49 protein-coding genes, 2 tRNA genes and 2 pseudogenes (2 of these 53 cut by a window edge) are annotated in these 57274 nt (G+C 71.9%); 11 read left to right on the forward strand and 42 right to left on the reverse strand.

Annotated features, from left to right (window positions below; all coding sequences use genetic code 11):
• Window positions 1-208, reverse strand: partial view of an LLM class F420-dependent oxidoreductase gene (locus V6U90_RS01545; protein WP_334430707.1) — the 5' end (the start) only. The gene continues 725 nt to the left of window position 1, outside the view; the window shows 208 of its 933 coding nt (coding positions 1-208); its start codon is at window positions 206-208; its stop codon lies off the left edge, out of view.
• Window positions 209-366: 158 nt separating this feature from the next.
• Between V6U90_RS01545 and V6U90_RS01550 the strand changes: the two genes are divergently transcribed.
• The 5 genes from V6U90_RS01550 to V6U90_RS01570 all read left to right on the forward strand — a co-directional run bounded on the left by V6U90_RS01550 (window position 367) and on the right by V6U90_RS01570 (window position 4601).
• On the forward strand, window positions 367-1086 hold the full coding sequence (locus V6U90_RS01550) for a hypothetical protein (RefSeq protein WP_334430708.1): 720 nt from the start codon (window positions 367-369) through the stop codon (window positions 1084-1086).
• A gap of 24 nt (window positions 1087-1110) precedes the next feature.
• Window positions 1111-1248: a hypothetical protein gene (locus V6U90_RS01555; protein ID WP_334430709.1), complete on the forward strand. Its 138-nt coding sequence runs from the start codon at window positions 1111-1113 to the stop codon at window positions 1246-1248.
• A gap of 87 nt (window positions 1249-1335) precedes the next feature.
• Window positions 1336-2319: a polyphosphate polymerase domain-containing protein gene (locus V6U90_RS01560; protein WP_334430710.1), complete on the forward strand. Its 984-nt coding sequence runs from the start codon at window positions 1336-1338 to the stop codon at window positions 2317-2319.
• Window positions 2320-2325: 6 nt separating this feature from the next.
• On the forward strand, window positions 2326-3003 hold the full coding sequence (locus tag V6U90_RS01565; RefSeq protein WP_334430711.1) for a DUF4956 domain-containing protein: 678 nt from the start codon (window positions 2326-2328) through the stop codon (window positions 3001-3003).
• Window positions 3003-4601 carry a CotH kinase family protein gene (locus V6U90_RS01570; protein WP_334430712.1) on the forward strand — a complete coding sequence of 533 codons (1599 nt, stop codon included), beginning with the start codon at window positions 3003-3005 and terminating at the stop codon, window positions 4599-4601. Before V6U90_RS01565 ends, V6U90_RS01570 begins: the two co-directional genes overlap by 1 nt.
• A 54-nt stretch (window positions 4602-4655) precedes the next feature.
• On the opposite strand, the gene V6U90_RS01575 is transcribed toward V6U90_RS01570, so the two are convergent.
• Window positions 4656-5612, reverse strand: coding sequence for an L-threonylcarbamoyladenylate synthase (locus V6U90_RS01575; RefSeq protein WP_334430866.1), 957 nt, complete (start codon window positions 5610-5612; stop codon window positions 4656-4658).
• Between the two features lie 309 nt (window positions 5613-5921).
• On the opposite strand from V6U90_RS01575, the gene V6U90_RS01580 reads away from it, so the two are divergent.
• Both V6U90_RS01580 and V6U90_RS01585 read left to right on the forward strand, forming a co-directional pair.
• Window positions 5922-6104, forward strand: coding sequence for a hypothetical protein (locus V6U90_RS01580; RefSeq protein ID WP_334430713.1), 183 nt, complete (start codon window positions 5922-5924; stop codon window positions 6102-6104).
• A gap of 224 nt (window positions 6105-6328) precedes the next feature.
• The gene (locus tag V6U90_RS01585) at window positions 6329-8407 is read left to right on the forward strand and encodes a DUF4153 domain-containing protein (RefSeq protein WP_334430714.1); all 2079 of its coding nucleotides are present in this window, start codon (window positions 6329-6331) and stop codon (window positions 8405-8407) included.
• A 466-nt stretch (window positions 8408-8873) separates the two neighbouring features.
• Here V6U90_RS01585 and V6U90_RS01590 read toward each other — a convergent pair whose 3' ends face one another.
• Window positions 8874-9605 (reverse strand): DUF7873 family protein, encoded by a 732-nt coding sequence (locus tag V6U90_RS01590; RefSeq protein ID WP_334430715.1) that lies wholly within the window; start codon window positions 9603-9605, stop codon window positions 8874-8876.
• Window positions 9606-9664: 59 nt separating this feature from the next.
• Window positions 9665-10723 (reverse strand): sigma-70 family RNA polymerase sigma factor, encoded by a 1059-nt coding sequence (locus V6U90_RS01595; RefSeq protein WP_334430716.1) that lies wholly within the window; start codon window positions 10721-10723, stop codon window positions 9665-9667.
• A gap of 114 nt (window positions 10724-10837) precedes the next feature.
• Here V6U90_RS01595 and V6U90_RS01600 point away from each other — a divergent pair, with 114 nt between their 5' ends.
• Window positions 10838-11461 (forward strand): maleylpyruvate isomerase family mycothiol-dependent enzyme, encoded by a 624-nt coding sequence (locus tag V6U90_RS01600; protein WP_334430717.1) that lies wholly within the window; start codon window positions 10838-10840, stop codon window positions 11459-11461.
• Between the two features lie 83 nt (window positions 11462-11544).
• Here the strand turns inward: V6U90_RS01600 and V6U90_RS01605 are convergent, their stop codons facing one another.
• The 11 genes and pseudogenes from V6U90_RS01605 to V6U90_RS01650 all read right to left on the reverse strand — a co-directional run bounded on the left by V6U90_RS01605 (window position 11545) and on the right by V6U90_RS01650 (window position 21509).
• The gene (locus V6U90_RS01605) at window positions 11545-11802 is read right to left on the reverse strand and encodes a Txe/YoeB family addiction module toxin (RefSeq protein WP_334430718.1); all 258 of its coding nucleotides are present in this window, start codon (window positions 11800-11802) and stop codon (window positions 11545-11547) included.
• The gene (locus V6U90_RS01610) at window positions 11799-12074 is read right to left on the reverse strand and encodes a type II toxin-antitoxin system Phd/YefM family antitoxin (RefSeq protein WP_334430719.1); all 276 of its coding nucleotides are present in this window, start codon (window positions 12072-12074) and stop codon (window positions 11799-11801) included. Before V6U90_RS01610 ends, V6U90_RS01605 begins: the two co-directional genes overlap by 4 nt.
• Before the next feature lie 387 nt (window positions 12075-12461).
• Window positions 12462-13088, reverse strand: a complete 627-nt coding sequence (locus tag V6U90_RS01615; RefSeq protein ID WP_334430720.1) for a hypothetical protein — start codon at window positions 13086-13088, stop codon at window positions 12462-12464.
• A 359-nt stretch (window positions 13089-13447) separates the two neighbouring features.
• A complete protein-coding gene (locus tag V6U90_RS01620; RefSeq protein WP_334430721.1) occupies window positions 13448-15526 on the reverse strand; it encodes a helicase-associated domain-containing protein in 2079 nt (692 codons plus the stop codon).
• 151 nt (window positions 15527-15677) lie between these two features.
• Window positions 15678-15751: transfer RNA gene (locus V6U90_RS01625), tRNA-Ile, on the reverse strand.
• A gap of 74 nt (window positions 15752-15825) precedes the next feature.
• Complete coding sequence (locus V6U90_RS01630; RefSeq protein WP_334430722.1) at window positions 15826-17523, reverse strand: insulinase family protein; 1698 nt, start codon at window positions 17521-17523, stop codon at window positions 15826-15828.
• A complete protein-coding gene (locus V6U90_RS01635) occupies window positions 17520-18479 on the reverse strand; it encodes a hypothetical protein (RefSeq protein WP_334430723.1) in 960 nt (319 codons plus the stop codon). Before V6U90_RS01635 ends, V6U90_RS01630 begins: the two co-directional genes overlap by 4 nt.
• A 51-nt stretch (window positions 18480-18530) precedes the next feature.
• A pseudogene (locus tag V6U90_RS01640) lies at window positions 18531-18898 on the reverse strand (FAD-dependent oxidoreductase); the annotation flags it as partial.
• Between the two features lie 12 nt (window positions 18899-18910).
• Window positions 18911-19018: pseudogene (locus tag V6U90_RS33890) on the reverse strand (NAD(P)-binding protein); the annotation flags it as partial.
• A 29-nt stretch (window positions 19019-19047) separates the two neighbouring features.
• Window positions 19048-21159: an MMPL family transporter gene (locus V6U90_RS01645; protein WP_334430724.1), complete on the reverse strand. Its 2112-nt coding sequence runs from the start codon at window positions 21157-21159 to the stop codon at window positions 19048-19050.
• 277 nt (window positions 21160-21436) lie between these two features.
• Window positions 21437-21509, reverse strand: a tRNA-Asn gene (locus tag V6U90_RS01650).
• A gap of 264 nt (window positions 21510-21773) precedes the next feature.
• On the opposite strand from V6U90_RS01650, the gene V6U90_RS01655 reads away from it, so the two are divergent.
• Window positions 21774-22202, forward strand: coding sequence for a hypothetical protein (locus V6U90_RS01655; RefSeq protein WP_334430725.1), 429 nt, complete (start codon window positions 21774-21776; stop codon window positions 22200-22202).
• 123 nt (window positions 22203-22325) lie between these two features.
• Here the strand turns inward: V6U90_RS01655 and V6U90_RS01660 are convergent, their stop codons facing one another.
• From V6U90_RS01660 to dnaG, 22 genes are all read right to left on the reverse strand, one after another.
• Window positions 22326-23336, reverse strand: coding sequence for a sugar phosphate isomerase/epimerase family protein (locus V6U90_RS01660; RefSeq protein WP_334430726.1), 1011 nt, complete (start codon window positions 23334-23336; stop codon window positions 22326-22328).
• A gap of 337 nt (window positions 23337-23673) precedes the next feature.
• Window positions 23674-25782: a ThuA domain-containing protein gene (locus tag V6U90_RS01665; RefSeq protein WP_334430727.1), complete on the reverse strand. Its 2109-nt coding sequence runs from the start codon at window positions 25780-25782 to the stop codon at window positions 23674-23676.
• A 72-nt stretch (window positions 25783-25854) separates the two neighbouring features.
• Window positions 25855-28701: a PQQ-dependent sugar dehydrogenase gene (locus V6U90_RS01670; protein WP_334430728.1), complete on the reverse strand. Its 2847-nt coding sequence runs from the start codon at window positions 28699-28701 to the stop codon at window positions 25855-25857.
• Between the two features lie 301 nt (window positions 28702-29002).
• Window positions 29003-30070, reverse strand: a complete 1068-nt coding sequence (locus V6U90_RS01675; protein WP_334430729.1) for a polyprenyl synthetase family protein — start codon at window positions 30068-30070, stop codon at window positions 29003-29005.
• Window positions 30067-31557: an alkaline phosphatase family protein gene (locus tag V6U90_RS01680; RefSeq protein ID WP_334430730.1), complete on the reverse strand. Its 1491-nt coding sequence runs from the start codon at window positions 31555-31557 to the stop codon at window positions 30067-30069. The genes V6U90_RS01675 and V6U90_RS01680 overlap by 4 nt, the downstream gene beginning before the upstream one ends.
• Window positions 31554-32744, reverse strand: a complete 1191-nt coding sequence (gene eboE / locus V6U90_RS01685) for a metabolite traffic protein EboE (protein ID WP_334430731.1) — start codon at window positions 32742-32744, stop codon at window positions 31554-31556. Before eboE ends, V6U90_RS01680 begins: the two co-directional genes overlap by 4 nt.
• Window positions 32744-33595: a TatD family hydrolase gene (locus V6U90_RS01690; protein WP_334430732.1), complete on the reverse strand. Its 852-nt coding sequence runs from the start codon at window positions 33593-33595 to the stop codon at window positions 32744-32746. Before V6U90_RS01690 ends, eboE begins: the two co-directional genes overlap by 1 nt.
• A gap of 1 nt (window position 33596) precedes the next feature.
• Window positions 33597-34241, reverse strand: a complete 645-nt coding sequence (locus V6U90_RS01695) for an EboA domain-containing protein (protein ID WP_334430733.1) — start codon at window positions 34239-34241, stop codon at window positions 33597-33599.
• A gap of 38 nt (window positions 34242-34279) precedes the next feature.
• Window positions 34280-35164 (reverse strand): sugar phosphate isomerase/epimerase family protein, encoded by an 885-nt coding sequence (locus V6U90_RS01700; protein WP_334430734.1) that lies wholly within the window; start codon window positions 35162-35164, stop codon window positions 34280-34282.
• Complete coding sequence (locus tag V6U90_RS01705) at window positions 35161-36060, reverse strand: SCO3242 family prenyltransferase (protein ID WP_334430735.1); 900 nt, start codon at window positions 36058-36060, stop codon at window positions 35161-35163. Before V6U90_RS01705 ends, V6U90_RS01700 begins: the two co-directional genes overlap by 4 nt.
• Window positions 36044-37234 (reverse strand): inositol-3-phosphate synthase, encoded by a 1191-nt coding sequence (locus V6U90_RS01710; RefSeq protein WP_334430736.1) that lies wholly within the window; start codon window positions 37232-37234, stop codon window positions 36044-36046. Before V6U90_RS01710 ends, V6U90_RS01705 begins: the two co-directional genes overlap by 17 nt.
• A 446-nt stretch (window positions 37235-37680) precedes the next feature.
• On the reverse strand, window positions 37681-38898 hold the full coding sequence (locus V6U90_RS01715) for a Gfo/Idh/MocA family protein (RefSeq protein WP_334430737.1): 1218 nt from the start codon (window positions 38896-38898) through the stop codon (window positions 37681-37683).
• Window positions 38899-38918: 20 nt separating this feature from the next.
• Complete coding sequence (locus tag V6U90_RS01720) at window positions 38919-39974, reverse strand: substrate-binding domain-containing protein (RefSeq protein WP_334430738.1); 1056 nt, start codon at window positions 39972-39974, stop codon at window positions 38919-38921.
• A 98-nt stretch (window positions 39975-40072) separates the two neighbouring features.
• Window positions 40073-41197: an ABC transporter permease gene (locus V6U90_RS01725; RefSeq protein ID WP_334430739.1), complete on the reverse strand. Its 1125-nt coding sequence runs from the start codon at window positions 41195-41197 to the stop codon at window positions 40073-40075.
• A 392-nt stretch (window positions 41198-41589) separates the two neighbouring features.
• Complete coding sequence (locus V6U90_RS01730) at window positions 41590-43140, reverse strand: sugar ABC transporter ATP-binding protein (RefSeq protein WP_334430740.1); 1551 nt, start codon at window positions 43138-43140, stop codon at window positions 41590-41592.
• Window positions 43137-44315: an ROK family protein gene (locus tag V6U90_RS01735; RefSeq protein ID WP_334430741.1), complete on the reverse strand. Its 1179-nt coding sequence runs from the start codon at window positions 44313-44315 to the stop codon at window positions 43137-43139. The genes V6U90_RS01730 and V6U90_RS01735 overlap by 4 nt, the downstream gene beginning before the upstream one ends.
• A gap of 167 nt (window positions 44316-44482) precedes the next feature.
• Window positions 44483-45526 carry a YihY/virulence factor BrkB family protein gene (locus V6U90_RS01740; RefSeq protein ID WP_334430742.1) on the reverse strand — a complete coding sequence of 348 codons (1044 nt, stop codon included), beginning with the start codon at window positions 45524-45526 and terminating at the stop codon, window positions 44483-44485.
• Between the two features lie 72 nt (window positions 45527-45598).
• Window positions 45599-46408 (reverse strand): ABC transporter permease, encoded by an 810-nt coding sequence (locus V6U90_RS01745; RefSeq protein WP_334430743.1) that lies wholly within the window; start codon window positions 46406-46408, stop codon window positions 45599-45601.
• 8 nt (window positions 46409-46416) lie between these two features.
• Window positions 46417-47214, reverse strand: a complete 798-nt coding sequence (locus tag V6U90_RS01750; protein WP_334430744.1) for an ABC transporter permease — start codon at window positions 47212-47214, stop codon at window positions 46417-46419.
• Window positions 47214-48146, reverse strand: a complete 933-nt coding sequence (locus V6U90_RS01755) for an ABC transporter ATP-binding protein (protein ID WP_334430745.1) — start codon at window positions 48144-48146, stop codon at window positions 47214-47216. The genes V6U90_RS01750 and V6U90_RS01755 overlap by 1 nt, the downstream gene beginning before the upstream one ends.
• A gap of 337 nt (window positions 48147-48483) precedes the next feature.
• Window positions 48484-49017: a hypothetical protein gene (locus V6U90_RS01760; RefSeq protein ID WP_334430867.1), complete on the reverse strand. Its 534-nt coding sequence runs from the start codon at window positions 49015-49017 to the stop codon at window positions 48484-48486.
• Window positions 49018-49019: 2 nt separating this feature from the next.
• Window positions 49020-50906 carry a DNA primase gene (dnaG, locus tag V6U90_RS01765; RefSeq protein ID WP_334430746.1) on the reverse strand — a complete coding sequence of 629 codons (1887 nt, stop codon included), beginning with the start codon at window positions 50904-50906 and terminating at the stop codon, window positions 49020-49022.
• A gap of 180 nt (window positions 50907-51086) precedes the next feature.
• Here dnaG and V6U90_RS01770 point away from each other — a divergent pair, with 180 nt between their 5' ends.
• The gene (locus V6U90_RS01770) at window positions 51087-51836 is read left to right on the forward strand and encodes a hypothetical protein (protein WP_334430747.1); all 750 of its coding nucleotides are present in this window, start codon (window positions 51087-51089) and stop codon (window positions 51834-51836) included.
• A 66-nt stretch (window positions 51837-51902) separates the two neighbouring features.
• Here the strand turns inward: V6U90_RS01770 and V6U90_RS01775 are convergent, their stop codons facing one another.
• The 4 genes from V6U90_RS01775 to V6U90_RS01790 form a co-directional block, all read right to left on the reverse strand.
• Window positions 51903-52754: a M23 family metallopeptidase gene (locus V6U90_RS01775; RefSeq protein WP_334430748.1), complete on the reverse strand. Its 852-nt coding sequence runs from the start codon at window positions 52752-52754 to the stop codon at window positions 51903-51905.
• A gap of 97 nt (window positions 52755-52851) precedes the next feature.
• Complete coding sequence (locus V6U90_RS01780; RefSeq protein ID WP_334430749.1) at window positions 52852-53688, reverse strand: siderophore-interacting protein; 837 nt, start codon at window positions 53686-53688, stop codon at window positions 52852-52854.
• Between the two features lie 4 nt (window positions 53689-53692).
• Window positions 53693-54988, reverse strand: a complete 1296-nt coding sequence (locus tag V6U90_RS01785; RefSeq protein ID WP_334430750.1) for a deoxyguanosinetriphosphate triphosphohydrolase — start codon at window positions 54986-54988, stop codon at window positions 53693-53695.
• A gap of 13 nt (window positions 54989-55001) precedes the next feature.
• Window positions 55002-55352, reverse strand: coding sequence for a VOC family protein (locus V6U90_RS01790; protein ID WP_334430751.1), 351 nt, complete (start codon window positions 55350-55352; stop codon window positions 55002-55004).
• Between the two features lie 298 nt (window positions 55353-55650).
• On the opposite strand from V6U90_RS01790, the gene V6U90_RS01795 reads away from it, so the two are divergent.
• Window positions 55651-56157: a roadblock/LC7 domain-containing protein gene (locus V6U90_RS01795; protein ID WP_334430752.1), complete on the forward strand. Its 507-nt coding sequence runs from the start codon at window positions 55651-55653 to the stop codon at window positions 56155-56157.
• Between the two features lie 53 nt (window positions 56158-56210).
• On the opposite strand, the gene ppdK is transcribed toward V6U90_RS01795, so the two are convergent.
• A protein-coding gene (ppdK, locus tag V6U90_RS01800; RefSeq protein ID WP_334430753.1) for a pyruvate, phosphate dikinase crosses the window boundary here: on the reverse strand, window positions 56211-57274 show its end. It continues 1672 nt past the right edge of the window; 1064 of the gene's 2736 nt are visible here — the last part of the coding sequence; the start codon falls outside the window, past its right edge — the gene reads right to left on this strand; it ends in the stop codon at window positions 56211-56213.

Consider the following 57274-nt stretch of genomic DNA (forward strand, 5'->3'; position numbering starts at 1 on the left):
GCCGGATGCGGCTGGTGTCCCGGGCCAGCCCGGCCAGGGTGGTCCAGGCGTCGGTCGGGCCCGGCTCGCCGCTCACGTCTCCCATCTTCAGGTAGTGGTCGGAGCGGAAGAACGCGCCGTAGCCGGCGTCCTCCGCGCACCGGGCCACGGCGAGCAGCTGATCGTAGGTGGCGCCCTGCTGGGGCTCGGTGAAGATCCGCAGTTCCATGTGCCGAGCATAGGGAGCGGGCCGGCTCCTCCGGGCCGGGTGGCGGTGGGTCGACAGCCACCCGCCACGCGGACCGGGCGCGGCCGCTCTCCCGGTTTCGTGTCATCCCCGGTGCCGACCGTCCCTGGACGGTCGGCACCGGCCGCACAGTCGTCAGCATGACGACCATCTCCGGTACGACCGCCGCCCGCCTCGCCGCCCTCTCCACCGTCGTCGCCCTCGGCGCCGGCTGCGGTGTCCTGGACACCGTGCAGAACGCCGTGGACACCGCCAACGCCCTCGGCGGTTTCGCCGACCGGCTCGGCCGGGCGGCCACGCTGACCTACACCGCCCAATACACCGTGACCGGTGGCGCGGACGGCACGGTCACCATCGTCCAGGCGCCGCCGAACTCCGCTCTCGTACACGGCGACGACCGCATCATCTCCACCCCGCAGAGCCTGATCCTCTGCGACGGCGCCGACTGCCAGGCGGCACCGAACGCCGCCGCGAGCGCGGCCACCGCCGACGCCACCCTGGTCGCCGGGGTGGCCGGCGCCGGCTTCGTCACCCCGGAGTTGGCCCTCGGCCTGGTCGCCGCCGCCGCGATCATCCCGAGCAGTGACGTGAGTACGTCGGAACGGACCATTGCCGGGCAGCCGTCGCTCTGCGCGGACGTCACCGGAATCGAGGACCCGCAGGGCGGTACCGGCGAACTGGTCGAGGACTTCTCGGTCTGTGTCACGGAGGCCGGCGTGCTGGCCTCGTTCAGCGGCCGGCTCAACACCGGCGAGGAGGCCGCCATCGAGCTGGCCGAGTTCTCCGCCGAGGCCGACCCGACGGCGTTCGCCCCACCGGCCGACGCCACGGTCACCGACGTGACCCGGCTGGCCGGCTGACCGGAGCCGCCCGCCCTGTGCGGGGTGCGCGACCCCGCACAGGTGGGGTACCAGCCGTCGCTCGGCGGGCACCGGCCACCGGTCGAGCAGAGCGCCGTACCGCTGCTCACCGGGTCCGGCCCACCGCCGTTCATCCATCGGCCGACCGGCATACATAGCTGATCCACAGGTTGTTCATACGGAGTTTCCACACCCGCCCGCTTTGCTCCTGCTGACCCGTCACCGGCAGCAGAAGGAGCAGTGCGACCGATGCGTTTCCGGTTCTCCCGTCCCGCCACCCGGTCCGACCTGGTCCCGGGACACCATGGCTCCGACCCGGTCCCTGGACACCACGGCTCCGACCCGGTCCCCGGAGAGCACGGTCACGAGGACACACCGACCGGGGCCCGGGCGGCGGCCACGGCGGACCCGGACCGGGCCGGGCACGCGCTGCGGGCCCCGGGCAGACTGCGCGCGTTCAACCGGTACGAGATCAAGTACCTGGTCGAGACCAGCAGGATCGCGACGCTACGGGAGGAACTGACCGCCCGGCTCGCCCCGGACAGCCACGGCACCGACGGCGGGTACGGCGTGTGGAGCGTCTACTACGACACCGCCGGGCTCCGGTTCTACTGGGAGAAGATCGAAGGGCTGCGGTTCCGGCGCAAGCTCCGGATCCGGCACTACGGTGACCGCTCCACGGTCGACGACGACACCACGGTGTACGTCGAGATCAAGCAGCGGGTCAACCGGGTCACCCAGAAACGCCGGGTGGCCCTGCCGTACCGGCTGGCCCGGCAGCTCTGCGACCAGCGCAGGATGGTCGAGCACGACCCCGCCCAGCGTGCCTTCCTGGAGGAGGTGCTCGGGCTCGTCTCGGGTCTGGACCTGCGGCCGACGGCGATGACCGGTTACCAGCGCGAGGCATTCGTCGGACGGGACGCCGACCTCGGCCTGCGGGTCACCCTCGACCACCGGGTACGCGGCCGGGACCGGGACTTCCACCTGGGCGCCGACGCCGAGAACCGGCTGATCGTCCCGGCGTCCCGGTCGATCGTCGAGGTCAAGGCGAACGAGCGGGTCCCGTACTGGCTGACCGACCTCACCGCCCGCGCCGAACTGACCGTGGTGCGGGTCTCCAAGTACTGCCAGAGCGTGGAGGCGTTCGGACGCGCTCCGCGCTCGGTCTTCCACCTCCCCGACGACGACCCGGCCGCCGAACTGTCGGCGGCCAGCCCCCGAAACGAGGCCTGAATACCGATGGACATCACGTTCCAGGATCTGTCCGGCACGTTCAGCGTCGGCGACATCGCCATCGCGCTGTCCCTGTCGTTCCTGCTGAGTGCCGTGATCGGCTGGGTCTACCGGGCCACCCACCGCAACGTGTCGTACAGCCAGTCGTACGTCCAGACGTTGATCATCCTCGGCATGCTGATCTCGCTGATCATGCTGGTGGTGGGTTCCAACATCGCGCGGGCCTTCGCCCTGGTGGGCGCGTTGTCGGTGGTGCGGTTCCGCAACGCCATCAAGGAGACCCGCGACGTCGGCTTCATCTTCCTGGTGATGGGTGTCGGCATGGCCTGCGGCACCCGGTTCTACACGCTGGCCGTCGTGGCGGCGGTCGCGATCAGCCTGATCATCCTGGTCATGTACCGGTTCAACTGGTTCGCCCTGAACGTGCAGCGGCAGGTGGTCAAGGTCCAGGTACCGGCCGGCGCCAACCACACCGCCGACATCCGGGACGTGCTGGTCCGCTACACCACCGAGTTCGAGCTGGTCAGCATGGAGTCGATCCGGGCCGGAGCGCTCACCGAACTGATGTACACGGTCCGGTTGAAGAAGGGCGGCGAGCCGGGCGACCTGATCACCGCGCTCGGCGAGCGGAACTCCGGCCAGCGGGTCACCGTGCTGACCGGCTACGACCAGACGGACCTGTGATGTCCGCGCCCCGGATCCGCCGTCCGCTGCTCCCGCGCCGGATCCGGTACCGGATACCGGTCCGGGTACGCCAGAACTGGCGGCTGTTGACCGTCTGCACCGCGTTCCTGGCTGTGCTGACCCTCGTGCTGAGTACCGAACGGATCCGTCCGTACGTCACCAGCAGCAGCGACGTCCCGTCCGGAGCGGTCGCGGTGGACATCGCTGGGAGCGGGGAGCTGTTCGACCCGACGAGGGCGCACACCATCTCGATCAGCTTCCGGGACGCGGACTACGAACGGATGCTGGAGACCTACTTCAAGGAGGGCGAGAAGGAGTACGTCGAGGCGGACCTGACCATCGACGGCACCTTCATCCCTAGCGTCGGGATCCGGCTGAAGGGCAACTCCACGCTGGGCGCGCTGACCTGGAAGGGACAGACCCGATCGTCGCGGCAGGGCGGCGCGGGCGGACCCGGTGGCATGCCAGGAGGTGACGGCCAGCGGCCCGGCGGCGGGATGCTCCCCGGCGGGGGCATGTCACGGGTCGGGCTGAAGGGCGAGGAACCGGAGACCCTGCCCTGGCTGATCCGGTTCGACGAGTTCGTCGAGGGCCGGCGCTACCAGGGGCACCAGGAGATCGCGGTTCGCGTCGGCGGGATGGGCGGTGGCTCGACGGTACTGAACGAGGCGCTGTCGCTCGCGCTGCTCGACAGCACCGGTGAACCGGCCCAGCGCTACGCCTACACGTCGTTCCGGGTCAACGACCGGCCGCAGACGGCCCGGCTGCTGGTCGAGCACCCGGACGGGAACTTCGCCGAGCGGTTGGACTCCACCGGGGTGCTGTACAAGTCGTTGGCCAGCAGCAGGTTCACCGACCAGGGCGACGACCCGGTCGAGTACCAGGACGACTTCAACCAGATCACCATGCGGGGCAGTCAGGACCTGCAACCGGTCATCGACCTGATCCAGTGGGTCGACGGTGCCGGCGACGAGGAGTTCGACGCCGGCCTAGCCGACCGGGTCGACGTGCCGTCGTTCGCCCGCTACGTGGCCCTACAGAACCTGTTGCTCAACTTCGACGACATGGCCGGCCCGGGTAGGAACTACTACCTCTGGTACGACCTGGGGACGAAGAGGTTCCGGGTGATCGGCTGGGACCACAACCTGACCTTCAGCGGCAACGCGGAGCAGGGACCGCACGACAGCGGTGGGTTCGGCATGATGCGCAACCTGGGCGGCGGGGGCCTGCCGGCACCTAGCGGCGCGGCCCAGCCGGGCGACGTGGTGGTGCAGCCCGGTGGTGACGCGGCCCAGCCGGGTGGCGGCAACGGCCAGGGCGGGCCGCGCGGCGGCATGATGACGGGCCACCGGCTGAAGGAGCGGTTTCTGGCCAGCTCGGCGTTCACCGACGAGTACGAGAACGCCTACCGCGCGCTCTACCAGGAGATCTACGGCAGCGGACGGGCGACGCAGACGCTCGACGCGATCACCACGGTGTTGAAAACCGTCGACGGGGTGGACGCCGGGTCGGTGGAGACCGACGCCACCCGGCTCCGGACGCTGGTGCAGCAGCGTACCGCGGCCCTCGGCCGACACGAGGTGATCACCGGAAGCTGACCGGCGGGACGCAGCGGGGTCCGGTGACCCGTGACCGGGCCCCGCGCCGCCGTCCTACTGCCAGGTGGCCGCCGCCCGGCGGAGCCGGTCGTTGATCGCCCGGCCCAGACCGGTGTCCGGCACCGGTTCGGCCAGGATCTCGGTCACCCCGGCGGCGTCCAGCCGGTGCAGGGCCTCGAAGAGCCGGGCCGCCGCCTCGGTCAGATCACCCCTGGCCGAGAGCACCTCGACGGCGGCGTACCCGTCGGCCGGCCGGTCCCGCAGGGCCAGGTAGCCCCGGCGTACCCCGTCCGGCTGCCGGGCCGGTACCGGCGCGGTGACCAGACGCAACGGCGTACCCGGGGCGTAGTGCGCGGCCAGCGTGCCGGGCGCGGTCGGCTGGCCGGAGTTCCCCGGATCGACCTCGACCAGGCCGACCACCTCGACCAGTGCCTCCACCGGCAGCGCACCGAGCCGGCGCACCACCGGACGGTCCCCCCGGGCGTCGACGATGGTCGACTCGATGCCGCACCGGGCCGGTCCCCCGTCCAGGACCAGGTCCACCGCTGCCCCCAGTCCGGCCACCACGTGTTCGGCGCGGGTCGGGCTGAGCTGGCCGAACCGGTTGGCGCTGGGCGCGGCGACCGGCACGCCGGCCTCGGCGATCAGCGCCTGGGCGACCGGATGGTCCGGTACCCGGACCGCCATGGTGTCCAGGCCCGAGGTGACGATCGCCGGGATCGCCGCCGGCCGGGGCAGGATCAGGGTCAACGGTCCCGGCCAGAACCGCTCGGCGAGTGCCTGTGCCGCTGCGGGCAGCCGACCGACCAGATCGGTGAGGTCGGCGGCGGCGGCCAGGTGGGTGATCAGCGGGTCGAACCGGGGCCGCGCCTTCGCCTCGAACACCCGCGCCACCGCCCGGGCGTCCAGCGCGTTGGCGCCGAGGCCGTAGACCGTCTCGGTGGGAAAGGCCACCAGGCCTCCGGCCCGCAGCACACCGGCAGCCTCGGCGATGCCGGAACCGGCGGGCAGGACCCGGGTAGATGCGGTACTCACCGGCCTGACGGTAGCCGCCCGGACCGACCGGCGATCGGCCGGCCCCGGTGGTCGACCGGCCCCGGGATGGCCATGGTGACCGTCGAGTACCGGGCGCGGCGCACCCGTCCCCGTCGGATGATCAGTCGCGGGCAGCATCGCAAGTTCGAGTATTGAGGGACCGGTGGACCGTGGCTACGTTCCACGCTTGACATCTTCCCGAGCTGAAGCAGGGGGATTCAACCCTCGCGGGTTGAGCTTTCTGCTTCACCGACCGCAGCCGATCCGGAATACCGGCGAGGGACGGTGTACGCGATCGCCGAGCACGCGCGACCGGAGCAGCGGATCTTCGTGGGCGTGACCGATCCGATCGACCCGACGGTGGAAACCGCCGAGCAGGTCCGGGACCGGGTGCTGCACGCTGCCGAGTACCTCGGATCCGTCCCGGTTGGGCACCTGCGACGACTGCGGCTTCGCGCCGTTCGGTGACGACCTGTCGACGTCACGGGACACCGCCTGGTCGAAGATCCGCGCCCGGATCGAGGGCACCGCACTCGCGGCCGACCGACTGGGCTGGTGATCGAGGCCGTTGCCGTCTCTCTTCCCCACGGTCCCGCGGCTGGGGCCCGCAGGGCCGTGGGCTGTGCGGGGCGGCGGCGGGCGGAGGGATGGGCCTACAGTGTGTCCCCACCCCGCTGATCAAGGAGAACACTGTGCCCGAGCCGCCACCGGCTACAGATCCCTCCGGGAGTCCGGCGGCGTCCGGCCCCCGCGACGGCAAGGCCCCCGCCGAGGCGACACCCCCGTACCTGCTGGTCATGCCCGGTACGGAGGCGGCACCGCAGGCCATGACGTGGCCCGGACCGGACGGTGTGCCCGCCTGGGCGATCCCGGTCACCGTGCCGCCCGGCACCCGTGGGTACGCGCTCTTCGTCCCCCTGGTGCCGGCCGGCACCGCCGACCCGCAGCAGGCCGGTGCGGAGCCGACCACCCCGCCCGCCCCGGCAGTGGACCAGGTCCGTACGGAGCCGACCGCACCGACCGGCGCCACGGTCACCTCCGGTGCGGCACAGACTCCCCCGGCCCCCGCCGCTCCGCCCGTCACCGCCCCCGCCGCTCCCCCCGTCACCGCACCGCGACCCGTCACCGCACCGCCACCGGCAGCACCTCCGGTCACACCTCCGGTCGTCGCACCGCCCGTCCCGCCACAGGCCGCTGGCCCACCACAGTGGGCGCCGTCAGGGCCACCGCCCAGGCCGATGTACCAGGCGATCCCGCCCCGGCCGGCACAGCCGTCGTTCTTCACGCGGCACTGGCCCGGTCCGGCACCCGCGCAGGGCCGGTCCGTACCTGCGGCGGTTCTCGCCGGTGCCCTGGGGCTGGCCTTCTTCCTTCCGCTGGGCCGTACCGGTATCGGTTGGTTCCTCGGCTGGCTGACCCTCACCGTCGGGGTCGTCGCGGCGGTCCGGCGGACCACCGCCGACCTGCCGCATACCGAACGGTGGATCCGGGCCGGCTGGGCGGGGGCGGCCCTGGCCCTGCTCGCGGTGCTCGCCTTCCGTAACGCCTGGTGGCTGGTGACGTTCTGCGTCCTCGGCGCGCTCGTTTGCACGGCACTGGCCATCGTGGGTGGCCGGCTGATCCGGTCGATCCTGTTCAGCCTGGTGGCGGCACCGATCGCGGCATTGCGTGGGCTGCCGTGGGTACGCCGGCACATCCGGCCTACCAAGGATCCCGGGATCGTCCGACGGATCGTCGGGTCGGTGGCCGCCACCGTGGTCGTGCTGCTCGTCTTCGGCGCGTTGCTCTCCTCGGCCGACGTCGCCTTCTCGACGATGCTCGGCAAACTGGTACCCGAGGTGAACGTCGGTACCGTGTTCGGCTGGATCTTCCTGCTGGCCGTTGGCGCCCTGGTCGCGGTCGCCGCCGTCTACACCCTGGCCGCCCCACCGGATTTGTCCACGGTGGACAGGCCGAGCAGGCGCCGGATCGGGGTGGGCGAGTGGGCACCCGCCATCGGCGGGCTGACCCTGCTCTTCGGCGGCTTCGTCGCCGTACAGTTCACCGTGCTCTTCGGCGGCCAGCGGCACGTCCTGCGGACCACCGGGCTCAGTTACGCCGAGTACGCCCGCAGCGGGTTCTGGCAGCTGGTCATCGTCACGCTGCTGACCCTGGCGGTGCTGGGCGGGGTGACCCGCTGGGCCCGCCGGGACCGACCGGTCGAGCGCGTCCTGCTGCGGGTTCTGCTCGGCCTGCTGAGCGCGCTGAGCGTCGTCATCGTGGTCTCCGCGCTGTCCCGGATGTACACCTACCAGAAGGTGTACAGCTTCACCGGGGAACGCATCTTCGTCATGGCGTTCGAACTGCTGCTCGGCGCGGTCTTCCTGATGGTCATGGCAGCCGGGATCCGGTGGCGGGGCACCTGGATCCCCCGTACCACCATCGGTCTCGCCGTGGTGATGCTGCTCAGCCTGGCCGTGCTCAACCCGGAGGACTACGCCGCCCAGCGGAACATCACCCGGTACGAGCAGACCGGCGAGATCGACGCCTGGTACCTGCGGGCGCTCTCCGCCGACGCGACGCCGGCCCTGGCGAAGCTGCCCGGCCCGGTCCGCCGCTGCACGTTGAGCTGGATCGCCCGGGACCTCGATGAGGAGGACCCCTGGTACGCCTGGAACCTGGGCCGGATGCGGGCCCGCCGGACACTCGACCGGCTGGGTCCGGCGGCGGTCGGCGGCCCGAAGGACTGCCGCGCCGCCGACCAGTACGACCTGCCCAAGACCCGCCGCTGAGCGGATCGGCGGCATCGGTCGCCATCGGCGGTTGATGCACTGTCGACCGGCAGCGGTCGACGTAGCGATAGCGGAGCCCCCGGCCTACCCAAGCCGGGGGCTCCCGTTTTCCGCCCATCTCGCACGCCAGCGGCGTTTAAAGTCGCAGGTCAATCTGATATTCGTCGCGCTCTGCCATTGAGCTACCGCGCCACGTGCCTAGAGGCGCGGGTCGGACTCGAACCCACACTTCGACGACCGTTTCCCGCGACTGTTCGATCTGGCGATCGGCGGGAATACTGAGCCTGGAGCGATAGTCTGAGGTTGATGCAAGGCCGGTCTGCCTCTGCCAGTTGGGCCACCCCGGCGTGCCGTGCCGGGGGCAGGATTCGAACCTGCACCGGAACCGTCCTCTGCTCAGGCTGAACGTCAGTCTCAGTCTCTGCACTTCCGTGCACCCCCGCGCTCCACGGGGGAGTTCCAGACGCTACCCGAAGAGGTAGCCGAACACCTGCTCGCCGGCCCGTACGTCCTCGACGTCGGTCATGTTGGCCTGCTCGCGGGCGAACTTCACCGCCTGCTGGAGCTTCACGACCCGCTCCCGCAGTTCCTTGACCCGGGTCGCGGGCAGGGCACCGGAGAGCTTCACGGTCGTCCAGTAGCCGACCGGCACGTCCTCGGTGTAGACCTCCACCTGGGCGGGGTGCTTGTCGGTGGCCTCGGCCTTGACGTGGTTACGCATCACCTTGCGGCTACGGACCGTCCGGACCGGGTCGGACGCGTAGGCACCGGCCGCCTCACTGAACGTCCACGTCTCGGCCGGGTCGAGAACGGGCAGCTTGTCGACGAAGGTGTGCAGGTCGACCAACTGCTTCTCCAGGAACAGCAGGTAGGTGACCGGCACGTCGGCGAGGACGGTGCGCCCATCCACCACCACGTCGGCCCGGGCCCGGGTGTTCGCGACCTCCTGGGTGAGCACCAGATCGAACAGCCGGGTCAGGGTCTTCGACACGTCCGTGACCACGTCGGTGGCCGACACCTGCACCCGGGTCGACTCCGGCGGCAACTGCTCGCCCTCTTCGTCCTTCGGCTGGTAGCTGCGGGAAATGCCGGACAGCAGAGGCGACTTCTGGACGTTGCGGTGCGCGTCGGTGACGTCGCGGTTCGCCTGCGCCTTCACGCCCTTGGTGACCGCGATGATCTGGTTGAGCTTCGGCATTTCTCGGATTCCCTTCAGACGGCTGGACGCTACCAGCGTCGATCAGGAATCACGATCGACTATCCGGCGACCGGTACCGCCCGGGCCGACCGGGAACCCCGGACGGGCGACCCGGGCGGGAATTCCGGCGCGGGCGACCCGGGCGGGAATTCCGGCGCGGGCGACCCGGGCGGGCCGAACAGCGGGACCAACTGCCCGAGGTCCAGGTACGTGGTGAGGCCGGCGACCAGACCGTCGACGACGTCCAGCACGACCAGGCCGAAGGGCGCGTGCACCCCGCCGGACCCGGGCCGGGTCTGCCAGAACGCCGGCGACCCGTTGACCCGGACCGGAACGAGCCTGGCCCCCGCGCAGGCACCCGGCGCCAGCAGCGCCTGCCGGATCCGGTCCCGGCCCCGCAGCCACCACGCGAAGGGCGGCATCGACATCGTCGCCTCCTCGTGCAGCAGGGCCACCAGCGCCCCGACGTCGTGACGCTCGAACGCGTCGCAGTAGCGGGTGAGCAGATCACGCTGCAGCGGGTCGTCCGGCCGGAACGGATCCCCGGGCCGGACACCGACCGTCCGCAGCGTCGACCTTGCCCGTTGCAGCGTGCTGGTCACCGCGGCTGTCGTGGTCCCCAGGAGGAGAGCGACCTCGGCGGACCGCCAACACAGCACGTCACGGAGGATCAGCACCGCCCGCTGTCGCGCTGGAAGATGTTGCAGAGCGGCGACGAAGGCCAACCGGATGCTCTCCCGCCGCACGGCGGTCTCCTCCGGGCCGTCCTCCGGCGGCAGCACCAGACCGTCCGGCACCGGCTGCACCCAGGTCCGCGCCGGGAGCGGTACGCCGATGTCCGGCCCGGTCGCCGGTCCACCGAGATCCACGGCGAGGGCCCGGCGTCCCGCGCCCCGGAGCAGGTCGAGACAGACGTTCGTCGCGATCCGGTACAGCCAGGTCCGCAGCGACGCCCGTTGCGGGTCGTAGCGGGCGCCCGATCGCCAGGCCCGCACCATCGTCTCCTGCACCGCGTCCTCGGCTTCCGCTCCGGAGCCGAGCATCCGATAGCAGTAGCCGGTCAGTTCGACGCGGAACGCCTCCAGGCGGGAAGTGTCGACGGTCAGCGGGTCCACCACACCCAGACCATACGGGTCCGGTCGGACAGTACGGCGCCGATGAGTTTCCGCCGCCCCGGACGTACCTCCTCTACGGGGCCCGGACCGGGTCACCCGACGGACAGGAGGAACCTGATGGGCAGGGAGCAGCTCAGGGCGGCGGTGGTGGCGGAGCGCGGCGAACAGGCGGACCTACTCGCCGCGCTGCGCGCCGACCAGTGGGACGCGCCGACGCTCTGCGACGGCTGGCGGGTCCGGGAGGTCGTCGCCCACACCACGATGCCGTTCCGGACGTCGCTGGGCCGAACGGTACGCGAACTGGTGCAGGCCCGTGGTGACGTGAACCGGATGGCCGACCGGACCGCGCGGCGGGACGCGGCCGAGCTGTCCACCGGACAACTACTCGCGGCGCTGCGGGACAACGTCACCCACCCGTGGACCCCGCCCGGCGGCGGCGTGCACGGTGCGCTCTCCCACGACGTCATCCACGGGCTCGACATCACGGTGGGCCTGGGACTGGAACGCCGGGTACCGCTGGACCGGATCGTCCTGGTGCTGTCGGGGATGCGGGAGCGGAACATCAGGTTCTTCGGGGCGGACCTCGACGGGGTCAGGTTGCAGGCGACCGACCTCGACTGGGCGCACGGGACGGGTGTGCCGCTGCACGGGCTCGCCCAGGATCTGCTGCTGGTGCTCTGCGGGCGGCGCCTGCCACCGGGACACCTGGCGGGCCCGGCCGCCGAACGGTTCTCCCGATAGCCGGCGACTACGCTTCCGCGCCGGGCCGATGTGGGCGCAACGAGCGACTGACAGCCGTCGTGGCAGCACGGGACCGGCCTTCGCTACCTGTCGCCGTAGTGGTATCGGCAGGCAATGATCTCGACATCGTCCTTGGTGATCCGGTAGACGAGCCGGTGTTCACGATCGATACGGCGGGACCAGAAGCCGCACAACTCCCCCCGAAGGGGCTCCGGCTTGCCGATGCCCTCGTACCCGTTGCGCATGACGTCCGCGTTGAGATCGTTGATGCGCTTGACCAACTTGCGGTCCGTGTGGCTGAGGTACTGGTCCCATGCCGTCGGCGTGAAGACCAACCTCACGCCACGTCCCGAACGTCGGCCGGCTCGATCAGGTCCCGCTGGGCGGCGTCACCGGTCTCAAGCTCTGCGATCGACCGGCGTAGGGCGGCGGCGTTGCTCGGGTTTCGGAGCAGGTACTCGGTCTCCTTCATCGCTTCGTACTCGGCGAGTGGCACGATGACGACCGGCTCGTGGCCCGACCGGGTTACCACCACCTCTTCCGCGTCGTTGATGACGCTGTCCAGCTCGGCGGCCAGGTTCTGGCGAAGCTGGGTGAAGTTCACCGTACGCATGATCACCTCCACAGCATGTACAGAAAGGTGTACCTCAAGCGGATGAGGTGGAGGTGGCCAGACTCTCGCCGTGGTACCCGCCGCGGCGCAAGGATCGGGGTCAACACCAACCTGCACTCGTACCCCGGTTCGCGTACCGCCGCCTACTGGGCTGGCCTCCAGCCACCCAAACCACGAAGGCACGGGCCAGCGGCCCGGGGCCGGGGCGGTAGCGACGGGCTTGCCGGTGTAGACCCCAGGAGCACGTACCGGCCGTCGGGCGCGAACGCGACACCGTAGACCAGCCCCTCTCCCCGCTGATGGATCGTCGGCGTCCCTCCTCGACGGTCGGCGCCCCCACCGGCGTCGCAGGTGGGGGCGGGCACAACCGGCTCAACGACACAACGGTCAGTTGTTGTCCGCCGGGGACGGCGGCAGTTCGGCGTGCCGGACCCGGTAGTCGCCGTCGGTCACCGGCGCGAAGGGGGCCGGGCCCATGCAGGTACCGGCGCTACCCTCGCGCCACTGGCCGTCGGGGCCCTGGTCGGCGTTGACGACCGCCCAGGAGAAGCCGACCCGGTCGCCGCCGGGTCCGTCGTACACGCTGAAGCCCAGCCGCCGGCCGACCAGGTCGGCCACCGGCGCGTCCGCCTCCGTGACCACGGCGGTGAGGGTCGCGGTCCGCTCGGCCGTGACCAGGCAGTCGACCCGGGCCGCGAAGCGGACGGTGAGACCGTTCGCCGCGACCCGGTGGGCGACGCGGACCGTGCCGGTCGCGTCGGTCGGCAGCCCCTGCGGCACACCCGGCATGGGTCGGGTGTACGGGGTGGCGCGCGCGTCGAAGCTGAAGCTGCGCACGTCCCGGTCCGGCGCGAAGGTCAGCCGGACGTCCCCGGCTCCGGTCACGCTCGCCGTCCTCGGCTTCTGCGGTGCGGCGCTCGCCGCCTTCGGCGTGGCGCTCACCGACGACACGGTGACCAGCGCCGTGGCGGCCACCAACGCGACCGCGCCCACTCCGCGCAACGTCTTGTTCATCCGGTCCTCCTGGCCCTCGCGGCGACCCGGCGTCGCCGTCGGTCTCCAGGTTGCCGGCGGGAGGCCCCGGCCACCTCCCGCCGTGGGGCGAGCCGTCTCCTCCATCCGAGGGAGGGCGGGCTATCCGGTGGTCATCGCCACCGTCGCGTCTCGTCGGCTCCGACGAGCAGGGCACCCAGGCGCGCCGCCGTCAGTGGCTCATACCTCGCAGCACGCTTCCTCACGCCCCTGACGCCTGGTACACCGGGAGGCCGATTCACGGCCAGCCACAGCCCGCGCAACCATGCCCGGCTCCTCCTCTGTCTGGGCCCAGGGCCGGGAAACCGGCTCGGACTGCTCAAGGTCGTCCGGCGGAGGGATCAGCGGTTGCCGAGCAGAGTCCGTGCGACGTCGGCCGGGTCACTCAGGCGTGGCAGCGGGAACATGTCAACGCCGTCCGGCTCGGTGGGTGATGGATCGTTGCGGCGTCGTTGCGGGATCTCGATCGCTGGGCTGCCGTCGAGGCGGAGGTCGGCCGGGGCGTGGCCGGCGGCGCGCAGTGCGGCCAGGGTTTCGGCCTGCGATTTTGCGCTGGCGAGCACGGTCGGGGTGAGCCGGACCAGGTGCAGTGCCTGCAGCGAGCGGGTGTTGAGGATCTCGGTGAGCAGGGTTTCGTCGTCGCTGCACAGGCAGCAGCCGGCGGGGCGTACCTGAATGCGGCCGTATCGGCGGGCTACGTCGTTGATCAGGTAGGTCAGTGTCTGCGGCACGGAGCCGCCTTCGGCCACCTCGGTGACCCGGGCCAGCAGATCCGCCGGGGTGCTTCCGGCGTCGAGTGCGCGGCGGATGCTGGCCGGCGAGAAACGCCAGGTCCAGGCACCGCTGCGGGACTCCGGCGTGGCCGCGCTGTCCAGCAGAGCCAGCAGGTTGGCCGACGGGATGCCGGTCACCACCGCGGTGAGGTCGTTCTGCAACAGGACCGTGCCACGGGACCGGGGCAGCATGGCCTGAGCGTGCCGGTGGGTCGCCTCGGCGTCGCCGGCAAGCAGGCTACGGCAGAGCCTGGTCACTGTTCCGTGAGCGAGCAGACCGAGCCGGTGGGCTTCCCGCCAGATGCCGGTGACGTACCGTTGCAGATCCTCGTCGGCCTGGTCGGTCAGGACAGGGCTCTGCCAGGCCAGCCGGTCGGCAAGCGTGTCGGGGTCGGTGGCGTGACCTTCGGGTAGGACCTCGGCGAGGGTACGCAAGGTCAGGGCGCGCAGACCCGTCAACGTCATCTCCTCACCCTCGTCCCAGTAGAGGACGCGGGTGGAGACTGCGGTGGAGTCGGCCGGGGCGAGCGGGCAGGCGGGCATCGTCAGCCAGTGGTCGACGATGTCCAGCAGTTGATCCGCGGGTTCGGCGGCGGCAAAGTCGTCATAGGCCACCGAGGGCGCCAGACCGGCGTCCGAGGCCTCGGTGAGGCCGCCCGCGCCGAGCAGTTCGATGGTCAGGCGGGTACGATCCTCGTCCTGGCCGGACGACTTGGCGATCCGACGGAGTTCGCGTACGCCGAGACCGCCGGTCTTGAGGAGGGGCACCGGGCCGCCGCTCATGGTTCCGACGATCGCGGTGATTGCGGCGAGGGTCTCCGAGGCGGCGGCTGCGGCCTCCCGTTCGGCGCCCTTTGGCTCGACGGGGGTGGTAGGCATGGCCGGCGGCCGCGGGTCGAACGCAGCGACGTGACCCTCCCGCAGCGCGAGGGCGACCTCGCGGGGCACCTCCTCGATCCCCCATGCGGAGCCGATGACGAGACCACGCTCGGCGGCCCACGGCAGCGCAACCCCGGCCGAGCCGAACATGATCCCGCGCACAGCGAAGGGCTGTGCCGGCCGCGCGGCGAGCGCAGCGAGCCGGGTCTGAACGTCGGCGGGGGCCTGCGCCACGAGCCGGCGCACGTTCTCCGGCCGCGCCAACCAGCCGACCAACGCAACGATCAACTCGTCCTTGCCCCGGCCCGCCACGTGGATGCCGTACACCTTCGCGAGCCTGCGCAGCTCGTTCATGTTCCGCGCGACGAGCAGCTCGGCGGCGCCGGGTCCAAGGTCCAGCGGGTTCGGCCATATCGGGCTCAGATGCGCCGCCGCGAAGCCGTCGGCGTACGGCCAGATCAGGGCGAGCTCGGTGAGACGGCGCAGCGCCTCGGCCAGGTCCGCGTCGCCCTCCGGTACGTCCAACAGCGTCGCCAGCCGCGCGGTGGTGCACCCGTCGCCCAGCGCCGCAGCGGCCTCACCCACCTGGAGCTGCGGCAGGGTAAGCAACGCACAGGCAGCCACCATCGACGACGGGTGAAGCAGCCGTACGGCGAGCTGGTCGGCGGTCTTCGGCGCAGGTTCGATGGTCGCGTCGCGACGATTCGCGACCAGACTGGTGAGCTGATCCTGGGTCAGGGTGCGAAGGTAAGCGGCAAGGGACTCCACCGCACCAACCTACGACGCCCCCTCATGGCGGGAGGCGACAGGTACGCCAGCGGGGGACCGTGTCGCACGGTGTGGATCATCGGCGCGATCAGGCTTGTGGTGCGTGCGCGGTTGTTCCCCTTGAACCTTCCGTTTGGGTATCCGTTTCGGGTGGGGCGGACGGGACTCGAACCCGTGACCGATCGATTATGAGTCGACTGCTCTAACCGGCTGAGCTACCGCCCCCTGCCGCGCGGGGATCGTATCCCGCCCGGCCGATCTCCGACCACACCGTGACCGGGTGCCCGGTGCCCGTCAGCTCACCGCGACCGGCGTCGCCGGAGGATCAGCACGATGGGCAACGCGAGAATAACAGCGAGCAGCCAGGAGATCACGACCACCACCCAGACCCCGTCCGGGGCCTGCCTCCCCTCCTCGGTGAGCAGCATGCCGACGGTCAGCAGCAGGGCGTAGCCGGCCACCACCGTGGTAGCCAGACCGCTGAACACCATCGCGGTGACGGCCAGCGCGCCGGGCCGGCGGGTGGCCGGTACGGCCGGCTGCGCGGCGGGTTCGGGCTGCGGGATCCGTTCGGCGGGTCGGGCCGGCATGGTGACCCGGCGGTCGACCGGTACCTGGCTGTCCAGCATCGGCAGCGTCGCCGGGTGCAGGTGGAACAGGGTGGGCTCGATTCGCAGCGAGATGGCGTCCGCGCCGATGAGCTGGCGGGCCCCGTCGGGCCAGCACAGCAGCGCGGCGCAGTCGGCGTACCGGACGGTGAGCGGGCCGCCGGGCCCGAGGTAGCTCACCCCGTCGACACCGACCTGGAGCTGCCCTTCGCCGTCCCGGGCCAGGTACGGCGTACCGTCGACCACCCCGGTCGAGCAGGTGGGTGCCTCGGTGAAGCCGGCCCAGTCGGCACGGCAGCCCTCCGGGACCATGAGCAGCGCCGAGCCCATCATCTCGGTGGCCACCCCGTGCAGGTCGTCGACGGTCACCGCCGCCAGCTCGGCACGGTACCCGTCGATCTCCAGGTTGGGTTGCCCGGTCAGCAGGTTGACCGCGTACGACGGCAGCCGGGCGGCGTGCACCTCGGCGGTACCGAGCGAGTCCTGGACCTTGCCGACCACCGAGTCCAGGTCGGCCCGGTCGATCCGGCCCACCGCCAGTTTGGCCAGTACGTCGACGAAGCCGCCCAGCACGGCGTCCTGTTTCTCGGGCAGCGCGTCGGCGAGCCCGCGCAGGTGGGCGTACCCGTCGCCGCGCGGCCCGTAGCCGGCCGTGGCGGTGTACGACAGCCCGCCCTCCTGCCGCAGCGACCGGAACAGCTCCCGCTCCAGTACCCCGGCGAAGACGCTGGCCGCGGTACGGCGGCGGACCACCGCGTCGAGTGCCACCGCCCGTGACCCGTGGACGAAGTACGCGGGGGCCTGCGGCAGGGCGGACGAGGCGGCCGGCACCGGCTGGCGGGTCCCGGACGGCAGCGCGAGCCGGAGTCCGGCGGGTACCCGATCCCCCGCGATCCAGAGCACCGCGTTGTCCCGGGTGAAGAACCGGGCCGCCCAGGCGCGCAGGTCGTCCTCGCCGATCATGCTCAGCCCGAACTCGGGGTAGCTGGCCAGGCCGTGGTCACGGGCGCCGTGGCGCCACAGCGGCATGGTGTCCATCGGCCCGGGCGCGCGGCTGCCCCACTCGGTACGCAGGATCTCCTTCTCCACCTCCAGCCGCTGCGCGGGCAGGTTGTGCAGGCTCTCGCAGACTGCGGTGAGGAAGCTGGCGATGTCGTTCTCGGAGCCCTGCATGTGGAAGGAGGTGACGGTCGACCCGGTGGCGCCGTTGAAGTGGTAGTCGGCCAACCCGACCGGGGCAAGTGCCAGGTGTTCCAGCAGGTGGGTGATGCCGCTGCGGGCCAGGGTCTCGTCGGCGGTGCCGACCCGGAAGGCCAGGCCGGCGTGCATCGGCCCGCCGGTCTTGGCCAGCAGTGTCGGTACGCCGTCCACGTCGAGCTGCTCGATCACCGCGCGCCACCCTTCGCGTACGCCCGACTGCGGAACTCGTGGTACGTCTCGGCGGCGTCACCGAAGTAGGCCCAGGGTCGTTCGCTCGCCAACGGCCCGAGCGCCTCGAACTGGGCCACGGCGGCGGCGTACTGGTCGAGCAGGCAGAACATCGCGGCGAAGGTGTTGCGGACCGACACCCAGCCCGGGGTGTGGCGGAACTGCGGGTGCAGCACAGAACGCTGGGCGGCGTCCCAGATCTCCCGTAGCGTCGCCTCGTCCCGCCGGTTGGCGGTCCGTTCGGCGAGGTCGGTGTCGCTGTCGCTGTCGAGCCAGCGTTCCAGGTAGACGTCGGCGATCAGCACCCCGTTGGGTGCGCCGGCCGGGGCGGCGAGCGTGCACTCCCGGGCGAACGCGAACGCCTTCTCCCAGGTGCCGCTCCACTTCGGGCAGAACTGCTGCAGCAGCGACGCCTGGGCCGGCAGGTGGTGCGGTTCGTGCCGGACAAGCTGGTCGTAGCGACGCCGGGCTTCGGACTGGCCCAGTTCGAGGCCGCGGGCGTCGGCGATCCGCAGGGTCCAAGCCGGCACGTACCCGGGGTGCCGGGCGGTGACGTCGATCAGAATCCGCTCGGCCCGGCGCAGATGATCGTGGAAGGCGGCGAACTGTTCCCGCGAGACGTGCCGTGCGCGGGCGCCGCTGCGGATCTCCCAACCGGTGATGATCAGATACGAGGCGAGCAGGGTGGCGGCCAGCGGTTCGGCCGGCTCGGCGGCGAGGACCGACCGGAGAAACGGTTCGATGCCCTTCACCTCACCGGCGAGCTGGACGAGGATCGTCCGCCCGGGCCCGTCGAGCCGGTCGAAGATGTCACGGACGGCCGGCCAGTCGCTGGCGGTCAGGGCGGCGCGCATCCGGTCGACCTCCGGGTACGCCGCACCGGGATCGAAGTTCGGTACCGGGAGGGGGGCGGGCATGGCCGGATACTAATTGATCAAGGTCGGCGTCAAGGCCCTGTTCAGGCGGCCCTACGTGCCGGCGCGAAGCTGTCGGAGCACGGCGCCGGGCGCCCGCCCGCCACTGGCCAGGGCTCCCTGGATCGACGGGCTGCCCCGATGATCACCCGCCATGAACAGGCCCTCCGCCGACCGGATCGGCTTCCGTAGCCGCCTCTGCGGCGGCGGCGCAGCGGGCAGCGCGTCGGGGATGCGCACCGTGGCGAGATGCGTCCCGTCCGTTGTAGACCGCCCGTACAGCCGAGCCAGTTCGGTGCGGACGGCCGGCTCGGGCACCACCGTTGGGCCGACCGTCGACGTGCGATCAGATGCCGCCCCGCCGGGGCGTACGACGGCGCAGCCTTGCTGATCACCGTGCTGGTGGCGATCGACGCCCGGCGGGCGGTGACGACCCGCCCGCCGAGCCGGTCGGCGGCCTCCAGCAGCAGCCACGGTACGCCGGCCCGGTGCAGCCGGCGGGCTGCGGCGAGCCCCGCCGGGCCACCGCCGACGATCACCACGTCGGCGTCAGACGATCACCACGTCGGTGTCAGCGGGCATGACGGCCCTTCCCTTCCGTGTGGTTGGCGCGGGACAGCCGGCTCGGCCACCAGATGCCCGGCCCGATGTCGTAGCTGAGCGCCGGGACGAGCAGGGATCGGACGATGATCGTGTCGATCAGGACGCCGACCGCGACGGCGACGCCGAGTTCGACCAGGACGACCAGGGGCAGTACGGCGAGCGCGGCGAAGGTGGCGGCGAGCACGACGCCGGCGGAGGTGATCACGCCGCCGGTGACGACGAGGCCGTAGAGCACCCCGGCCCGGGTGCCCCGTTTCACCGACTCCTGCCGGACCCGGCTCATCAGGAAGATGTTGTAGTCGATGCCGAGTGCGACCAGGAAGACGAAGGCGAACAGCGGGAAGGACGTGTCCACCCCGGGGAAGCCGAAGACGTACCGGAACAGCAGGGCGCAGAGTCCGAGGGTGGCCGCGTAGGAGAGCAGCACGGTCAGGATCAGCAGCAGCGGGGCGAGTACCGCGCGCAGCAGCAGGGCCAGGATCACGGCGATCACCAGGAGCACCACCGGGATGATCACGTTCTGGTCCCGGGTAGCGGCGTCGCCGGTGTCCACGTTGATCGCGGTGAACCCGCCGACCACCGCGTCGGAGCCGGGCACCGCGTGCACCGCCTCGCGCAGCCGCCGTACGGCCTGCTCGGCGCCGTCACTGTCGGGCGGGTCGGCGAGGGTGGCCTGGAACTGCACCCGGCCGTCGACGACCCGGGGCGGGGCCGCCGGGTCGGGCGGTCCGCCCTGACCCTGCACCGGCAGCACCCGGGCCACCCCCGGTACGCCCCGGGCCACCTGGGCCACCTGTTCGGCGGTACCGGCGGTGGTGAAGATGGTGGCCGGACTGCCGGTGCCGGCCGGGAAGTGCCGGGCGATGGCCTCCTGACCGGCGACCGAGTCGGTACGGGTGGTGAACAGGTCGGTCTGGCCGAGGGTGGTGGCGCCGAGCTGGGTCAGGCCGATTCCGAGCAGGACCAGCAGCACGCTGGTCGCCGCCCAGACGAGCCGGGCGCGGCCGGCGACGAATCCGGCGATCCGGTTCCAGACGCCGTGTTCGGCGCGGGCCTCGGCCTGGTCGGGCTGCGGGACCCGGGGCCAGAACACCCGCCGGCCGCCGAGGACCAGCAGCGCCGGCAGGAAGGTGAGCATCACCAGTACGGTGGCGGCGATGCCGATGGCGGCGACCGGGCCGAGTGCCCGGTTGGAGTTGAGGCTGGACAGCAGCAGGCAGAGCAGGCTGGCGATGGTGGTGCCGCCGGACGCGATGATCGCCGGGGCGGCGCCCCGCCAGGCGGTCCGCATCGCCGCGACCGGCTCGGGGTGCCGGTGCAGTTCCTCCCGGTAGCGGGCGATGAGCAGCAGCGCATAGTCGGTGCCGGCACCGAACACCAGCACGGTGAGGATGCCCTGTGCCTGACCGTTGAGCCGGATCACGTCCGCGTCGGCCAGCAGGTAGATGAACAGCGCCGCGAGGGAGAAGGAGACCGCGGCGGCGAGCAGCGGGAAGATCCAGAGCACCGGGCTGCGGTAGACGACCAGCAGGATCACCAGGACCACGCAGAAGGTGACCAGCAGCAGGGTGCCGTCGATCGCGCTGAACACCTCGATCAGGTCGGCGAGCAGGCCGGCCGGTCCGGCGACGTTGACCGTGAGCCCGTCCGAGCCGGTACCGGTGATCCGCCGTAACTCGTCGACGACCGCGTCGATCTGTTCACCCTCGGCGTCGTCGACCGGTACGACGACCTGGATCGCCTGGCCGTCCTCGCTGGGTACCGGCGGGGGCAGCGGGCTGACCACGCCGGGTACCTGGGCGAAGCGGGCCGCGTCGGCGGTGGCCCGCTGCCGGTCGGCCTCGGTGATGCCGCTGGTGCGTTCGTAGACCACCAGGGCCGGGGTGGTCTGCCGGTCGACGAATCCGCCGGCCAGATCCTGGGCCCGGGTCGCCTCGGCGTCGGTGGGCAGGAAGGCGGCGTTGTCGTTGGTGGCAACCTCGCCGAGCCGTCCGGCGAAGGGTCCGGCGACCCCGCTGACGACGAGCCAGCCGAGCACCACCGCCACCGCGATCAGCGTGGCGAGACTGCGGGTCCGCATCGGGCCATCCCACCCTCCGATAAATCGACTCATGATTCGACGCAACCGGGGTTAATGGTGGCCCAGCGTACAGCCGGGTGGCCCACGTACGGCCGGGTGGCTCCGGTGCCGGAGAGGGGGTACGGCGGGAACCGGCTCCGCGAACCGGACTCCGGCTCCGTGGACTGAACGCGCGAGAGGACCACCCCGTCACGGGTTGCCGGGGGCGACACCTGCCGACCGGACCAGGGAAACGACGATGCCCGCCAGCGACGCCGGCGGGCACATGGTGGAGAAGCTCCCCCGTTTGGACTCGAACCAAAAACCTGCCGGTTAACAGCCGGCTGCTCTGCCAATTGAGCTACGGGGGATCGCTGATCACTGCTCCGGATCTCTCCGGCGCTGTGGCGACGGGGTAAAGAGTACAGGACGAACCCCGGGTTCGGTCCAGGGGGTTGCCGCCCCTGTCCGGCCGCCCGAATCTGGACAAATTGTCGTACCCGCCACAACGAGGCATGAGCGCGGAGGAGGATGGGTAGTTAGCTACCGACAGAGGATGCAGGCGCGACCCGGTTGATCCCGGAGCACTTCGCTCCGGGCCACAGCGGCGCGCGCCAGGTACGGAAGGAGCCGCCATGCGCGGAAAGCTATGGTTCGTGACAGGGTTGGCTGCCGGGTTCGTCCTGGGCGCCCGGGCGGGCCGGGAGAAGTACGAGGAGCTGGTCGTCCGTGGCCGCAAGCTGCTCGACAGCCCCACCGTGCAGGAGGCGGCGGGCGTGGCCCAGGCGCAGGCGACCCGCCTGTACAGCGAGGGCAAGGACAAGCTCGGCCAGACCAAGCTCGGTGAGAAGTTGAGCAGTGGCCCCAACGGCGGCGGCGCCAAGCACGAGCTGACCCCGGCCGACAAGCCGTTCGCCGGCACCCCGGCGAGCGTCGGCGCGAAGTCCGGCACGTCGTCCACCACCTCGGGCTCGTCGTCCTCGTCGACGTCGGGCACGGGTTCGGCCAGCACCACCCCCCGCAGCAAGCCGTCCGGGACGGGCACCAACGGCAGCGCGCTCTGACCCGCGTACCCGGCGGGCCGGTCACCATCTGCGTGACCGGCCCGCCGCCGGGTCCGGGTCCGGTGGCGCCGGCCGGACCCAGGGCCGGCACCCCGGATACGAATCCTGCCGTCGCCGGACGGGTCAGTCCCGCCCGCTGCTGAACGCGGCGTCGAAGGCGGCGCTCGGCGCGTCGAAGGCGAGCCGCCGGACGAACCCCAGCGCCTCGGGGGCACCGACGAGCCGGTCCATTCCGGCGTCCTCCCACTCGATCGAGATCGGACCGTCGTACCCGATGGCGTTCAGCGCCCGGAAGCAGTCCTCCCAGGGCACGTCGCCGTGTCCGGTGGAGACGAAGTCCCACCCCCGGCGCAGGTCGGCCCAGGGCAGGTGGGAGGAGAGCCGGCCGCGCCGCCCGTCCCCGGTACGCACCTTCGCGTCCTTGCAGTCCACGTGGTAGATCCGGTCGGCGAAGTCGAGGATGAAGTTCACCGGGTCCAGCTCCTGCCAGACGAAGTGCGACGGGTCCCAGTTCAGCCCGAACGCCGGCCGGTGGTCGATCGCCTCCAGGGTGCGCTTCGTGGTCCAGTAGTCGTAGGCGATCTCGCTGGGATGCACCTCGTGGGCGAACCGGACCCCCTCGGCGTCGAAGACGTCCAGGATCGGGTTCCACCGGTCGGCGAAGTCCTGGTAGCCGCGCTCGATCATCGCGGGCGGTACCGGCGGGAACATCGCCAGGGTGTGCCAGATCGACGAGCCGGTGAAGCCCACCACCGTCCGTACCCCGAGCTTCGCCGCCGCCCGCGCGGTGTCCTTGATCTCCTCGGCGGCCCGGCGACGTACCCCCTCCGGCTCGCCGTCACCCCAGATCCGCCCCGGCAGGATGTCCTGGTGTCGCTCGTCGATCGGGTGGTCGCAGACCGCCTGCCCCACCAGGTGGTTGGAGATCGCGAAGACCTCCAGGTTGTACTTGGCCAGGGTCTGCCGCTTCCGGTCGACGTACGAGTCGTCGGCCAGTGCCCGGTCGACCTCGAAGTGGTCACCCCAGCAGGCGATCTCCAGGCCGTCGTAGCCCCACTCGGAGGCCAGCCGACAGACCTCCTCGAACGGCAGGTCGGCCCACTGGCCGGTGAAAAGCGTGATCGGTCGCGCCATTGTCGTCTTCCCCTGTCCATGAACAGGGCTCCCGTGTCGAACGGTTGCCCGTCGTGTCGTGGGATTCCCGGAGAGCGCCGAGCGGCGTGCGGCCCGCCCGGTACGGCCGGCGGACTGGGACGAGGGTGACCGGTCCGTAGTCGACCACGACGGCGGCACCGGCGGGTGCGGGACGCACCTGGAACCCAGCGGGTTGCGCCTCCCGCCGGGTCGCCGGCCACCACCAGGGGTCGCCACCGCCCACTCTAGGGCCGGCCAGCGCGGACCGGTAGACACGGCAGGTAAGGAAGGGCCCCTTCTTAACGCTTTCGGTAGAGGAAGGGGCCCTTCTTAACAGCTACGGCAGCGTCCACCTCTGGTTGGCCGCGCCCGTACAGGTCCAGATGTGGATCTGGGTACCGTCGGCGGAGTTGTTGCCGGCCACGTCCAGGCACTTGCCGGACTGCGGGTTACGGACCGTCCCGTCGGCCTGGGCGGACCAGTTCTGCGCCCCGGTGCCGTTGCAGGTCCACAGCTGCACCCTGGTGCCGTCGGCGGTACCGCCGCCGGAGACGTCCAGACACTTGCCGAGCGCCCGGACCGTGCTGTTCGGCGTCACCGTCCAGGTCTGCGCGGCGGTACCGTTGCAGGTCCAGAGCTGGATCTTCGTACCGTCGGTGGTGCCGCCGTTGGCCACGTCCAGGCACTTGCCGGCCAGCCCACGGACCGGGCCGGTACCGCTGCCACCGGTCGACCGGACCAGGGTGAAGTCGTCCACGTCGAACAGGCCGGAGCCGGTGCCGGTGAACGTCAGGTAGAGGTTCTGCGCGCCGGACGGTACCCCGGTCAACGTGGTGGTCACGTCGGCGAAGCTGGTCCAGCCACCGGTGTTGGGTACGGCCACCGAGCCGAGCGCCGGGCCGGTCGGTGAGCCGGTCCGCACCGTGATGGTGCCGCCCGGGCCACCGGAGACGATCCGGGACCGGAACGAGGTGACCCCGGTCAGGTCCACGCCGTTGTATGCGGCCCAGTCGCCCGGGTCGACGTACCCGAGGGTCTGCCCGCCGTTGGCGCCGGTCTTGGTGTATGGGCTGACCCCGCTGGCCGAGCTGAACGCCTCCGCCTGAACGGTGGTGTTCCCGCCCGGCGGGTTGGTACCCAGCTCCCTGATCCGGATGTTGCGGAACGAGACGTCGTCGCCGGTACCGTGGTTCTGGAGGCCGATGTGGCCGGCGAGCGACCGGACCGGGTCGGTGTTGGTGAAGTCGTTGATCTTCACCCCGTTGAGGAACACCTGGAGCCGCTCACCCTCGACCAGCAGCTCGTAGGTGTTCCACTCCCCCGGCGGGTTGAGTGCCGCGTCCCGGGCCGCGACGTCGGCGGACTTGAAGGTGTAGACCGCGCCGGTGGTCCGGTCGGCGGCGTCGGTGGCGTCGATCTGGACCTCGTAGCCGTTGTTCACCGCCGACCACGGGTCGCTCGACGGCGGGAAGCCGATGAACACACCCGAGTTGTCGTCGCCGGCCATCCGCCAGTCCAGCTTGAGCGAGTAGTTGGTGAACTGCTTCGCGCTGTACCAGTACAGGCCCATCCCGCCGACCGAGGTGAGGGTGGCGTCGGCGTTGCTGAAGCTGCCCGGCCCGGCCTGGGACCAGCCGGTGGTCGAGCCGTTGTAGAGGGTGGTGTAACCGGTCTCCGGCCGGCAGTCGGCCTTCGCCCGGCCGGCCGCGTACCGGATGCCGCCGAGCAGGTGGGCCCGGAACGCCGGCTCGGCGTACGACGCCTGGGTGTGGCCGCCGCCGGTGTAGAAGGACCGGCCCCCGGCGTACGTCTTGCACCAGGCGTGCGGGTGGTCGGCGCCCATGCCGCCCCCGGAGTACGACGACTCGTCCAGGGTGGCCAGCACGTGCGCGGTGGAGCGGGCGTTGGTCTGGTAGTTGTACCACTCGTCGGTGCGGTTCCAGGTCGGCGACAGGTGCGCGGTGGCCGGGTGCGCCCGGTCCTCCACCCGCACCGTGGCCGGCTGGATGGCCGGGTGCGAGGCGAAGTACGCGCCGACCAGGTTGCCGTAGAACGACCAGCCGTACTCGGTGTCGGCGGCCGAGTGCACCCCGACGTAGCCGCCACCGGAGCCGATGTACGCCTCGAAGGCGGCCTGCTGGGTGGCGTCGAGCACGTCACCGGTGGTGTTGAGGAAAACCACCGCCTCGTAGCGGCTCAGGTTGGCGGTGCTGAACGCGGTGGCGTCCTCGGTGGCGGTGACGGTGAAGCTGTTGGCCGCCCCGAGGTCGCGGATGGCCTGGGTACCGACCGCGATCGAGTCGTGCCGGAAGCCGGCGGTCTTCGAGAAGACCAGGACGTCGTACGGGGCGTCGGCGGCGCTGACCGGGGCGACCGCCGTGGGGGCGGCGAGGACGGCCAGGGCGGCGGCGCCCACGCCGAGCAGGGTTCGGAGGAGTCTGCGCATCGTGCTCTCCCTATCGGTTAGGAAGGGCCCCTTCCTCTACCAAAAGCGATAAGCGGGGGCCCTTCCTTGCACTCACTGGGGCAGGGTCCACTTCTGGTTGGCGCCGGTGTGGCAGGTCCACAGGTGCACCGGGGTGCTGTCGGTGGAGGTGTTGCCGGAGACGTCGAGGCACTTGCCGGACTGCGGGTTGCGGACCGTGCCGTCCGGCTGGGCGGACCAGTTCTGCGCCCCGGTGCCGTTGCAGGTCCAGAGCTGGATCTTCGTGCCGTCGGCGGTACCGGCCCCGGAGACGTCCAGGCACTTGCCGAGCGCCTTGACCGTGCTGTTCGGGGTGACCGTCCAGGTCTGCGCGGCGGTGCCGTTGCAGGTGTAGATCTGCACCTGGGTGCCGTCGGCGGTGGCCCCGCCCCGGACGTCGAGGCACTTGCCGCCGAGCCCGACGATCGGGCCGGTGCCGCCGGCCGCCGTGGTGTTCAGGGTGAACGCGTCGATGTCGTAGAGCGCCCCGGTCCCACCGGCGAAGGTCAGGTAGAGCGTGGTGGTGCCGGCCGGGGCGCCGGAGACGGTACCGGTGACCGTGGTGAACACGTCCCAGCCGCCGGTGACCGGTACGGTCGCCGAGCCGAGCACGGTGCCGGTGGCCGAGCCGGCCCGGATCTGGAGGGTGCCGCCCGCTCCGGCCGAGGAGACCCGGGCGGTGAACGAGGAGACGTTGTTCAGCCGGTACGGCTGGAACGCGATCCAGTCGCCGTTGTCGATGCTGCCGACGGTCTTGCCGCCCTCGGCGGTGGCCTTGTCGTGGGTGGCGATCCCCGACGAGGTCCGGAAGTGCTCGGCCTGCCGGTGCCTCGGTTGCAGGGTGTGCTGGGTGTGCGTGGTCAGCCCACCCGCGTCGGTGTACTCGGCGTCGAAGATGGCAAAGATGTTCGCCGCGTCGTCGTGCTCGCCGTCGACCGGGATGGTGATCGATCCGGAACAGCCGTTCTTCGAGGTGATCTGGTGGCCGTGCTGGTCGTGGCCGAGAACGTAGGTCATCTTGACCCGGGCACAGTCGATCGTGCCGTCCTCCGGGTCGGTGACGGTGACGCTGAACGGCACGGTGTCACCGAAGGCGAAGAGCTGACCGTTGCCAGGGCTGTTCACGGTCACCGTGGGCGCGGTGTTGCCGACGCTGATCACCACGCTGGCACTGCCGGTGGCGCCCTGCGGGTCGCGGACGGTCAGGGTGGCGGTGTACGTGCCGTTGGTGCTGTAGGTCTTCGTCGGGTTGGCGGCGGTGGAACTGGTGCCGTCGCCGAAGGCCCACGAGTAGGTCAGCGCCCCGCCCTCCGGGTCGGTGGAGCCGGCCGAGGAGAAGGTCACCGCGAGCGGGGCCGGGCCGGAGGTCCGGTTCGCGCTGGCCACCGCGGTCGGTGCCCGGTTGCCGCCGCCGATGTACTCGAAGCGGTAGAGGGCGGAGTTGGCGTCCCCGTTGAAGTAACCGGTGCCGTAGTCGAGCACGTAGTACGCCCCGTCCGGGCCGAACGCCGAGTCCATCACCTGCTTGCCGGTCCACGGGAAGCTGTCGATGGTGCCGGGCGAGCCGTCGGCGTTGACGTGGATCGGCTTGATCCAGCCCCGGCCGAACTCGGTGGCGAAGAACTGCCCGTCGAAGGACTGCGGGAACTTCACCGGCGAGGTCGACGACGCGTTGTACCGGTAGACCGGGCCGCCCATCGGCGACTCGGAGCCGCCGCCGAACTCCGGCGGGCTGCCGGCGTCCCCGGCGTAGCGGATCCAGGACTGCCGGGCCCCGGGCAGCGTGGTCAGGCCGGTGTTGCGGAACGAGTTGTTGGTCGGTCCGCCGGTGCAGTTGAACTTCGGCCCGGTGCTGTTGGTGGCGAAGTCCCACTCGTTGTAGGTCTCGGTGCTGGTGTTGGTGCCGGTGCAGTACGGCCAGCCGTAGTTGCCGGGGCTGGTGACCCGGTTGAACTCGACCTGCCCGCTGGGGCCCCGGTTGGCGTTGGTGGTGCCGGCGTCCGGCCCGTAGTCGCCGACGTAGACGATGCCGGTGGCCCGGTCCACGCTCATCCGGAACGGGTTGCGGAAGCCCATCGCGTAGATCTCCGGGCGGGTCCGGGCGGTACCCGGGGCGAACAGGTTGCCGGCCGGGATCGAGTACGACCCGTCGGCGTTCACCCGGATCCGCAGGATCTTGCCGCGCAGGTCGTTGGTGTTGGCCGCGCTGCGCTGGGCGTCGTACGCCGGGTTGCGGTTGGTCCGCTCGTCGATCGGGGCGTAGCCGGCGGAGTCGAACGGGTTGGTGTCGTCGCCGGTGGAGAGGTAGAGGTTCCCGGCGGCGTCGAAGTCGATGTCCCCGCCGACGTGGCAGCACATCCCCCGGTCGGCCGGTACGTCGAGCACGTCGACCCGGCTGGCCTGGTTGAGCGTGAAGTCGGCGTTCAGGGTGAACCGGGAGAGCCGGTTGACGCCCCGCCAGGCGGAGAAGTCGGTGCCGGTGGCCGGCGCGTCCCCGGCGGGGGTGGACAGCGGCGGCGCGTAGTAGAGGTAGACGTGCCGGTTGCTGGCGAAGTTCGGGTCCACCCCGACGCCCTGCAACCCCTCCTCATCGTGGGTGTAGACCGCGAGGGTGCCGATGACGGCCGTGGTGCCGGCCGCGTCGGTACGGCGCAGCGTGCCGTTACGGGCGGTGTGCAGCACCGAGCGGTCCGGCAGGATCGCCAGCGACATCGGTTCGCCCATCTCGGCGACGCCCCGGGCGAGTTCGACCTGCTGGAAGTCGGTGGCGTTGATCGGGTGGGCCCGGGCGGGGGCCGGCGGGCCGAGCGCGGTGGTGAGGCCCGCCGCGACCAGCAGCAGGGCGGCGCTGACGGCCGTACCCCGGCGGGGGCGGGTGGGTCCACTGTGCCTGAGTTGCATGTCGGTGCAATCCCTTCCTGGAAGTGACTGCCAGGCCGGGCGCGCGCCGTCGCGCCGGATGCCGTAGCGGGATCATGCCGGCCCGCCGGGTGCCGTCCCCGGACAGGACCGTGACCGTCGGGCTGGGCCGGACCGCGCCCGGTGGCCACCAGTCGGTGGACCGAGCGCGCCGCCGGTTCACCTCGACGAAACACGTTCGTGTTGGGGACGACACTAATTTGTTAAGTTGAATGTGTCTATACTTCTGCCGACCGTGGACCAACTTTTGCTCAGTCGGAGAAAAGTGGCGACACACCTGGCGTCACACCTGGCGGTGGACCGCCTCGGTGGCCAACCGGGTGAGGGCAACCCGGGCCGGGTCGATCAGCGGGGCAACGTCGAGCGCGGCCAGGGCGGCGTCGGTACGTACCGTGATCATCTGCTCGATCCGCTCCAGCGCCCCGGTCGCCACGATGATCTCGCGCAGCTCGGCCGCCCCGTCCACGTCCAGGTCCGGCCGGCCGAACAGCGCCCGGATCCGCTGCGCCTGGGCCCGGTCGGCCCGGTCCCGGGCCAGCGCCATCATCACCGTTCGCTTCCCCTCCCGCAGGTCGTCCAGATCCGACTTGCCGGTGACCGACGGGTCGCCGAACACCCCGAGCACGTCGTCGCGCAACTGGAACGCGTCCCCGAGCGGGTCGCCGAAGGCCGCCAGCGCCACCAGCAGCTCCGGGTCGGCGCCGGCGAGTGCGGCACCGATCTGCAACGGGCGGGTCACCGTGTACCGGGCCGCCTTCATCCGGATCACCGTCAACGCGCTGGCCACCGACCCGTCCCCCACCCCGGAGACCAGGTCGAGGTACTGCCCGGCGATCACCTCGGTACGCATGGTGGAGAACACCTCGTACCCCCGGTACACCTGCTCGGTGTCCAGACCGCACTCGTGGAACATCTGGTCCGACCAGGCTGCGCAGAGGTCCCCGCAGAGCAGCGCGGTGCTGCGGCCGTACGCCACCGGGTCACCCCGCCAGGACGACCGGGCGTGCAGGTCGGCGAAGAGCCGGTGCACCGACGGCTCGCCCCGGCGCCGGTCACTGCCGTCCATGATGTCGTCGTGGATCAGGGCGAAGGCGTGGAACAGCTCCAGCGCCGCCGATGCGGCCACGATCTCGGGACCGTCGGTCCCGCCCGCCCCGCGCCAGCCCCAGTAGCAGAACAGCGGACGCAGCCGCTTACCGCCGGCCAGCACGAACCGGTGCAGCGTGGTGAAGACGCCCCGGGGCGCCCCGTCCGGCCAGGCCGGATCCTGCCGGTCGAGGAACGCCACGAGCTGCGCGTCGAACCGGTCCCGCAGGCTCGCCGCGTCGGTCGGCGTGGTGGTCACCGTCATGGCCGCACCCCGGCCAGCGCCAGCAGCAGCGACTTCACCCCGGTCGCGGCGATCCGGTGGCCGCTGCCGGTGCCCGGTCCGGCAGCGTCAACCGGACCGGCGGTGTCAACCGGACCGGCGGTGTCAACCGGACCGGCGGTGTCAACCGGACCGGCGGTGTCAACGAGCCCGGTCGCCGGCTCCGAGCAGAGCAGCACCGGACCGTCGGCCGGGTCGGCCGGCAGCCGGCCGTGCGACCCGCGTACCGCCGCCGCCCCGGCGTCCAGCCCGACCACGCTCATCAGGTACCGCATGCCGAGCTTCTTGCGGGCCAGGGCGACCGCCGCCCGCCGCTTGGCCGCGCCCGGGGCGGCCGGGTCGAAGAAGAGTTCCGCCGGGTCGTACCCGGGCTTGCGGTGGATCTCCACCAGCCGCGCGAAGTCGGGCGCGCGGGCGTCGTCCAGCCAGTAGTAGTAGGTGAACCAGGCGTCCGGTTCCGCCACCAGGACCAGCTCGCCGGAGCGCGAATGGTCCAGCCCGTGCGCCGCCTTGCCCGCCTCGTCGAGTACCTCGGCCACGCCGGGCAGCCCGGCGCAGAGCTTCGCCACGACCGGCACGTCGGCCGGATCCCGGACGTAGACGTGGGCCACCTGGTGGTCGGCGACGGCGAACGCCCGGGACGTCCACGGGTCCAGGTACTCCATGCCGTCCTGGGTGTGGACCCGCAGCAGCCCCTCGGCGCGCAGCAGCCGGTTCACGTCGACCGGCCGGGACACCCCGGTGATGCCGTACTCGGACAGCGCCACGATCGCCGCGTCCCGGGCCCGCGCCGCGTCGAGCAGCGGGCCGAGCACGTCGTCCAGGGCCCGGGCGGCAGCCGCCGTCCGGGGATCCGCCGGGCCGTACCGTTGCAGGTCGTAGTCGAGGTGCGGCAGGTAGACCAGGGTCAGGTCCGGGTCATGGTCGGCCATGATCTGCTCGGCGGCGCGGGCGATCCAGGCCGAGGAGGGCAGCCCGGCACCCGGCCCCCAGTAGGTGAACAGCGGAAACCCGCCAAGCCGGTCGGTGAGCTGGTCGTGCAGCTCCGGCGGATCGGTGTAGCAGTCCGGCTCCTTACGCCCGTCGGCGTAGTAGATCGGACGCGGGGTCACCGTCCAGTTCACGTCCGCGCCCATGGCGTACCACCAGCAGACGTTGGCCACCGTGTAGTCGGGGCGGACCCGGCGCACCGCCTGCCAGACCTTCTCCCCGCCCATCAGCGCGTGGTGCTGCCGCCACAGCAGCACCTCGCCCAGGTCCCGGAAGTACCAGCCGTTGCCGACGATGCCGTGTCCACTGGGCAGTTCCCCGGTGAGGAAGGTGGCCTGCGCGGAGCAGGTCGCCGCCGGCAGCACGGTACCGAGTTCGGCGGTGAAGCCGGCCCTGGCGACCGCCCGCAGCCGGGGCATGTGCGCCAGCAGGCGGGGGGTCAGCCCCACCACGTCGAGGACCACCAGGGGCCGGGTCATGCCGCCTCCACTGTCCGGACCGCCGTCAGGCCGAGGGCGGTCAGCTCGTCGCGGGCGAAGGTCAGCTCGGCGGCGATCCCGTCGGCCAGCTCCGCGTCGTCGGTCGGGCGCCGCGCCGCCGGCAGCACCCCCCAGGTGTACGTCTCGACGTCCAGGTGGTCGCAGCCGGCGACCGGTCCGGCGAAGAGTTCGGTCAACGCGGTACGCAGCACCGGTACCGTCGAGTCCAGCGGCGGCTCGGGCGGTGCGTGCAGCGGTACGTGGTAGTGCACCCGCCACGCCCCGGGCAGCCCGGCACGCAGGGCGGCGTCCAGGTCGTCGGCGGCGTACGCCGGGTCGGCCGGGTCCACCTGTCCGGCGCAGCCGGCCGCCCTGGTCTGGTGCAGGAAGCGCGGTTCGACGTACCGGCCCAGTGCATCGGCTGCGGCAACCGGGTCGGCGACCGCGATCGCGGCGGAGACCTGCACCTTGACCACCGGCAGCCCGGCACTGCGCAGCCGGGTCAGCGCGTCGGCCGGTTCCTCCCAGGCGCAGGCGAGATGGGCCAGGTCCAGGCAGATGCCGAGCCGCTCGGTGTCCATCCCGGACAGCAGTAGGGCAGCCTGGGTGCTGCTCTCCACCACGCATCCGGGCTCCGGTTCGAAGCCCACCCGGATCCGCCGGCCGGTGCGCCGCTCCCGCTCGGCCAGACCGGTGGCCAGCGCGTCGAGGCGCCGGGCGGCGGCCTCGGCGCTGCTGCGGTCCCACGGGGTACGCCAGGCCAGCGGCAGGGTGGAGATCGAGCCCCGGGCCGCGTCGTCGGGCAGCAGATCGGTCAGGACCGTGGCCAGGTCCAGGGTGTAGGCGAGACGGTCGGCGGTGGTCCAGTCCGGGTGGTACACGTCGCCCTTGACCACCGGGGCCTGGAAGGCGCGGTACGGGAAGCCGTTGAGGGTGACCACCTCCAGCCCGCGCGCGTCCAGCTCGGCCCGCAGCCGGAGCCGGGCGGCCGGGTCGGCGGCCAGCGCGGCGGCCACCGGGGCGGCCAGCCAGAGCCCGAGCCCGAGCAGGTCGGCGCCGAGCCGCTGGCGCACCGGCAGCGCGTACGTGTCGAGCTGGGCGAGGATGCCGGTCAGGTCCTCGGCCGGGTGGACGTTGGTGCAGTAGCCGAGGTGGACCGTCTCGCCGCTACCGTGCCGGAGCCGCATCAGTTGCCGCCGCGCAGGATCGAGTTGCCCTCGAAGGTGGCGTCGGCGTCATCCAGGTCGGCCAGGTCGAGCCGGCCGGACTGGCCGTAGAACTCGACCGGGTTGCGCCAGAGCACCCGGTCCACGTCGTCGGCGGTGAAGCCGGCGAGCAGCATCGCCTCGCCGGTGGCCCGGGTCAGCAGCGGGTCGGAGCGCCCCCAGTCGGCGGCCGAGTTGACCAGCATCCGTTCGGTGCCGTACCGCCTGAGCAGTTCGACCATCCGGTCCGGGGACATCTTGGTGTCCGGGTAGATCGAGAAGCCCAGCCAGCAGCCGGAGTCCCGGACCAGCTCCACGGTCACCTCGTTGAGGTGGTCGACGGCCACCCGGCCTGGGTCGATTCCGGACTCGGCCACCACGGCGAGGGTCCGTTCGGTGCCGCGCGCCTTGTCCCGGTGCGGGGTGTGCACCAGCGCCGGCAGTTCGTGTGCCACCGCCAGGGCCAGCTGGGCGGCGAAGACCTCGTCCTCCTCCGGGGTCATCGAGTCGTACCCGATCTCGCCGACCGCGACCACGCCGTCCTTCTCCAGGTAGCGGGGCAGCAGGTCGAGCACCGGCCGGCAGCGCGGGTCGTTGGCCTCCTTCGGGTTCAGGGCGATGGTGGCGTGGTGCCGGATGCCGAACTGGCCGGCCCGGAACGGCTCCCAGCCGAGCAGCGAGTCGAAGTAGTCGGCGAAGGTGTCCGGGCTGGTCCTCGGCTGGCCGAGCCAGAAGGCCGGTTCGACCAGGGCCCGTACCCCGGCGGCGGCCATCCGCTCGTAGTCGTCGGTGGTGCGTGAGGTCATGTGGATGTGCGGGTCGAAGATGCGCATGTCAGCCCTCCTGGGTGGCGCTCAGCCGGCTGAGCAGCTCGGTGGCGTCGTCGGGCATGGCCCGGCCGGCGGCGGTACGCTCGGCGGCCAGCCCGGCGAGCATGGTGGCCAGTTCGGCGTCGGCCCGGTCGTCGAGGCCGTCCACCACGTACAACGGCACGCCCATGAAGACGCACTTGAGCACGCCCTGCCGCCAGGCCGGCTGGTCGAGGTACCGGCGGGCGTAGGGGCCGAGCGCGGCGGCGACCAGTCGGGTGTCGTTGGTGCGGATCGCGTCGTGCAGCAGCGGCACCCCGGCCGGGCCGACGTCGAGCAGCGGGAGTGCCCTGAGCACCGCCCGCTTCTCCGCCGCGTCGCCGTACCGGTAGAGGGTGTCGGTGTGCCCGGCGTGGTCGGCGGGGAGCGCGGCGAGCAGCAGCGCGCGGGCCGCCTCGTCGGCGGTCCAGCCGGGCGCGTCGGGCAGCGGGTCCCGGCCGCAGCGGCGGCCGGCGGCGGCGAAGCACCGCGGGACCGTCGCCGGTTCGGCCGCGACGCGGTGCAGCGCGTCGGCCAGCCACTGCGGATCGGGTACGCCGTGCAGCGCGGCCCGCAGCCGGTCGACCTCCGCCGTCCGGGTGGTTTCCGTCGTCCGGTTCTCGGGTGCCATTCCTACCTCCTTCTGCGGTGCCAGCGGCTCCACTCCGGCTAACCAGGTGGTCCGGTCCCCGCACCGGCCGCCCCGGCGGCGGCGCGCAGGAAGCGGAGCGACCGGGCGGCCACCGCCGGAGCGGCGTGCGAGTGCCGGGGCAGTTCGACGGCGACCAGCCCCCGGTAGCCGGCGTCGGCGAGAGCCCGCAGCACCGGCGGGAAGTCGATCTCGCCCTGGCCGAACTCCAGGTGCTCGTGCACGCCCCGGCGCATGTCGTCGATCTGCACGTTGACCAGGTGCCCGGCCACCGAGGCCACGCAGGCGGGCACCGGCTGCGGCTCCAGGCACCGGCAGTGCCCGATGTCCAGGGTGATGCCGAGGGCCGGCGGGGCACCGAGCGCCGCGTGCAGCCGGCGCCAGCCGGCGATGTCCTCGACGAGCATGCCGGGCTCCGGCTCGAACCCGAGCGGCACACCGGCCGCGTCGGCCGCCGCGACCACCTCGGCGCAGCCGGCGACCAACCGGTCCCAGGCCACCACCGGGTCGACGGTCGCCGGGCGTACCCCGGCCCAGCAGGAGACCGCCTCGGCGCCCAGGTCCGCGCCGATCGCCACCGCCCGGCGCAGGAAGTCGACCCGCCGGGACGGGTCGTCGTGCAGCAACGTCGGTGCGTGCTTGTGCCACGGGTCGAGCAGGTACCGGGCGCCGGTCTCGATCACCACAGCCAGCCCGAGGGCGGCCACGCGACGGGCCACCCCGGCCACCCGGGCGGCGAGCCCGGGGGCGAACGGGTCGAGGTGGTCGTGGTCGAGGGTGAGCGCGACCCCCTGGTAGCCGAGGTCGGCCAGGACCGCGAGCGCGTCGGTCAACCGGTGGTTGGCGAACCCGTTGGTGCCGTAACCGAACCGCAGCTGCTCCGCGGCCACCGCCGGGCCGGTCATGTCGGAGTGATCTTCCGGGCGAGCAGACGGCCCAGCGGGGTGACGGCCGCCACCGCCAGCCCGAGCGGTCCGGCACCGGCCGCGGCGGTCAGCGCCCCCTGGAGTACCGGCAGTCCGGTGATCCCGGCACCGACCGCCGCCCGGACCCGGGGTGCGGCCGGGTCCGTGAGCACCCGGACCTGGGCCGCGCCGTAGCGGATGGCGTACCAGATGGCCAGGGCGGCGGGCAGCGCGGCGGCGACGCGGGCCGGTGCGCTCCGGGTACCCCCGACGGATCCGGCGAACCGACCCGGGCGGGCCGCGACCGCACCGGCCGCGACCAGGGCGGTGCCGGCCAGCGTGGCGGCCGGCAGGGCGGGCCGGGCCCCGGTGACCTCGCGGCGGGACAGCGCGGTCACCGTCACGGTGTGCGCGGCAACCGTCAGCGCCGCCGGCAACGCCCGCCGCCGACGGCCGCCGCTCGCCCCGAGCAGCACGTCCAGCCCCCGGCAGGCGGCCATCACCACCGGCCCGGCGGCGGTGTTCTTCGCCGTGAGGTCGTACCCCCAGATCGTGGCGGCCAGCGGGCCGGCCACGGCGAGCGCCCGACGGCCACCGGCGTACCCGGCCAGGGCCAGCCCGGCCGTGGTGAGCCCGGCGGCCAGCCCGAACGCGGCGGCCGGGCTGACCCGCCCGCTGGGGATCGGCCGCTCCGGTCGCTCGGTGGCGTCCAGCTTCCGGTCCGCCCAGTCGTTGGCGGCCATACCGGCCCAGTAGAGCAGCACCGACGCCCCGGCCAGGGCAGGCGTCCGGCGGTCCAGGGTGCCGGCCGCCGCCGCGCCGGCCAGCACGTCCCCGGGTACGGAGAGCGCGGCCGGCGCCCGGACCAGTTCGGCCAGGTCAGTCAGAGAGGCCATCGCCTGCTCCCGTTCCGTCGTCGGTGGGCGACCCGGCGGCGACGTGCAGCCCGGCGACGAAGTCCCGCAGCACGCTCCACTGCTCGCCCAGCGAGCCCGGTGTTCCGCCGAGCGGATCCTTGAAGAAGAAGGCCAGCTCGGCGAGCGGTCCGGACCGGCCGGCGGCGTGCGCGGCGGCGGTGAGCCGGGCCAGGTCGAGCACGAGCGGGGCGGCCAGCGCCGAGTCGCAGCCGTGCCAGGTGAACTCCATCCGCATCCGGGTACCGAGGAAACCGGAGAAGTTGATCAGATCCCAGGCGGTCTTGAAGTCGCCGATCTCCTCGACGTACTCGATCCGGGTGTGCCCCTGGGGCAGGTAGCCCAGCGTCTCCCCGAGCACCCGCTGCTTGCTGGCGGTCTTCGCGGCGTTCGCCGCCGGCTCGGCCAGGTTCGCACCGTCGCCGCCGCCGAGCAGGTTCAGCCCGGACCAGGAGCGCACCCGCAGGTGCCGCATCGCGAACATCGGCGCGAGCACCGACTTGACCAGGGTCTCCCCGGTCTTGCCGTCGTGCCCGGCGTACGGCAGGCCGCGCTCGGCGGCCAACCCGACCAGAGCCGGCAGCCGGGCCCCGGTCGACGGGGTGAAGTCCACGTAGGGGCAACCGGCGGTGAACGCCGCGTACGCGTACAGCGAGCTGGGCGGCAGGACCGGATCGTCGCCGGTCAGCGCGGTCCGTAGCGCGGTCAGGTCGGCGTGTGCGGGGTGGTCCGGTGGGGCGGGTTCGGTGGCCGCCACGTTCATCACCACCACCCGGTCCAACCGGTGCCGGTCGGCGAACCGGGTCAGGTCGGCGGCGACCGCCTCGGCCTGCCGGTGCTGCCGGTCACCGGTCGGTGCGGGCCGGATCTCCTCCTCCACCGCGCCCAGCCCGTCGGCGAGTGCGGCCACCAAATGGGCGGGGACCACCCCGGCGTCGGCCAGTTCCTCGGCCCGCTTGGTCAGCGCGGTACCGACGATGTCGTGCCCGCCGAAGACGAGGTCGTCGACGGCCGGCAGGGCGGGCCCGCGCAGTTCCGGCAGCTCGGTCACGCAGCCGGTCGGCTCGGCCAGACCGGCTCGCAGGGCCAGCGCCCCGATCACGCTGGTGGTCGCCACGGAGCCCCGTGCCCCCACCAGCCAGACACCCGTACGCATAACTGCTCCTTCACGCGAGGCGACCGGAAGGGCACCTCGCCCACCCGACCGGCCCGGGAGTTCACCCGACCAACGACGATGTCGGCGGCATCGGCGCTGGTCGGATCCGGACCGGTACGGGCGGGCGGGGCTGGTAGGCAGGGTCGGTCGGCGTCTCGACCCTGCCTCCCCCGCTGCCCTTCCTGGGCTGGGCCGGCCGGTACCGCCGACCGTCGGTGCGACCGGGGAATCCCGGTCCGGTCACCCCGGACGGCCGGTGGCACCGGCTCGTGCGCCACCGGTCGGTGGCACACACCCACCGGTCGACCTCGTTCCGGCCACGGGGCGCAACCGCAGCCGGACCCTCGCCGGTCGATCGGGGAGCTTGTCGGGCGGTACCCGCAGGTGCCGGGTACCGCAGCGGAACGGGAGGTGGATGTACCGGTGGAGCCGGTGTCCCGGTTTGGTCAGGCGGCGACCGGGGCCAGCGCGGGCTCCACGCCGGTCCACGACGAGCTGTGTTCCGCCGAGCGTTCCACCGCGTCCAGCACGAGCTGGACCTGCAACGCGTCGGCGAAGGACGGGGTCGGGTCGGCGCCGGTGGCGACCGCCGTGAGGAAGTCGCGCATCTCGTGGGTGAAGGAGTGCTCGTAGCCGATGATGTGCCCCGGCGGCCACCAGGCGGACATGTACGGGTGGTCGCCCTCGGTGACCAGGATCCGGCTGAACCCCTGCTCGGGGCCGGGCCGGGTGGCGTCGTAGAACTCCAGTTCGTTGAGCCGCTCCAGGTCGAAGACCAGCGAGCCGAGGGACCCGTTGATCTCGACCCGCAGGGCGTTCTTGCGCCCGGTGGCGAACCGGCTCGCCTCGTACGTCGCCAGGGCGCCGCCGTCGAGCCGGGCCACGAAGACCGCCGCGTCGTCCACCGTCACCTGCCCGGTGGCGTGCGGCCCGTCGGCGGTGCCGTCGACGGTGGCGGCCAGGCCGGCGGAGTCGGCCGGCAGCGGGCGTTCCTTGACGAAGGTCTCGGTCACCGCGCTGACCCCGGTGATCCGCTGCCCGGAGACGAACTGGGTGAGGTCGATGATGTGCGCACCGATGTCACCGAGCGCTCCGGAACCCGCCCTGTCCTTCTGCAACCGCCAGACCAGCGGGAACTGCGGGTCCACGATCCAGTCCTGGAGGTAGACCGCCCGGACGTGCCGGATCACCCCGAGCCGGCCGGCGGCGACCAGGTCGCGCATCATGGTGACGGCCGGTACCCGGCGGTAGTTGAACCCGCACATGGACCGTACCCCCGTCGCCTGGGCGCGGGCCGCTGCGGCGACCATCTCCCGGGCCTCGCCGACGTTGTTCGCCAGGGGCTTCTCGCACAGCACGTGCTTGCCGGCGGCGAGCGCCGCGATGGCGATCTCGGCGTGGCTGTCGCCCGGTGTGCAGATGTCGACCACGTCGATGTCGTCCGCGTTGACCAGTTCCCGCCAGTCGGTGGTGTACGAGTCCCAGCCGAGCCGGTCGGCGGCCTCGGCCACCTTCCCGGCGTCCCGGCCGCAGATCCGTGCCATCCGGGCCCGTACCGGTAGGTCGTAGACACGGTTCACGGTCCGCCACGCCTGTGAGTGCGCGGCGCCCATGAACGCGTAGCCGACCATCCCGATCCGCAGCTCGCTATCTACAGTGGACAAGGTGGGTCTCCCCCCGTGTATCAGAACCCGAGCTTGAGGTAGTTGCTCGCGTTCTCCTTGGTGATGGTCTCCGAGGCCAGGACGATCTCCTTCGGTACCTGGAGCTCCACCAGATCGGACATGCCCCGGCCCTGCCCGATCAGCCGGGCCAGCGAGATCGCCGACGAGGCCATCGACGGGCTGTAGGTCACGGTGGCCTTGAGCACCGTGTTGTCCGCCTGGATGTCCTCCATCGCCTTCTTGGAGCCAGCCCCGCCGACCATGAAGAACTCCTTGCGGTTGGCCTGGTTGACCGCCGCGAGGACGCCGATGCCCTGGTCGTCGTCGTGGTTCCAGATCGCGTCGATCTTCGGCAGCGCCTGGAGGAGCTGCGCGGCGGCCTGCTGGCCGGAGTCGGCGGTGAACTCGGCGGGACGCCGGTTGGCGACCTTGAACCCGGCGGCGGCGAGCGTGTCGGCGAAGCCCTTGGAGCGTTCCTGGGTCAGCTCCAGCGAGTCGATACCGGGGATCTCCCCGATGATCGGGCTGCTCACGCCCTTGGCCTTGAACTGCTCGATCATGTACGTCGCCGCGGAGACGCCCATGCCGTAGTTGTCGCCCTTGATCTGGAGCCGGTACGCCCGCGCGTCCGGGAACGCCCGGTCCAGGTTGACCACCGGGATGCCGGCCTGCATGGCCTCCAGGCCGAAGGCGTTCAGCTCCTTGCCGTCGTGCGGCAGCAGCACGATGACGTCGGGCTTCTGGGAGATCAGCGTGGACAGCGCCGCGCGCTGGGCCGCCGCGTCGGCGCCGGCCTCGACCGACTTGAACTCCACGTCGGAGTACGCCCCGGCCTGCGCCTTGGCGTTGTTGGTGATCGCGGCGATCCAGCCGTGGTCGGCGGCGGGGGCGGAGAAACCGATGGTGACCCGCTTGCCGGGGGTGGCGGCACTGCCGGCGGGGTCGGCGGCCTTGGTCTGCGCCTGGGTGGGATTGGCCTCGTTGCTGGTGCAGGCGGTGAGCAGAGCACCGGCGCCGAGCGCGGCGGTGCCGAACAGCAACCGACGGCGCGACAGGTCGCGACTGTGCTGGGTCATGACGACCTCCTGGTATCGGGGGTGGTGAGGGGTGGAGGAGGGTGCACGGGGCCGGGCGGACGTCGCAGGAGCCGACGTCGCCTGGGGAGTTGCGGTGCTCAGGCCTTGGCGGTGGGCCGGTTACGGCCGAGGAACCGGGTGAGGGTGCCGAACTGGAACTGCTGGATCAGGACGGCGGCCACGATGATCCCGCCCTTGACCATGTTCTGCGCCTCGGTGGAGAGGCCGTTGATGGCGAAGAGGTTGGTGATGGTGGAGAAGATGATCACGCCGAGCAGCGAGCCGATGATGGTGCCCCGGCCGCCGCTGAGCAGCGTGCCGCCGATGATCGCGGCGGCGATCGCGTCGAGTTCGTAGAGGTTGGCCATCGCCGCCTGGGCCGAGGTGGCCTGGGCGGTGAGCATGATCGCGGCGATGCCGCAGCAGAGCCCGGAGAGGGCGTAGAGCAGGACGGTGTGCCGTTTGACGTTGATCCCGGCGAGCCGGGCCGCCTCGGGGTTGCCGCCGACCGCGACGGTACGCCGGCCGAAGGTGGTCCGGTTGAGCAGTACCCAGCCGGCGGCGACCACGATGGCGAGGATGTAGACCAGCAGCGGGATGCCGAGCAGCTTGGCGGCGGCGATGTCGTTGATGGTGGTGCTGTTGGAGACCTGGGTCTGCTTGTCGGAGATCTCCGCGGCCAGGCCCCGGGCCGCGACCATCATCGCCAGGGTGGCGATGAAGGGCACCAGCCGGCCGTACGAGATGAGCACCCCGTTGACCAGGCCGACCCCGATCCCGACCGCCAGGGCGGTGAAGATCATGCCGCCGGCACCGAAGCTCTGGGTGGCCAGGGTGGTGCACCAGACCCCGGCCAGGGCGACGATCGCGCCGACCGAGAGGTCGATGCCACCGCCGATGATCACGAAGGTCATCCCGACGGTGACCACGCCGACCACGGAGGCCAGCTTGAGGATGGTCAGGACGTTCTCCCAGACCCAGCGGGAGTCTCCGTAGAGGTCGGGGCGGGTGGCCATGCCGATCAGGATCAGCACCACCAGCACGCCGATCAGCCCGAGGTTGCGCCGGGCCCCCTCCCCGGCGTCCCCCCGCCACCAGGAGAGGCGGCCGGGCCGGGTGGGGCCGTGGGCAGCCGCCCCGTGCCCGGTCGGTTCGGCCGGCGGTGCCGGGGTCGGCAGGTCCGTTGTCGGGCGCGGCGCGTCCGCAGTGGGGGTCGCACTCATGCGTACCGTCCTTCACAAGTGTCTGGGGGCCACGCGGGTGCGTCGGTCGCGCTCATCAGATACCTTCCGTGGATACCCCCGCCTTCAGGCGGGGAGGAAACGGATCGCCTGCGGAGCAGGACAGGGAAAGCCAGTTCGCCGCCAAGGCGAACAGGCGTCAGGTGCCTGCGGCGCGCGACTGAACAGGTGTGCTAATCTCCGTGTGCCTGGCCGGTGACAACCAAGCCGGTCGGGCCTACCGCCGGGCTGGCGGAAAGTGACGTCTGTGGAGACTGTGTAAGACCGATGGGCGGTACACCGTCCCTCGCCGGTATTCCGGATCGGCTGCGGTCGGTGAAGCAGAAAGCTCAACCCGCGAGGGTTGAATCCCCCTGCTTCAGCTCGGGAAGATGTCAAGCGGGCGCTCCTTCCATGAGGGACCCCGCCATGACGAGGTCGAGCACGGTGTCTTCGTCAAGCTCGCCGGCCGGCGCCGCGCGGACCACGTGGCCCTCCCGCATCACCAGGACCCGGTCGGCCAGGCCGAGCACCTCGGGGACCTCGCTGGAGACCAGCAGCACCCCGACACCCCGGGCGGCCAGCGCCCGGATCACCTGGTACAGCTCTGCCCGGGCGCCCACGTCGACACCCCGGGTCGGTTCGTCGAGCAGCAGCAGCCGGGTGTCGCCGAGCAACCAGCGACCGACCACCACCTTCTGCTGGTTGCCGCCGGAGAGGGTGCGCACCGGCCGGCGGACGTCCCGGGGGCGCAGTTCCAGGGTCTCGGCGATCCGGTCCGCCTCGGCCAGTTCCCGGCCGGTGCGGGTGAAGCCGAACCGGGCGTACCGGCTGAAGGTGGCGAGCGTGACGTTGCGGTAGATCGGTTCGCCGAGCAGCAGGGCCTGGCTCTTGCGTTCCTCCGGGGCCATGCCCAGGCCGGCCCGGACGGCGGCGCCGACGCTGCCGGGGCGCAGGGTGCGCCCGGGGAGCCGGACCGTGCCCCGGTGTGCCCGCCGGGCACCGAAGATCGTCTCCAGCAGTTCGGACCGGCCGGAGCCGACCAGCCCGGCGATGCCGACGATCTCCCCGGCCCGGACGGTGAGCGAGACGTCGGCGAACTCGCCGTCCCGGCTCAGCCCGTCCACCCGGAGCAGTTCGGTCGACTCGGCCGGGGCGGCGGGGCGGTCCGGGAAGACGTACTCGATGGACCGGCCGGTCATCCGGCTGACCAGGTCCCGGGTGGGGGTGGTGCGGGCCGGCAGGTTGGCGGCGGTGGTCCGGCCGTCCTTGAGGACGGTGACCCGGTCACCGATCTCGCGGATCTCCTCCATCCGGTGCGAGATGTAGATGACCGCGATGCCCTGCGCGGTCAACTCCCGGATGATCCGGAACAGGTTGCCGACCTCGTCGTGGGCCAGCACCGCGCTCGGCTCGTCCATGATGATCAGGCGGGCGTCGTGGGAGAGTGCGCGCGCCATGCTGACGATCTGCTTGCCGGCGGCGGGCAGCGCCCGCACCATGCGGCCCGGCGGGATCTCCGGGTGACCGAGCCGGCCCAGGATGTCCCGGGCACGCCGGGCGATCTGGCCACGCCGGACGAAGCCGAGCCGGCGGGGTTCGTGCCCGAGGAAGGCGTTCTCCGCCACCGACAGGTCCTCGACCAGGTCGAGTTCCTGGTAGATGGTGGCGATGCCGGCGCGCATCGCGGCCTGCGGGTTGGCGAAGGCGACCGGCGAGCCGAGCCATTCGACCTGCCCCGAGTCCGGGCGGTGGGCGCCGGAGAGCACCTTGATCAGGGTGGACTTGCCGGCGCCGTTCTGGCCGAGCAGGCAGTGCACCTCGCCGGCCCGGACCTCCAGTTGCACACCGTCCAGGGCCCGTACCCCGGGGAAGGTCTTCACCACGTCGGTCAGCCGGAGCACGACCTCGCCGGTACCGGATCCGGTCGTTGCATCGGTGGTCATGACGCCTCCCCGAAGGCCACGTCGCTGGCGAGTACGGCGGCACCGGCGACGCCGGCCCGCGGTCCCAGCTCGGAGAGGACCACCGGAAGGTTGCCGGTGGCCAGCGGCAGGGAGCGGCGGTAGACGACGCTGCGGATCTCGGCGAGCAGGACGTGGCCGAGCTGGGCCAGCCCGCCGCCGATCACGATCATCGACGGGTTGACGAAGCTGACCAGCCCGGCGAGGACCTCACCGACCCGACGGCCGCCGTCGCGGATCAACCGGATGCAGGTGATGTCCCCCTCGACGGCACCCTCGGCGACGTCGCGGGCGGAGAGGTCGCCCCGGGCCGCGAGCCGCTCGGCCAGCGCCGGCGAGGCGCCGCTGCGGGCGGCGGCCAGGGCGTCCCGGGCCAGGGCGGCACCGCTGAACCGGGCCTCCAGGCAGCCGACGTTGCCGCACGAGCAGACCGGCCCGTGCCCGTCCACCTGGATGTGGCCGATGTCCCCGGCGCAGCCGTCGGTACCCCGGTAGACCTCACCGGCGAGGTGGATGCCGCAGCCGATCCCGGTGCCGATCTTGACGAAGAGGAAGTCGTCCACCGAGTGGGACACCCCGCCGTGCCGCTCACCGATCGCCATGATGTTGACGTCGTTGTCGACCACCGCGGGGCAGCCGTGCTCGCGGGTGAGCAGCTCGCGTACCGGGAAGCGATCCCACCCGGGCATGATCGGCGGGGAGACCGGCACCCCGTCCCGGAAGCTGACCGGCCCCGGCACGCCGATCCCGACCGCGGCCAGCCGCTCGTACGCGCCGTCGGCCCGGGCCTTGTGCAGCAGCTCGTTGACCCGGTGCAGGATCACCTTGGGGCCGGACCGGATGTCGGCGGCCTCGGCGTAGGCGGCTACCGGTTCGAGGCGGCCGTTGACCACCTCGACGTCGATCGAGCTGGCGCCCAGGTCGACCGCGGCGAACCGCAGCTCGGGGTTCAGCTCGACGAGCGTGGAGCGGCGGCCGCCCCGGGAGGCGGCCAGCCCGGCCTCGGCCACGTAGCCGAGGCCGACCAGGCGGTCCAGCTCGGCCAGCAGACGCGGCCGGGGGATCTCCAGCCGGTCGGCGAGCTCGGCTCGGGACACCGCACCGTGGTCGCGCAGCAGACGCAGCAACCGCAGGTGCAGTGGTTCGGCCGTACGCACCGGAACCTCACCTCCGCTTCGGACTCCTGACACACCGGCGAAACATCGGTGTGTTGTGTCCGACACAGTAGGAGGCTTACGTACCACGTGTCTAGAGCTTCGGCCGATTCAGCGCCAACTTTTGTCAGAACTAGCAAAAGATGTGTTTGAGCCGAAGGATCGGCTGACTACCTCGCGTCGCGACCGTGCTGTTTGCGTAGTTTGCGGTCGTCACGCAACGGGACGTAGGGCTCCTCGTCGGCGGGGTGCCCGGCGGAGATGGCCCGGCCCCGCTCCAGCTCGGCGTCCAGCTCGGCACCGAGCAGGATCGCGATGTTGCTCAACCAGAGCCAGACCAGAAAGATGATCACGCCGGCCAGCGCGCCGTACGTCTTGTTGTACGAGCCGAAGAAGCTGACGTAGAGGGCGAACAGCCCGGAGACCACCAGCCAGATCAGTACCGCGACCACGCCACCGGGGCTGACCCAGCGGAATCCGCCGTGCCGGGCGTTCGGCGAGGCCCAGTAGAGGATGGCGAACATCAGGCTGACCAGCAGCAGCAGGACCGGCCACTTGACGTACTCCCAGACCGTCACCGCCGTGGAGCCGATGCCGATGGCGCCACCGACCTCCTCGGCGAGTCGACCGGTGAAGACCACGATCACCGCACTGGCCAGCAGCAGCACGCCGATCACGGCGGTCACCCCGATCCGGATCGGCAGGGTCTTCCAGATCGGCCGTCCCTCCGGCACGTCGTAGATGCTGTTCGAGGCGCGCATGAACGCGGCGATGTACCCGGACGACGACCAGAAAGCCGCGAGCAGACCGAGGATCGCGACCAGCCCGGCGGTGCCGCCGCTCTGCTGCGCCTGGGCGATCGCCCCCTCGATGATCTGCCGGATGTTCTCCTGCGGTACGACATCGTTGATGGTCCCCTTCACCCCCTCGGTGGCCTGCGGGCCGAGCAGGCCGAGCAGGGAGACCAGCACCAGCAGACCGGGGAAGATGGAGAGCACCCCGTAGTAGGTGAGCGCGGCGGCCCAATCGGTCAGGCTGTCCTCCCGGAACTCCCGGACCGTCCGCCGCAACGCCGCCTGCCAGGACGCCCCGGACAGGTCGGTCGGGCTGACCGGACCCGCGTCCGGACCCGGCGGACGTTCCCCCCGGTCGGGGTCACGGTCGAAGCCCCGGTCGTCGTTCCTCCGGTGGTCGGCGGGCTGTTCGGTGGCCATCGGCGGCGCTCCTCGCAGATCGGGTACCCGTCCCCTATGCCCCGGGCTGGCGCACCGGTAACCAGCCCGGGGTCAGCGGCACAGCAGCCGCCCCATCCGCCGACCGGCGACGACCAGCCCGAACGCCGTCACGGCGAGCAGGTAGAGCACGTCGAGCAGCAGCGACCAGTCACCGGTGCCGGTGGTGATCCCCCTGGTCAGGTCCACCGCCCGGTACAGCGGGGTCACCTCGACCAGCCAGCGCAGTACCGCCGGGTACGCCTCGGCCGGCACGAAGGTGCCGGAGAAGAGGAAGAGGGTGAACTGGGCGAAGCCCACCAGGTCGAAATCCTGCCAGCTACGCATGTAGGTGGCTGCCGCCATGCCCAGGGCGCCGAAGGCGAACCCGATCAGCACGGCCGCCGGGAAGGCGGCGAGCGCCCGCGCGGGCGTGGTCAGGGCCATCGCCACCATCACCCCGAGGAAGGCGGCCGAGTAGAGCACCCCCCGGGCCATCGCCCAGCCCAGCTCACCGAGGGCGATCTCGAACGGCTGCACCGGGGTGGCCAGCACCCCGTCGTACAGCTTCATGAACTTCATCTTGGAGAAGAAGTTGAAGGTCGTCTCCGCCAGCGCACCGGACATCGCCGACGCCGCCAGCATCGCCGGGGCCACGAAAGCGGCGTACGACACCGTCCCGCCGCCGGGCAGCGTCAGGTCACCGATCAGCGCGCCGACCCCGACGCCGATGGAGAGCAGATAGAGCACCGGCTCCAGGAAGCCGGAGATCAGCACCACCCAGTACGACGACCGCAGCGTGGCGATGTTGCGTTCGGTCACCGAGGCCGAACGGCGGGCCACGGCGGTCAGGCCGACCAGCCGGGGCAGGACTGCGCCAACCACGGTCCCTCCTAGAAGACGAGCCGACGGCGGAACCGGGCGTGGGCCAGCCAGCAGCCGACCAGCGCCCAGGCGGTGAGATAGAGCAGGTGGCCGGGGAGGGACCAGGCCGGGGCGGCACCGAGCGCGGCGGCCCGGGACAGGTCGACCGCATGCCACAGCGGCGAGAGGTACGCCAGCAGGCGCAGCGCCATCGGCAGCGACTCCACCGGGAAGAACACCCCGGCGAAGAGGGTCATCGGTATCACCCCGAGGCGCATCAGCAGCGCCAGGTAGTTGTCACTGGAGATCGACGCGGCGAAGGCGAAGACCGGTGCCGCGACCGCCAGCCCGAGCAGCAGCATCAGCGGCAGCGTGGCCAGCGCCCAGAGCGAGTGCAGGATACCGCCGACCGCCGCGACGGCAAGGAAGACCACGCTGCTGATCAGCACCCGGACCAGCACGTACGCCAGGTGACCGCCGAGGATGTCGGCCACCCGCAGCGGCGCGGCGGCCTGCCCGCCGTAGATCCGGACCCACTCGAAGTTGCCCAGCACCGGCCAGGTCGACTCGGCCACCGCCACCTGGAGGGCGGTGGAGGCGATCAGGCCCGGTACCAGGTAGTCGAGGTAGGGCACCCCGTCCACGCCACCGTCGACGTACGCGCCGACACCCAACCCGAAGCCGACCACGGTAAGCAGCGGCAGCAGGAACGACGACAGCACGCTGCCCCGCCAGACCCGGCGGTACCCGATCAGGTGGTACTCCAGTACCGCCAACGCCGGCGCCAGACCGGCCGGACGCCGCCGCGCCCCGTCCACGACGTCCATCAGTCCACCAGGGTCCGGCCGGTGAGGTGCAGGAACACGTCCTCCAGGCCGCTGCGCCGGACCAGCACGCTGGCCGGGGCGAGAGCCCGGCTGTGCACCTGGGCCACCGCCGCGTCCCCGTCGGCGACGTAGAGCAGGATCCGGTCCGGCAGCACCTCGACCCGTTCACCGATCCCGTCGAGCTTGCCGGCGACGTCCTGCTGCGAGTCGACGACGAAGCGCAGCTCGACCACCTCGCGGGTGGAGTACCGGTCGATCAGCTCCCGGGGCGACCCCTCGGCGACGATCCGGCCGCCGTCCATCACCACGAGGCGGTCGCAGAGCTGCTCCGCCTCGTCCATGTAGTGCGTGGTGAGCACCAGGGTCACGCCCTGCCGCTTGAGCCGGAACAGCCGTTCCCAGACCAGGTGGCGGGCCTGCGGGTCCAGTCCGGTGGTCGGCTCGTCGAGCAGCACGATGTCCGGGGAGTTGACCAGGGCGCGGGCGATGGTCAATCGGCGCTTCATCCCGCCGGAGAGCGGCTCGACCTTACTGCCGGCCCGCTCGGTGAGCTGGACGAAGTCGAGCAGCTCGGCGGCCCGCTGGGCGGCGACCCGGCGCGGGATGCCGAAGTAGCGCGCATAGGTGGTCAAATTCTCCCGCACGGTCAGTTCGGGATCGAGGTTGTCGAGCTGGGGGCAGACCCCGAGGCGGGCCCGGATCGCTGGCCCGTCCCGGCGCGGGTCCATCCCGAGGATGCGGAGCTCCCCGGCGGTCGGTGGGGAGACACACCCGATCATCCGCATGGTGGAGGACTTGCCGGCACCGTTGGGCCCGAGGAACCCGAACGCCTCCCCCGGGTGCACCTCGACATCGATGCCGTCGACCGCGGTGAAGTCGCCGAACCGCTTGACCAATCCCCGGGCGCGGATGAGTGGCTGCGCAGTGGTCACCCGCCGACCCTAGACGGCCCGGCCCGGCAGCGGGAACGGCAGGCCGCCACCAGCGGGTACCCTTTGCTCTGCTTCAATCCCGGAAACAGTCACTCACCGCTACCAGACTGCCAGCCACCGTCAACCGAGCCGGTACGCGTAACCGCAGTTCAGGAGGGTGTTTCCGATACTGAAGCAGAGCAAAGCGCGGCCAGTGGGGCCGGCACGGCAGGCGCCTGCGGCAACGGTGCGTAATGACCGGGCCTGCCCGCCCCAAGCGCCGTCACGCCGGCCCCCTACCCATTGAGGGTCATCCCGGTGCCGCCCGCTACTACCGGGGCGGCTGACCGGGCGAGGGTCAGAGGGTGTCCGCTGCCGGCGCGGTGGCGGCGCGGGCGGCGGACACCAGGGCCTCGGTGGCGGCCACCACCGCAGGCTCGTCGGTGGCGGTGCCCGGGTCGTACCGGACCGTCCAGGTCAACCCGTCGACGCCGGCCACCCGCCGGGCGACCACCCGCACTCCCCCACCGGGCACCGCGTGGTGCTCGGTGTACGCCACCGACCGGGTCAACCGGGTACGCACCTGGTGCGGCACCTGACCCGGATCGAGCAGCAGGTAGGTCTCCACCGGACAGTCGGCCGCCACCAGGTAACCGTCCCGCTCGGCGACCCGCTCGGCCGGGGTGATCGAGAGTTCCCGCCCCGACCAGACCGCCTTGTGCAGGTCGTGCCAGCCCAGCCGGTGATCTCGCCCCGGCAGCCACAGTCCGGCGTTGGTGACCACGACGACACCGTCACCGTCGGCGACCCGGGCCCAGGCGAGCACCCGCTCGTCGCGGTCCAGCGGCGGCCGGTTCGCCGCCGGGAGCTTCCGCCGGTTGAACAGTCCCATGGTCACAGCCCTCCCGCAGCCTGCTCGCGCAGCGCCCGGGCATGCTGTTCCAGGGAGAGCAGTTCCCCGAAGAGCGCGAAGTACTCGTCCTTGTTGGCCACCGGGTTGACCCGCTGGATCCGGGACTTGAGGTCCTGGATCCGGCCGGTGACCGAGCCCCACTGCAGCCGGGCCAGCGTGATGGAGACGTACCGTGGATCGGGCTCGCCGTCCAGCCGCAGCGGCTCGACGGCCAGTTCACCGACGAGCGCCCGGGCGGCGAGGTCGGCGCAGGCGTCCCGGACCGACTCGATCCAGACCGCGCCGCCGGTCGCCGCCGCCGCCCCACCGGCCTCCGCCACCGCGTCCCGGACCGCGATGTGCACCGGATGCCGGTACTCCTCGGCGGAGATCGCGTCGAACATCGGACCGGCCAGCACCGGCACCTGGAGGGCGAGCTTCAGCGCCTCCCGCTCCACCATGGACTGCGGGTTGTCCACCGCGGATGCGGCCCGGGTCGGCCGGGCCGGGGCCGCCGCCTGGCCCGAGGGGTTGCCGGCGGCGAGCACCGCCCGCTGCACCGGCTCGATCTCCATGCCCAGGTCACCGGCGAGCTTGCGGACGTACTCGGGACGCTTCTCCCGGTCCTTGATCCTGGCGACCAACGGGGCGGCCCGGCGCATGGCCTCCACCCGGCCGTCGACCGTGTCCAGGTCGAACCGGCTGATCACCTGCCGCAGCGCGAAGTCGACCAGCGGCTCCCGGCGGGCGACCAGGTCGCGGACCGCCAGGTCGCCCTTGGCCAACCGCAGCTCGCACGGATCCATGTTGTCCGGGCTGACCGCGATGAAGGTACGCCCGACGAAGCGCTGGTCCTCCTCGAAGGCCCGCAGCGCCGCCTTCTGCCCGGCCGCGTCCCCGTCGAAGGTGAAGATGATCTCGCCAGCCACCTGGTCGGTGTCCAGCAGCAGCCGGCGCAGTACGCCGATGTGGTCGGCGCCGAACGCGGTGCCACAGGTCGCCACGGCGGTCGGCACGCCGGCCAGGTGGCAGGCCATCACGTCGGTGTACCCCTCGACGATGACCGCCCGGCCCTGCTTGGCGATCTCCCGCTTGGCCTGGTCGAGGCCGTAGAGGACGTGCGACTTCTTGTAGATCGGGGTCTCGGGGGTGTTCAGGTACTTCGGACCGTCGTCGTCGTCGAAGAGCTTGCGGGCCCCGAAGCCGATCACGTCGCCGGTGAGGTCCCGGATCGGCCAGAGCAGCCGGCGCCGGAACCGGTCGATCAGGGTGCCGTTGCGCGACTCCCGGGCCAGCCCGGCGGTGACCAGTTCCTGGCCGGTGAACCCGCGCTGCCGCAGGTGCTTGGTGAGCAGGTCCCAGGCGTCCGGGGCGAACCCGCAGCCGTAGCGTTCGGCGGCGGCCCGGTCGAAGCCCCGCTGGGCGAGGAACTCCCGGGCCGGGCGGGCGCCGGGGGCGGCGAGCTGGCCGGTGTAGAACTCCACGGCGGCGGCGTGCGCGGCCACCAGCCGCTGCTTCTGGCCCTGCTGCGGCCGGGTCCGGGGGGCAGCGGAATCGGTCTCGATGTAGCGCAACTGGATGCCGGCCCGGTCGGCGAGCCGCTCCACCGATTCGACGAAGGTCAGGTGCTCGGCGTCCATCAGGAACTTGATCGCGTCCCCACCCTGCCCACACCCGTGGCAAAAGTAGACATTTCGGGCGGGCGCCACGGTGAACGAGGGGGTCTTCTCGTCGTGGAACGGGCAGAGCCCCTTGAGGTTGCCGCCACCGGCCGACTTCAGGGTCACCGTCTCGGAGATGATCTCCGCGATCGAGGTGCGCTCCCGGACCAGTGTGATGTCCTCGTCCCGGATCCGCCCAGCCATTGCGCCACCCCCTCCGGCGTACATCCTGCCCTGCCCACCCGAGCAGTAAGGAAGGGCCCCCTATTAACGTTTTCGGTAGAGGAAGGCCCCCCTGTTAACACCTGCGGATCGTGGACGGGCGCCCGGTTGCGGATCTTGGCTAGGCTCGTGGGCCGGTGCAGACCGGGGACCTCGTCGGTCGCCGCAGACCGGGGAGGGACGACCGTGGCCGATGAACCGGATGTTGCGCTCACCGTCGCACTGGCGGAGTACGAACACGTCCGCGAGGCGAGCCGGACGATCCATGACCAGTCGGTGGCACGGTTCAACTTCTTCCTCGCCGTGGCGTCGGCCGTGACCGCCGTGTCGGCCGCGCTGATCACCGCCAGCGGCCCGGGCGAGCGGGTACGCCTGGCCACGGTGGTAGGGCTGGGCGTGCTGGTACTGCTGCTCGGGGTGGCCGTGTTCGCCCGGCTCGTGGAGCTGAACGACCGGGGCCGGCGGTATGCGGTGGCCGCCACCGCGTTGCGGACCTACCTGACCCGCCGCGCCCCGGATCTGGCACCGTTCATGCTGATGCCGACGCTGGACGATCCGGGGCCGTTCGCCCCGGAACCGTTCCGCCGGCACTGGTTCCGGGACGCGGTGGGCCTGCCCGGCACCGTCGGCCTGATCAACAGCGCCGTGGTGGCGAGCGCCGCCGCGTTGGCCGTGGCGGCGTCCCGGCCGGGCTGGGTCGGCGCGCTGGTGGGCGCCGGGTTGCTCGCCGTGTCCGTGGCGGCGCACCTGACGGTGGTACGGCGGCGGGTGGCCCGCTCGGCCCGTCAGGTGGGAGTGGTGCTGGGCCGGCGCGCCCCGTTGCAGCCGGTCGGGGACATCCTCCCGCCGGGCCGCACCGCCCCAGCACCTGATGCTCCGCTGGCCGGCCGGCCAGCGAACCAGCCAACTGATGGAACCGGCCGGCCAGCGAATTAGCCGACCGACGGAACCGGCCGGCCAGCGAATTAGCCGACCGACGGAACCGGCCGGCCAGCGGCTCGGTCAGTCCCAGCGGTCCTGGTTGAGGAACCTCGCGAAGCCGCGCCAGGAGTTGGGACCCATCACGCCGTCGATCGGGCCGGTGTAGCCCCACTGCGCGGCCAGCCGCTGCACCGCCATCCAGGTGTACCTACCGGGTACGCCGTCGATCGGGCCGGTGTAGCCGTACTCGCGCATCTCCCGCTGGAGGGCGGCGTACGTGTTGACGCCCGGGTAGCCGTCGATCGGGCCGCTGTAGCCCTGCTCGATGCGCAGCCAGTTCTGCGCCCGCATCCACATGATCGGGCCGGGTACCCCGTCGGACTCGGTGGTGGTCTTGGGCAGTCCGCTGCCGAGTCCGGCGAGGTAGACCAGCGGATCGATCCGGACGCCGGACGGGTTGATCATGTGCCAGTGCACGTGCGGGCCGGTGGACGAGCCGGAGCCGTCCGACCCGGCAGCGCCTCCGGAGTAGCCGACGACGGTGCTGGAGGCGACCGAGGTGCCGTTGGCGAACCGGAACGAGGACAGGTGCATGTACTGGGTCCGGTAGCCGTTCGGGTGGTAGATGGTGACGGTGTGCCCGCCGGTGCCGTTGTACGGGATGTTCTGGATGGTCCCGCTGCCGCAGGCCGGCAGGCCGGTGCTGACCGACATCGGGTAGTCGATGCCGCCGAGCGAGCCCCGGTTGAGGTGGTCCTGCCAGCCGGAGGAGATCGCGTAGGCGCGGAACGGGTTGTAGAAGCCGGAGGCGTGTGCGGGGGCGGCCGAGACCAGCCCGCCGCCGACCGTCACCGCGCCTGCGGCGGCGCCCCGGAACAGTGTCCGCCGACCGATGCCCGGGCTGTTCTCGACCATCCAGACCCCCTTGTCCACGGCCCCTCCGCGCGGAATGGCCGGATTAACTGTCGACAATGCGATAACGGCGTTACTTTATCGACAGCTATCTAAGGGTTCAAGGGAGCTGGCAGCTTCAGGCCTTGACGGTGGCCGCTTCCTCCTCCGCCTCCACCTGACGGTTCCACTCGGCCTTGACCGAGCGCCAACCCTCGTCGTCCACGCCGTACCGCCAGTAACCGGAGATGGAGAGCCGCTCGCGCGGTACTCCCCGCTCGATTCGCAGCAGGTGCCGCAGTTCCTTGACGAAGCCGGCCTCGCCGTGGACGAAGGCGTGCACGTCACCGGCCGGGAAGTCCAGTGCGCGGACGGCGGCGACGAGCGCGGCGCCGACCGGGCGCTCCCCCCGGTGCAGCCAGACGATCTCCGCCGCCGCCTCGGTGGCGAGTTCCTGCTCCTCGGCCGGGCCGGAGACCTCGACGAATACCCGGGCCGGCACGCCGGCCGGTACCCGGGCCAGCGACGCGCCGATGGCCGGCAGCGCGCTCTCGTCGCCGACCAGCAGGTGCCAGTCGGCCTCCGGGCTCGGCGCGTACGCCCCACCCGGGCCGGTAAAGAGCACCGGGTCACCCGGACGCAGGGCCGCGGCCCACGGGCCGGCGAGCCCCTCGTCGCCGTGGTGCACCACGTCCACGGTCAACTCGCCCGCGTCGGCGTCCCAGGCCCGCACGGTGTACGCCCGCAGCCGGGGCCACTGCTCACGCGGAAACTCGCGCCGGATGGTGCCGAGGTCGACCGGATCGGGGTACTCGACCCCGGCCGGGGGGAAGACGAACTTGATGTAGTGGTCGGTGTACGCCCCGGCCGGGAAGCCGGCCAGGCCATCGCCGCCCAGCACCAGGCGCACCAGGTGCGGGGTGGGCCGTCCGGTGCGCAGGACCCGCGCCCGGGTCACTCTCTTCTCGCTCGCCACCTGGTTAGGATAGCCTAAGTTCTGCGCCGGGTGGCCGGCCGGTCAGTCGGGTGTACCACGCGACGGCCGCCGGGTCGGTCAGGGAGGCCACCTGGTCGATCACCACCCGCAGCCGGGCGGGGTCGTCCGGGGCGGCCCGCCACAGCGGCGCGAAGACCGGATCGAGCACCTCCGGCGCCCCCGCCACCAGGGCGTGCACCAGCCCGGTGAGGATCTCGTGCTGCCGGGCGTACCGCTCGGCGGACCCGGGCCGGCGCATGACGTACCGCAACGCGATGCCCTTGAGCAGGGCGCACTGCGCCCGCACCGGCCGGGGTACCAGCAGGTCGGCGGCGTATCGCCGCAACGGGCCGGGACCGTACCGGGCCCGGGTGGCGGTGACCGCCGACCCGACGAACCGTCCGGTGAGGACACTGCTGCTCGACTTGAGTGCCGCCTGGGCGCGGTGACTGCCGTCATATCCGGCCAGTGGCGCCAGCACCGGGTCGGCGAGCAGGTCGAGCAGGAGGACGCCGAGGTCGTCGGCGGATTCGGTGGAGTACACGGCCGCCACGTCGGCGCAGAGCGCCGCCCGCTCGTCCGGATCGTCGCGCAGCGGCCGGAGGCTGAGGTACCCGCCGTGGATACCGTCCTCCACGTCGTGCACCGAGTACGCCACGTCGTCGGCCCAGTCCATGACCTGCGCCTCCAGGCAGCGCCGGTCCGCCGGTGCGGTCCGGCGCACCCAGTCGAAGACCGGCCGGTCGTCCAGGTACGTGCCGAACTTGCGCTGCCCGGGCCGGCGCGGCCAGGGGTACTTGGCGGTGGCGTCGAGCGCGGCCCGGGTGAGGTTCAACCCGGCGGACGCGCCGTCCGGCCCGAGCACCTTGGCCTCCAGTCGGGTCAGTACGCGCAGCGTCTGCGCGTTGCCCTCGAACCCGCCGCACGGCTGGGCCAGCCCGTCGAGGGTCGCCTCACCGTTGTGCCCGAAGGGCGGGTGTCCGAGGTCGTGCGCCAGCCCGGCGGTGTCCACCAGGTCGGGGTCGCAGCCGAGCCGGGCGCCCATCTCCCGGGCGATCTGGGCCACCTCCAGGGAGTGGGTGAGCCGGGTACGCAGGAAGTCGTCGGTGCCGGCGGTGTGCACCTGGGTCTTGGCGGCAAGCCGGCGGAAGGCGGCCGAGTGCAGCACCCGGGCCCGGTCCCGCTGGTACGGGGTACGGCCGGAGCCGGTGTCCTTCGGCGGCTCCGGCACCCGGCGCTGCGCGTCATGGCTGTCATCCCCGTCGTACCCGCCGACCGGGTCGTCGTCCTCGCTGCTCAACCGGCCACCCGACTCAGCCGCGCTGCCGCAGGACGCAGAACTCGTTGCCCTCCGGGTCGGCGAGCACCGTCCACTCGACCTCGCCCTGACCGACGTCGACGTGCCGGGCGCCCATGTTCACCAGGCGTTCCACCTCCGCCTCCTGGTCGATTGGGCGGAGGTCGATGTGGAGCCGGTTCTTGGTCTGCTTGGCCTCCCGGTCGGGTACGAAGACCAGGCCGGGCAGCCGGTCGCCGGACTGCCGGATCTCCACCTCGTCCGGACGCTCGTTGACGATCTGGTAGTCGAGGGCCTCGGCCCACCACCGGGCCAGCCGCGCGGGATCCCGGGAGTCGATGGTCAGGTTCTCCCAGACGCTGCTCATCAGCGGACCCTCCAGTGCGTCGAGACATCGGTGTTCGGCGAAGCTCAGGTTACGCCCGGGTGATCGGAGCCGCCGGGCCGGCGATCCCGGGAAACTGGCTGCGACCGAGCGCTCCCGCTATGCAACATGACACGCAACCACCGATCAGTCGAGAGTTGCTGACCGATCGCCGATGGCCACGGGCTCGCGCCACCCGATGGCCCGGGGTAGCGTGCCGGAAGCGGAACGTGACATGCCGGCACCGGGCTGACTCCACCGCCGGCAAAGCCCCTGCGCGGCACGGCTAAGGAGAGCCCTCGTGGATGCGGACGCGGTCATCACCCTCGAACTGCACCGGTTGCGTCAGCGCCGCCCAGAGCTGACCGGCGTCCTGCTGGCCAGCCGGGACGGGCTGCTGGTCGCCAGTGACCTGCCGACCACCGAGGCAGCGCACGTGGCCGCCCTCGCGGCGGCCAGCGCCGGCCTCGGGCACCGGTTCGCGGAGACGCTGCGGCAGGGACCCATGCGGGAGTACGTGGTGCGGGCCGCCGCCGGTTGCGTGGTCACCTATCCGGCCGGCCGGTACGCGCTGCTGACGTTGCTGACTCCAGCGACGACGAACCTCGACGCACTCCGCACCGAGGCGTACGCGGTGGCCGAGCGGACCGGTGCGGTGTTCGACGCACGCTGGTCCGACGACCACCACGACCGGCCGCTGCGCCGGGCCGATCCGGCGGCTCCGCTGGCCACCCGGACCCCGATGGCCACCCTGCCCGTCCAGTCCCGCCGCCCGGCGGCGACGACCTGGCGCCGACCGCCCATCTGACCCGGCGGTACCGGCCCGGACAGCCGAGCCGGTACCAGGCACCGGAACACCGGTCAGCGGCTGTCCGAGCCGGTCGTCTCCACCGCCGCCCGGCCGGCCTCCAGCCGCGCCACCGGCACCCGGAACGGGGAGCAGGAGACGTAGTCCAGGCCGACGGCGTGGAAGAAGTGCACCGACTCGGGGTCGCCACCGTGCTCACCGCACACCCCGAGCTTCAGCTCCGGCCGCGCCGCCCGGCCCTCCTCGGCGGCGATCCGGACCAGCCGGCCCACCCCCTCCCGGTCGATCGACTCGAACGGCGAGATACCGAAGATGCCCAGCTCGAGGTACCGCCAGAAGAAGGAGCCCTCCACGTCGTCCCGGGAGAATCCCCAGCCCATCTGGGTGAGGTCGTTGGTGCCGAACGAGAAGAACTGGGCGGCCTCGGCGATCTGGCCGGCGGTCAGCGCCGCCCGGGGTACCTCGATCATGGTGCCGATCAGCACCTCGACCCCGCTGTCGCCGACCACCTCAGCAATGATCTTCTCGGCTTCGGCGCGTACCGTCTCCAGCTCCTGGACCGCGCCGACCAGCGGAACCATGATCTCCGGCTTGGCCACCACGCCGCGTCGGGCGCAGTCGACCGCCGCCTCCACGATGGCCCGGACCTGCATCGCGAACAGGCCGGGGATGACCAGGCCGAGGCGTACCCCGCGCAGCCCGAGCATCGGATTCTGCTCGTGCATCCGGCGTACCGCGTCGAGCAGCGCCTCCTCCTGGGCCACGTCCTCGCCCCGCTCCTGGGCGACCGCGACGTTGACCGCCAACTGCTCCAGCGGCGGCAGGAACTCGTGCAGCGGCGGGTCGATCAGCCGGACGGTGACCGGCAGCCCGTCCATCTCCTGGAAGATCTCGATGAAGTCGGCCCGCTGCAACGGCAGCAGGGCGGCCAGTGCCGACTCCCGTTCGTCGTCGGTGCGGGCCAGGATCAGCCGCTCCACCAGCTCCCGCCGGTCACCGAGGAACATGTGCTCGGTGCGGCAGAGGCCGATGCCCTCGGCCCCGAACCGCCGGGCCCGGGCCGCGTCCGCGCCGGTGTCGGCGTTCGTCCGGACCAGCAGCCGCCGCCGGGTGTCGG

Source organism: Micromonospora sp. CPCC 206060 (assembly GCF_036906895.1).
Lineage (GTDB): Bacteria > Actinomycetota > Actinomycetes > Mycobacteriales > Micromonosporaceae > Micromonospora.

What these genes read in the sequence shown, in the direction of transcription:
- V6U90_RS01550 (WP_334430708.1), top strand. Translation starts at nt 367, where the DNA reads ATGACGACCATCTCCGGTACGACCGCCGCCCGCCTCGCCGCCCTCTCC.
- V6U90_RS01560 (WP_334430710.1), top strand. Translation starts at nt 1,336, where the DNA reads ATGCGTTTCCGGTTCTCCCGTCCCGCCACCCGGTCCGACCTGGTCCCG.
- V6U90_RS01565 (WP_334430711.1), top strand. Translation starts at nt 2,326, where the DNA reads ATGGACATCACGTTCCAGGATCTGTCCGGCACGTTCAGCGTCGGCGAC.
- V6U90_RS01570 (WP_334430712.1), top strand. Translation starts at nt 3,003, where the DNA reads ATGTCCGCGCCCCGGATCCGCCGTCCGCTGCTCCCGCGCCGGATCCGG.
- V6U90_RS01590 (WP_334430715.1), bottom strand. Translation starts at nt 9,605, where the DNA reads ATGCCGAAGCTCAACCAGATCATCGCGGTCACCAAGGGCGTGAAGGCG.
- V6U90_RS01600 (WP_334430717.1), top strand. Translation starts at nt 10,838, where the DNA reads ATGGGCAGGGAGCAGCTCAGGGCGGCGGTGGTGGCGGAGCGCGGCGAA.
- V6U90_RS01610 (WP_334430719.1), bottom strand. Translation starts at nt 12,074, where the DNA reads ATGCGTACGGTGAACTTCACCCAGCTTCGCCAGAACCTGGCCGCCGAG.
- V6U90_RS01615 (WP_334430720.1), bottom strand. Translation starts at nt 13,088, where the DNA reads ATGAACAAGACGTTGCGCGGAGTGGGCGCGGTCGCGTTGGTGGCCGCC.
- V6U90_RS01635 (WP_334430723.1), bottom strand. Translation starts at nt 18,479, where the DNA reads ATGCCCGCCCCCCTCCCGGTACCGAACTTCGATCCCGGTGCGGCGTAC.
- V6U90_RS01645 (WP_334430724.1), bottom strand. Translation starts at nt 21,159, where the DNA reads ATGCGGACCCGCAGTCTCGCCACGCTGATCGCGGTGGCGGTGGTGCTC.
- V6U90_RS01655 (WP_334430725.1), top strand. Translation starts at nt 21,774, where the DNA reads ATGCGCGGAAAGCTATGGTTCGTGACAGGGTTGGCTGCCGGGTTCGTC.
- V6U90_RS01660 (WP_334430726.1), bottom strand. Translation starts at nt 23,336, where the DNA reads ATGGCGCGACCGATCACGCTTTTCACCGGCCAGTGGGCCGACCTGCCG.
- V6U90_RS01665 (WP_334430727.1), bottom strand. Translation starts at nt 25,782, where the DNA reads ATGCGCAGACTCCTCCGAACCCTGCTCGGCGTGGGCGCCGCCGCCCTG.
- V6U90_RS01670 (WP_334430728.1), bottom strand. Translation starts at nt 28,701, where the DNA reads ATGCAACTCAGGCACAGTGGACCCACCCGCCCCCGCCGGGGTACGGCC.
- V6U90_RS01675 (WP_334430729.1), bottom strand. Translation starts at nt 30,070, where the DNA reads ATGACGGTGACCACCACGCCGACCGACGCGGCGAGCCTGCGGGACCGG.
- V6U90_RS01680 (WP_334430730.1), bottom strand. Translation starts at nt 31,557, where the DNA reads ATGACCCGGCCCCTGGTGGTCCTCGACGTGGTGGGGCTGACCCCCCGC.
- eboE (WP_334430731.1), bottom strand. Translation starts at nt 32,744, where the DNA reads ATGCGGCTCCGGCACGGTAGCGGCGAGACGGTCCACCTCGGCTACTGC.
- V6U90_RS01690 (WP_334430732.1), bottom strand. Translation starts at nt 33,595, where the DNA reads ATGCGCATCTTCGACCCGCACATCCACATGACCTCACGCACCACCGAC.
- V6U90_RS01695 (WP_334430733.1), bottom strand. Translation starts at nt 34,241, where the DNA reads ATGGCACCCGAGAACCGGACGACGGAAACCACCCGGACGGCGGAGGTC.
- V6U90_RS01700 (WP_334430734.1), bottom strand. Translation starts at nt 35,164, where the DNA reads ATGACCGGCCCGGCGGTGGCCGCGGAGCAGCTGCGGTTCGGTTACGGC.
- V6U90_RS01705 (WP_334430735.1), bottom strand. Translation starts at nt 36,060, where the DNA reads ATGGCCTCTCTGACTGACCTGGCCGAACTGGTCCGGGCGCCGGCCGCG.
- V6U90_RS01710 (WP_334430736.1), bottom strand. Translation starts at nt 37,234, where the DNA reads ATGCGTACGGGTGTCTGGCTGGTGGGGGCACGGGGCTCCGTGGCGACC.
- V6U90_RS01720 (WP_334430738.1), bottom strand. Translation starts at nt 39,974, where the DNA reads ATGACCCAGCACAGTCGCGACCTGTCGCGCCGTCGGTTGCTGTTCGGC.
- V6U90_RS01725 (WP_334430739.1), bottom strand. Translation starts at nt 41,197, where the DNA reads ATGAGTGCGACCCCCACTGCGGACGCGCCGCGCCCGACAACGGACCTG.
- V6U90_RS01730 (WP_334430740.1), bottom strand. Translation starts at nt 43,140, where the DNA reads ATGACCACCGATGCAACGACCGGATCCGGTACCGGCGAGGTCGTGCTC.
- V6U90_RS01740 (WP_334430742.1), bottom strand. Translation starts at nt 45,526, where the DNA reads ATGGCCACCGAACAGCCCGCCGACCACCGGAGGAACGACGACCGGGGC.
- V6U90_RS01750 (WP_334430744.1), bottom strand. Translation starts at nt 47,214, where the DNA reads ATGGACGTCGTGGACGGGGCGCGGCGGCGTCCGGCCGGTCTGGCGCCG.
- V6U90_RS01760 (WP_334430867.1), bottom strand. Translation starts at nt 49,017, where the DNA reads ATGGGACTGTTCAACCGGCGGAAGCTCCCGGCGGCGAACCGGCCGCCG.
- dnaG (WP_334430746.1), bottom strand. Translation starts at nt 50,906, where the DNA reads ATGTACGCCGGAGGGGGTGGCGCAATGGCTGGGCGGATCCGGGACGAG.
- V6U90_RS01790 (WP_334430751.1), bottom strand. Translation starts at nt 55,352, where the DNA reads ATGAGCAGCGTCTGGGAGAACCTGACCATCGACTCCCGGGATCCCGCG.